Genomic DNA, 50,319 nt, shown 5'->3' with positions numbered 1-50,319 from the left:
AGGCCAACAAAATACTGTCACCAAAGGGCTATGGACTATTTTCATATCCAAATTCGGGAGACTTCTTCGCACTATTCATTGTAAAAATAGAGAATATAACAAAATTGCTGCAAGAAGAAGTGCTGCTCGATGATAGAATCCCTTTTCAAGAAAGGTGTATCAAGTATTATAGATAGACCTAAGATTGTACGTCTTCAACCTTGACTCCTGTCAAGGTTTCCTTATAGGGGTCATCATACATTGCTATCAAGCTAAAATTTTATAGAGCCCCCAAACCGAAAAAATGGGAGTATCTCCTTTTTAAATATCGGGTTCTGTGTAGTAATGGGACAAGAACGGCAATAAGGTCTAATTATATTCTTAAAAAAGATAGTTTTTAAGAATTGGAAAAAATTTCAGATGTGGCGGGTTACTCCTTGAATCGTTGCCGTACCCCTTCAAGAGCTAATCTTACTGTTTACAATAAATCACATTGACAAATAAGATTATATTAAATATAGTACTATTTGATAATTATTATAATATTTATAGACTTGACCCGTCGGCACGAGGAGGATATATAAAATGCATGCATTCAAACGGAAGTCCATTAAACTTTCCATTTTAGGTATAGTTATTTTTTTAGTATTAGGGGGACTAGGACTTTTCCTCATCAATAAGGGCTTTATATCAATTTTCCAAGATAAGGTTCATAAACAAGCTGATAAAAATCCAATCCATTTTGAAGAGATTGATACGTTTTTATTTACTACACATATACCAGAGGGGCATGAAGCGATTTGGAACCAACTACAACAATATGAAGAGCAAAAAGATTTACGAATCAGTATGGCAAACTTAGTAGATATAAGATCCCAACAAACACGAGAATTAACCACGAAAGTCTACAGTCCCTTCTTTCATGTATCAAATTATTCAGAAAGTAAGGTGCCCATAAAGGTAACATTATATAAAAATCATGAAGTCAGGTATGAAAAGACATTGCAACCAGGTGATATGTTTGAAAGAAACGAACAACTAGGTCGAGGTAAATATAGTCTAAACCTAGAATGTATAGGTCAAGGTTATTGCAAAGCTAAAGGAGCTATAACTACTGGAGATATTAATTGGGATTAGGAAAAGACTAAGGAAGACTTTCTCATTTTGAAAGTCTTCCTTTTTATATGCACAAATAATGTCCGCTAATACTTATTACGTGATTTGGTTCCATTGCTACACAGACCCCATATAAAGATTAATGTAGCGACATATGAGGTTATCGTTGCGAACCAAGTAGTGAAATTAACACCGAGGGAATTCTTGGTGCTAGAGTTATTAGCTCGAAATCAAGGAATGGTACTGAGCGCTGAACAAATTTATGAAAGAGTGTGGAAAGAACAGTCTTTCCAATCTGATAATACTGTGATGGTACATATTCGGAAAATACGTGAAAAGATAGAAGAGAATCCAAGGAAACCTTGTTATATTAAAACAGTTTGGGGAGTAGGTTATAAAATTGAAAAAGATCTTTAAACCATTCTATTATCTTAATAATAAAATAGTAAGCTTAGTAAAAAAATTAGGCAATCGTATTCTAGGAAGTATTAGAATACAGCTTATTACAACATTCTTTCTTTATGCATTACTTGGTTTCTTCGTATCAAGAGCTGTGGCGCCATTCGCTGAAGATATGAATCAAAGGGCTTATGTTGATTATAGTTTTAGTATGTTACAAATTAATCGTCGAGCGAAGGAAACGGCGGAAAAAGCACTAAGTGAAAATAAGGTAGCAGCTTTGCAAGAGATGATTGAGAGTGAAGATAAAAAAGAGCAAAAGGCTTTAAAAGTATTGGTTACGGATGAAACAGGAAAGGTTTTATATAAAACAAAACAGGCGCCGGAAGTAGAAATTAATTTGCATAGTACCATTAGCAATGTGATGCACTTTGCGATGAATCGACCAATTTACAATAAGGATTCAGAAATAATCACGGGATCACGTAAAGAATTCATTCCTTTTTATCCAGTTACAATTGAAGGGAAAAACTTGTATATGTTTGTAAGTGGGATTCCAGAAGGAGATATCACATATGAAACAGAAGAGGGAATTCTCCCTTCCTTTATTGGAATTATCGTGTTTATCTTTTCTTTCTTTTATATTACAAAGAGAAAAATGAAGCAAATTGAAGCGATGGCGCAAGGAGTAAATGAGATAGCAAAAGGAAACTTAGCATATCGAATTGAAGAGAAAGGGCAAGATGAGATGGCTTTACTAACAAAAAATATTAATCAAATGGCAGAAGAGATAATGGTGAATATTGAAAAAGAAAGAGAAATTGAAAGACAGAAAAATGAATTGATTACAAATGTCTCACATGATTTACGAACACCACTTACATCTATTATGGGATATTTACGTTTATTACGCGATGCGAAATATGATAATAGAGAACAATATGATGAGTATATAAAGGTTGCTTTTTCAAAATCAGAACAGCTTAAAAACTTAATAGAAGATTTATTTGAGTACACAAAATTAACAAACGAAAAGGTTGTGTTAGAAAAACAAGAAGTATGCATCAATGAAATGCTCGATCAATTAATTGAAGAATTAGTACCACAAGCAGAGGAACATGGTCTTTCATTTGTGAAGGAATTTCCTGATGAACGCATATATGCTGAACTTGATTCGGAGAAAATCGTGCGTGTGTTTGATAATTTATTAATGAATGCGATTAAATACAGTAAAGATGAAGGAGAAATTAAAATTTCTCTTCAAAGACAGCAAGATAGCATTCAAATTTCTGTGGCAAATCAAAGCGAAGAATTTACAAGACAAGAATTGAAGAATTTATTTGAACGTTTTTATAAAAAGGATCAATCAAGAAGCAGAGTCTCAGAAGGATCTGGACTTGGACTTGCCATTGCAAAAAGTATTGTTGATTTGCAAAGCGGAGACATTCGGGCAGAATATGAAGACGGTATTGTGCGTTTTATTATTTCACTTCCCATTGAGGCAGAAAAGTAATAATGTTATATAAATTGTTTCTAGGTGTAATGAAATGATACAAACTGAAAATGTGCCTTGTGTTAACAGGGTAAAAAAGAACTCTTGCAAAAGAGTTCTTTTTTATTAGATTGAAAAATTATTGAATGATTAAAGTTTAAAGCTTTTGTTAAGAAAAAGTTAAGAAACCCCCTCAGTATTTATTAAGAAACACTCTCTATACTTAGAAATGTGTTAGAAAGCATATTCATTCTCATTAAAATCCCAAAGAATGAATGAGATGACATCTAATTAAATAGGAAAAGAAAGGCGGAAAAGATAGATGAAAAAAGCATGGATTGCAGTGTCAGGATTAGTTGTTGTAGGAGGTGGATTATTAACTTATATGGGAGGAGAAACAATAGATAGATTTAATCCATTAGTGAAAGAAAAAGATGTGTACGTCCTTACAAAAGGGGAAGCAAAACCTGATGGGAAGAGATATTTTCACATGTTAAACGGAGTTGATGAATCAGGCGATGAAAATACCATTAAAGTAGGGGTTTCTGGTAAGGATGATTATCCAGATTCTTATTTAAAGGTTCATGTAAAAGGAAAGTATGTTTACGAATTTGAGAAAGTGCAGGAAAAAGAAGTTCCTGAGAAAGCAAAAGAAAAACTAAAAAAATAAATAATGAATTTATCGAGTTAAAAACAAAGGTAGGAGAATATTATGAACAACTCAGTTGTAAATGTAAAAAATGTTCAAAAAGTGTACGGTAAAAAAGGTGAAAATCAGTCACACGCTTTAAGAGATGTATCGTTCTCGATTCAAGAGGGAGAATTTGTTGGAATCATGGGACCGTCTGGTTCAGGAAAAACAACATTATTAAATGTAATTTCAACATTAGATGTAGCAACTGGCGGCATTGTTGAAATTGCTGGTATCGATATCACTAAAATGAAGCAAGGAGAGCTTTCAGATTTTCGCTCTCAAAAATTAGGATTTATCTTTCAAGATTTCAATTTATTAGAGAATCTATCTATTTATGAAAATATTGCACTTCCACTTTCACTTCAAGGAGTCCCATCGCGTAAGATTGGTCCAAAAGTAAAGAAAGTAGCCAATATGTTAGGGATTTCGGAAATACTTCAAAAATATCCATCTGAGGTATCTGGTGGACAAAAACAACGTTCCGCGGCAGCACGCGCGCTTGTACATGAACCAGCAATTATTTTAGGGGACGAGCCAACAGGGGCACTGGATTCAAAAAATGCAACAAGCCTTTTAGAAGCAATGAAAAATTTAAATGAAAAACAAGATGTTTCGATTATGATGGTTACTCATGATCCATATAGTGCAAGTTATTGCCAGCGCATTTTGTTCATTCAAGATGGTGAGTTATATAAAGAAATTCATCGTAGTGGTACGCGTGAAGTGTTCTATAAAGAAATTTTAGATGTACTTGCGGATTTAGGTACACAAAAAGGATAAGAAAGGACACCCACCATGATATTTAAACTTTCTATATCAGGACTAAAAAGTAAGCTAAAAGATTATATTGTCTTACTAGTTGGTCTTGTTATGTCAATTTCAATTTTTTACATGTTTCAAACGCTAGCATTAAATAAAGCATTTGTTGAAGCAAATACTACTATTCGGTCAATTGCGCCTATTTTTCAAACAGGTTCAGCTCTATTAGCAATCATTACATTCTTCTATGTTCTATATGCAAATTCTTTTTTGATGTCTCTTCGCCAAAAAGAATTTGGGATGTATATGATGTTAGGTGCAAAAAAACATAAGGTTACATTACTTATGTTTCTGGAAACGATTATTATTGGGGCAGTATCCTTAGTAATTGGAATTACAGTAGGAATAGGGCTTTCACAAGGGATGGGTAAACTCCTCATGAAGCAACTGGATTTTACTGCGAGTGGTTACCAAGGGTTTTATGTACCATCTATGTTAGTTACTTGTATGTTCTTCTTGGTATTATTTGTGTTATCTGCCATTATGAATAGTGTGAAATTATCACGCATCTCCGTTCTGCAACTTGTACATGCAGATGCTTCAGCAGAACGTACAATGATTAAAGGTAAGTGGACTGGGATTGTTTCATTTTTAGCCATTATTTTATTAGGAATTGGATATGCTTCGATGATTTATATGAATAAGTTAAAAGAACAGGGTCCTATGATTGCGATGCTTACAACTACAGCAGGAACGTATATGTTATTTACTTCTGTCCTTCCGCTTATTATTAAAAAATTAAAGAGTAATAAAAAGCGTAGTGAGAAAGGTCTTAATGCTTTTACATTTGCTCAATTAAACTTTCGTATTAATAGTTTAACAAAGGTACTCGCAACAGTAGCAATGTTAGTAGCACTTGGTGCGGGGGCGATTTCAGGTGGGATGGCTTTTAAAAATAACGTAATTCAATCGACGGATCAACTTGAAATATACGATACAGTCATTCATAATCCAACAGCAGAAGAAAAGAATATTTTAGATGGTATTACATTTAAAGAAAAGAATGAATATCACTATAAAGTAGATGATAAATATGTTTACTACTTGAAAGAAGATCTAGAGAAAAACCGTCCACTTGTGCAAGCTGGAATAGAAAAAAAGGATAGAGGGAAAGTAAAACGAGTTTCTGAAAATCTTCCTGTAGGAGCAATTTCAAAATATGGTGAGGAGAATATGGAGAATACAAATATTATCCCAGAAGAGTGGGATGACGCTTTACGCTCTCTTCAACCAACCTATTTAAATTACATGGAAAAAGTAAAAAAAATAGTAGATCAAAAAATGTACGATGGCATACAAGAAAAAGAAAACATTGTTGTAATTGGAAAAACTGAGGATTTTGTAACATATTTAGATAAATGGAAAAAAATTGACGGGTTGCAGCTAGTTAAATATAAAAATGTCACAGCTGAAGATATCTTCAGTAAATATCAAATATATACTGGGATTTACGCCAGTGCCAACGGAACAGTATTTATGGGTTTCTTCTTAGGTATTGCTTTCCTTGCGATGATGGCAAGCTGCTTAATGTTTAAGATTCTTTCTGGTGCATCAAAAGATATTGTACGCTATGAAATGCTTCGTAAAATTGGAGTCCGTCATGAATTATTAGCAAAATCCATTTATAAAGAGTTATTTTTAGTGTTTTTATTTCCAGGGATAGTAGGTATAATTCATGTATTATTGGGTATGAAGATTTTTGGTTTCATCTTAATTGACCCATATTTCCGTATTTGGTTACCAATCTTGATTTTCGTAGTTATCTATTCGATCTATTACCTTATAACAGTTCAATTATATAAAGGAATTGTTCTTCCTGAAAAAAAGTAATAAGAATGTGATGTTTTACTGTATATGCTTTATATTTAATTAGGATATCCAATATTTATTAGCATTATAGTTAGCTTTCTTTTAGTTAACAAGGTAGCTAGGTTGGATTTAATCGAATATTTCCTATATGAATAAGAGAGAAAGAGAATATAATTTAAATTTATGTTCTCTTTCTTTATCTAGATACTTATAAAATGAATGATTTTCTCCTTAACGTAGGAAAGTCGGTTTTTTATCTTCCATAAAATGTCTTAGCGTGGGTTTTATGTCATTTGGTTGGCGGGACCCTGAGTAGTTAAATAACTACTTGAATTCCCTCTTGTTATAAATTTGTGAGTGGCTCCAAAAAGAAGGAATCGTTGCCGTATCCCCTATACTGTCAAAACTAACTATTGGGGATACTTTGGTCGTAACTAGAATGGATCGTTTAGGGCGAAATACCATTCAGCTATTACAGTTAGTAGAACAACTTCAGGAAAAGGATGTTCACTTTGTAACAACTCTATAAATATAACTTAATATCATAATTATAATATATAAACTGAAAATACCTATAAAATCCACCTTAAATTAACCTTAAATAATTAGACCTTTTTTATCATTCATGAAAGTAAACTTTTCAATATTAGTTTACTTTCAAACCCCTTAAAATATCGAATTACAATTAAATTCCAGGTAATTGCTGTGAAATTTTTATTTTAGATCCAATAAAGATACTTTGCTAATTGTTTCATAGCAACTACACCTTAAATTTATTTATTCACTTTCTAATTATATCGTGCCTAAATAAGAAAAATTTAGTAATTATAAATCATAAAATTCATATATTTTTTATAGAAAGAATCCTTTAGGGCTTCCAACATGTTACCTCTAATATTTTATAAAAGAGGAATTATTTAACGATTTTCTCTTTAACTTAAAAAGATAAATTAATATAAATAAATAAATGAATAAATAAAAAGGAATTCCAATGAAAATAAAGAATTTATCAGTAATAAAGTTAATAATTGGTTTTTTGAAGGGGTAATTTGTGAAGCTATGGAGGGAAAAAAACTTTTAAAACAGTGGAAAGCAGATTTACAAACTATTAAAGAAGAGAAAAGAAAAAAGAAAAGGAAAAAGAGAAAAAGCACAAATAAGAAGTTTGCCATTCCTAGTAATACCGCTAATTTTATGAATGAGAATCATGTATATTATAAAAGAAACGGTGTTTGGAAACAAAGAGATAAATAGGTATTTAGAATGGGCGCAATAAATTTTGACTAAATATATAGTCAAAATTTATTGCGCCAGCGTTACTTTATGCATTTAAAAAGTTAAAGGAGAAAGGATTTTACAAAAGCACCGTTCATTGTACCGTTAAACATATGAATAATCGTATAGAACAAGACCACCGACATGTGAAACGTCGTTTTGCTAGGGCATCGGGATTTCAAACTCTCCGGCATGCTTCTCGTACAATAAAAGGCATTGAAACCATTCATGCCCTATACAAACAAAGGCGAAGTCTTCAAATAGGCTCCGCCTTTTCGGTGTATAACGAATTACAGGAATTATTAATGGTTGCATAACCATTTAACGATGCAACTCTAGATCCTCTATGTTTTGGGTAACTTTGCAATAGAACCGTGTGCTCACTTTTTTTCTCCTGTTTTAGACAGGAAGAAAACTGTTTTGCCACATCCATGTATTTGCCTCCTCTCTTGTAAATTATGTTGCATAAACAAATGATCACTTCTTATAAATTGTGTTGTATTAGGTGACCCGTGTTTAACTTAAAATTTTCATAATAAAAGCAATCATATCGAAAAAATGATAATCCTCCTCTAAAATCAGTAAGAAAACTTTTAAATTACTATTTTACTGTAGAATGGAAATGATACATTAATAATTAAGGTAATACTGTTCACTATTTAATTTTAAACTATATAGAAAGATATTGAGGTGCAATAGATGATACATAATATTCCAGATGTTTATACAAAAAAAATCCTTATAGTAGATGATGAAAAAGAGATTTTAAATTTGTTAGAAACAGTTTTAAAGAAAGAGGGGTTTCAACATATTTATACTTATACAACAGGAGCAGAAGGAATACGCATGTGTAAGCGAGTACAGCCAGATCTTATCATATTAGATATTATGCTTCCAGATTTAGATGGATATAGTGTTTGTCAGCAAATTCGACAGTTTACATTCGTTCCAATATTTTTCTTATCGGCGAAAAATGAAGATTTAGATAAAATCCTTGGATTAAGTATAGGTGGCGATGATTACATTACAAAGCCTTTTAGTCCGAAAGAAGTAGCATATAAGATGAAAGCATTTTTTCGACGCAATCAATATCAAGAAAAGGCTCGGATTATGTATCAGTTTGGAGACATTACGATAGATGAGGCACAAGGAACAGTGTTAAAGGGTGATACATTGCTATCTTTAACAGCAAAAGAATTTAATATATTACTATTTTTAATAAAAAATCCAAATCAAATTTTTAGTAAGGCCCGCTTATATGAAGCTGTCTGGGGAGAAACATATCTGGGTAATGACAATATTATGATGGTGCATATGAGACATTTAAGAGAAAAAATAGAGGATAATCCTTCCAACCCTCATTACCTTGTAACAGTAAGGGGACTCGGATATAAACTTAATACAAAAGGTGATGCAAGATGAAGTGGAAGGTCACGAGACTATATATTACCTCATTAATAGGATTAATTATGTTTATCCTAATCGTTCAATTTTTTGCTTTTAGTTATTTAGTATTTACTTATAACCGTGAGGGAATGGACGATCCAGAGGGCTCAGTATTAGCTTTTCAAAAAGAAATCACAGTAGAAAATGGAAGTATTTCTATAACAAATAAAGGAAAATTTTTTTTGCAAGAACATGGAGCATGGTTACAAGTATTAAATCGTAATAGTGATGAAGTATTTCAAATGTATAAGCCTAAAAATACACCAACTCATTATACCCCTAGTGATTTGATTTTACGCTATAAGTACGATATTGGGGGGTATACAACGTTTGTGGGTAAGTTAGATAAAAGTACACAAGTAGAAAGTTATATTGTCGCTTTTCCATCAAACCAAGCATTGCGAAAATCTGTCTATTTGAACTTCAATAATTTATCTAGCTTCTATCCATATGGGATTTTAATGTTAATAGGAGTAACAGTAGTTTGTATTTTATTATTTGCTTACATTGTGGCAAGGTATATGTCAAAACCTGTTGTCACGATAATTGAACATATTAATAATTTAAAACAAGGACAATATGAACAAGTACCGGAAGAAAAAGGAATATATGCAGAGGTATATATAACTTTGAATCAGTTATCGCATCAACTAAAGGATATTAATCTCCAAAGAAAAAGGCTAGATACGATGCGAGCAGAATGGATTATAAACATCTCTCATGATTTAAAGACACCACTTTCTTCTATTAAAGGTTATAGTGAAATTATAGGGAATCGCAAGTATAAAATCAATATGCAAGAAATGTACCAATATGCAGAAGTCATTCAAAATAAATCAATTTATATTGAAAAATTGATTAATGATTTAAAACTTACATATCAATTGAAGAATGCGTTGTTACCTATCCATAAAAATACAGTAGATATTGTGAATCTCACCCGAGAAACGATTATTGAATTTATGAATATGCCTCATTATGAGAATCGATTAATTGAGTTTGAATGTCTTAAGAAGGAACTAATTATAAAAGCAGATCAGGGATTAATTCAACGTGTGATAGTAAATTTATTGAATAATGCGCTTATTCATACTGATGTTGAAACATTAATACAAGTTCGCATAAAACAAACATCTGGATATACCGTATTTACGATTGAAGACAATGGTGACGGAATAAATAAAAATGATTTACCACACATTTTTGATCGATATTTCCGTGGTACAAATACAGATCCAAAAAGTGGTTCAGGTTTAGGAATGGCGATTGTAAGAGAAATCATCGTGGCTCACGGTGGAGAAATTGTAGTTGAAAGCAGCAAAGGAAACGGTACAAAAATTACATTTCAGCTTCCGTTAGAAAATTAAGCTAAACTTAAGGTCAGCTCAATTCAAGATTAAGCAAGAACTTTCATAATAAATGATAGCTTAATCAAGAAAAAGAGGTGCCAATAATGGGAACATATATCGTTGAGACAGAAGATTTGACAAAGACATATGGAGCTGTAAATAGTGTGAGTCAATTACAAATGAAAGTCGGTAAAGGTGAAATCTATGGATTTCTAGGCCCAAATGGGGCTGGGAAAACAACGACAATTAGAATGTTACTGGGATTAATAAAACCGACTACAGGTAATATTAAAGTATTCAATCGAGATTTAAAAACAAATCGAATAGATATTTTAAGAGAGGTTGGCTCTCTTGTTGAATCGCCATCTTATTATGGACATTTAACAGGTCATGAAAACCTAGAAGTAATTCGGCAAATGTTACAAGTACCAAAAAAGAATATTGATGAGGTATTGTGTATCGTTCGATTAGAGAAACAAAAAGATAAACTAGTTAAACAATACTCACTTGGAATGAAGCAACGCCTTGGCATAGCAATGGCACTACTTGGAAATCCAAAATTGTTAATTTTAGATGAACCCACAAACGGATTAGACCCTGCCGGGATTCAAGAAATTCGTGAACTCATCAAACAACTGCCAAAGCAATATGATATGACAGTTGTTATTTCTAGTCATTTGTTAAATGAGATGGATCAAATTGCAACGCAAGTGGGCATTATTAATAGTGGACAGCTTATTTTTCAAGATAAAATTGAAGTGTTACGCAAAAAAAGTCAGGCATCAATGAAAATACGCGTAAATGATGTAGTGAAGGCTCATCAAATTTTAGAACAGCATCAAATTCATCTTAGAATTGAAGGTAATTGTCTAGTTACGCATCAACAAGAAGATCACCTTATTTCTCACATAAATCATTTATTAGTACAGCAGAATTTATCAGTGTATCGAATTGAAGAAGAGAAGCATACGTTGGAAGAAATATTTCTAAGCTTAACAGAAAAAGGTGGTGTTTTATAATGATTGCTGCCTTAAGAAGTGAATTATTGAAATTAAAAAGAAAGAAATTATTTTTAGTAGTATTTTTGATACAGTCTTTAGCATTACTTTGGTTATTTGCTATTGTGTCACAAGACAAAAAGGAATTTCTAAATTGGGAGTCGCTTCTTTCAAGAGTAAGTATGATAAATGCATTATTTTTACCTATAATGATTGCGACAATTACATCTCGAATAATTGATTTTGAAAATAAGGGGAACACCTGGAAGCTATTGTGTGCAATTCCCACATCTAGGCAGCTAGTATATATAACCAAAATTATCTTTAGCCTCTTTTTTCTTGTATACGCAGGTGTAATTTCTATTTCTGTAATTATATTAATGGGAAAAATCTTTAATTTTGATGGTGGAATTCCGGTGATATTATTACTGAAATATGGTTGTTTTACCATTATAGGATGTATTCCTATGGTTATTTTGCAACTCTGGATATCTTTGGTAGTGAAAAATCAAGTATTTTCTTTAACGGCAGGTGTAATCGGCTCATTTCTTGGGTATTGCGGGCAGATGTTTCCTTGGAAAACATGGATAATTTGGACATATTCATCTCTGACAAATCCAATTTCTTGGGCTTTTTCCAATGGGAAAATAGTGTATTTCCCAAATGAAGGAGTCATGATGAATCTTTTGTTAAGTTTAGGAGTTAGTTTATTATTTATCGTTCTTAGCACTGTTCATTTTGCGCACAAAGATATTCATTAGGAGGATGCAGATATGTTATTAAGCTCATTTCGATGCGAATTATTAAAATTAAAACGTTCAAAAATATGGATTGTAATGACATTCATTCCGCTTATTTGTATTGCGCTTGGACTCATAAATTTTCAAGTAAACTATGATGTCTTAATGAAAGTCTCAACAAATGAGTGGGAGAAAGCTTGGACACAAGTTGGATTAATTTATGGATTATTTTTATTTCCTGTCGTAGTAAGTATTTATTGTGCATTTGTATGCCGCTTTGAACATAGCGAGGGAAATTGGAAAAAAATCATCTCTTTACCAATTCCGTTTCGATATGTGTACATGGCAAAGTTATTAGTAATCTTTATGTTAACTTTATTGACACAAGTATTTTTTTTAATTGCTTATATTGTAATTGGTAAGCTACTAGGTATTACAAGTCCTATTCCTTGGATTTCATTATTAAATTGGTCATTCAATGGATGGATTGGTACATTTTCAATTGCTGCAGTACAATTATTTCTCTCATCTTCTATAAAAAGTTTTGCTGTTCCAGTTGGAATGAGTTTTGGTTTTACATGTATAGGAATGATATTTCATTACTTAAATATCGGGTATATATGGCCATTTTCGCAACCAGGATTAGCAATGGACCCTATTCATCTAGAAGGCTTGCAGACTTTCTTTCAATTTAGTAGCTTTTATGTGTTAAGTTGCTTATTTGTTATTATATTTACTTTTGTAGGAGTTCAAAGATTTACAATAAAAGATATTATATGATGTTGATTTGAAATAAAGTCGCGATGTTTATAAAAAAGATGCGAAGCTTTACCCTTTTGGATATTTTTATCTAAAGGGGTGTTTTTATGACTAAAAGAAAAAGAACATCTGAATAAAAGGTGGATTAAGGAATTATTGAGTGACATAGAGTTGTTCTGTTAAAGGGCCATTTAATAGAATAACGACTTTTGAGCTAAATTTATTCGTTTGCGAAGTTCGAATATAACTAAATGTAAAAATATGAAAATAAATTCCTTCATCATATTGACAATGGAAACAAATTACAATAAAATTCGATTGATTAATCAATCATTTATTATGAAAGGAGCATCTAAATGGAACCTAGACTTACTAATGATGAAAAAAAGAAAAGAAAAAGATCTACTATCCTAAACGCCGCAATTAAATTATATAGTGAGAATGGTTTTGCAGAGACAAAAGTTGCCGAAATAGCAAAAGAAGCAGGAGTTAGCTTTGGTACTGTATTTACGTATTTTGATTCAAAAGAAGCACTTTATGAATCAGCGATTTTGGAGCCATTGGAGGAAATCAAACCATATTTTATTGAGATAGAAGAACACTTTAAAGGTGAGCCTCTTGAAGTTGTGAAGGAAATGATAGATTGCCATGTACAACTCTTTTCAATGAAAAGTGAATACCTACGTCTAATTCAGCAGGTTCTTGCGAGACCTGATCGATTTCCAAAGCTTTTTAAAGAACTAAACGATTTTGTAAATGTATTTATAGACTGTATTCATCCGGTTATTGAAGCAGGGCAAAGGCTGGGTTACTTTTATGAAGAATCACCTTCATTAGTTGCCGAGTCGTACTTATCCATCTTAAACGGAATGCGTTTAACGTTTATTGATGAATATACAAACTTGATGTGGAAGGATATAACGATACAAGCCCTGAGATTATTTGGACCTATCTCTAATAAATAAGGAGTGATTTATATGAAATTGAGAGATATACATCCCAACATCAAACTTCGCCTGGCTATGCAATTTCTAGGCAGCCTTATTTCCATGGCTGTTATACCTTTTCTGGCAATCTATTTTTCTCAGAAAATTGGAGCTAATGAAACAGGTATTATTCTTATAATAATTGTGATTAGTGGGGTCATTGGAGGTTTTATCGGGGGGCATGTTTCAGACAAAATAGGTCGGAGAAAAATAATGATTTATTCTGAACTTGGTATATTGCTTTCGTATCTGTTTATAGCACTTTGTAATTCCCCTTGGTTTAACCTTCCTTATATTTCCATAGCATTCTTTATTATCAATATGTTTTGTGGAGGAATGTTTCAGCCAGCAGCACAAGCTATGATCATTGATGTTACTAATTCCGAATCGAGAAAGCTCGTATTTACAATTAGCTACTGGCTGGGGAATTTATCAACTGCTATTGGAGGAATCATTGGAGCATTTCTTTTTAAAAACCACTTGTTTGAGTTATTTATTGGGATTTCACTCATCTCTTTGTTATCTGTATTCATGACTATATTCTTCATCACAGAAACCTATACACCGGAACCTTCATCTACGTCTTCTAATTATAAGAAAAAATTCTCATCAATAGAGATGTTTCAAACCTATTCAAACGTTTTAAAAGATAAGCTGTTTATGTTTTATATTTTCGGAGCGATCTTGATCTTTTCCTTGGAACAGTCTTTAACAAACTATATTGGGATTCGTCTTGAAAAAGATATACCCCATCATTCAGCTTCATTGTTTGGAATAGATTTCATGCTTGATGGCACAAAGATGCTGGGTTTTCTCCGAACGGAGAATACAATTCTTGTAGTTCTCCTATCAAGTGTTGTATTATTCTTATTTAAAAAGTGGAGTGATCGCTGGACTCTAGTTACAGGAATGATGATCTTTTCTATATGCTTTAGTATTTTTGCCTTTACAAATAGCGTGTTGTTTCTTTTTATTGCCATGTTTATTGGAACAATTGGTGAACTGATGTATGTTCCTATTAAACAGGCGATGATAGGGGAACTTGCACCACCTAACGCTCGTAGCACCTATATGGCTTTTAATGGCTTGACTTTCTACGGAGCAATGATTGTATCTTCGTTGTTGATCATCGTTGGAGAGTGGATTCGTCCCATATATATGGGGGGATTGCTTCTTATTCTAGGATTAACTGGTACATTTTTGTACTACATAATAACAAAAACGCTAGACTCTAAAGTTAGTGAAAAAAATGAAAGAAAAGTACCTGTTTCTTATTAAAGGGTTGTTTTTCCACTAATGCATGAAAAGAAACTAACTGGAAAACAATCTTCCGCAATCGGAGCATTTAATGGAGCATGTTTGTTGAACTAACGAAACATCATAAAGAAAATTATGGAATTTACAAAGGCAATAGGTACATAAAAAGAGAACATATTTATTAATGTTATTTAAGTTACTGAAAGGAGAAAATAGAATGAAAGATAAATTATTGAGGGTTGGAACTATTTATATTCCTGTTACCAATGTAGAACTTTCTTCAAAATGGTATGTAAACAAACTAGGTGCAGAGTTAGGCTATAAAGACGAAGACAAGGCTATTCTTAACTTTGCAAACCAAAGTTTTTTCCTGGTTAAATCCCAAGAAAATCAAAGCTTGAATTTTCACGGTTTTTGCGGTGAAGAGCGCTTCTCTTTAACATTTGAAGTTAATGGTTTAAATGCACTTGAATCAATCCATAGTGATTTTATTAAAAAAGAAATAAAAGTTGGAGAGATTGAAAACAGAGGACACACTGGAAAGAATTTTGTTTTTTATGATTTAGATGGTAATAAATTTGATGTTTGGAGTGAATTAAGTTCCATCTTCAGAGAAAAATACCTAATATCGCAATAAGGGATTTTAATTATTCAATAAACAGTAGATTTACAGAATCAGTCTGTCCAAAATCAAAAAGAGTTCATCCACCAAGTGTTTGGACTTATAGCATAAAATACGATCTCGCTAGAAATATATGCGCTATATTCTCTTTTAGTTTATCTTTGCACCAGAACCTTTATATGTACTATAAGGTAATACAGTAAGAAATACATATCAATTTGCTTAGTGATGATGAATAAGGTGTAAATTTGAATACAATATATAGATGAATAATATATAAAGGAGCTCAACTCTCAATGGCAAGAAAATTATTAACACAAAGGTTTCCTCTTTTAATTCCTATTAGAATCAGACAACGTAGGATGTTTAAAAAAATAAGAGACCGTCTTGAAGGTCATAAGTTTTCAAAAACATTTGAGCAAAATCCATTACCTTACAGGATTTATAAACATAAATCTTTGCTTATTAGAAAGTTAGGTGATACGGATATACAGCTGCAGTATAACAAAATCACCAATTTAAAGCTAGCCATCTGCAAAATAAACCAGGTTGTAATTAAACCGGGAGAAACATTTTCATTTTGGCATCTTGTTGGTAATTCCAGTGAAAAGGCTGGATATAGAGAAGGAATTATTCTAATGAATGGCGAAGCGATAAAGGGAATAGGCGGTGGTCTCTGTCAGTTAGGGAATCTTCTTTACTGGATGTTTCTTCATTCAGAGTTGGAAACAGTGGAAAGATATCGTCATAGTTTCGATCCATTCCCTGACTATGGACGTGTGATTCCATTTGGAACAGGCGCCACTTTGATGAATGGTATTATTGATCTCAAATTGAGAAACAATTCAAATATTTCCTATCAAGTCAATCTACATCTTGACGAAGAATACATCTATGGAGAAATTAGGGCATCCCAGTATCCTCCATATAAGTATTCTATCGTTGAAGAAGATCATCGTTTTGCAAAAAAAGTAGATGGCCAAGTATACAGACAAAATAAAGTTTATAAAAAAATAGTTGATCGTGTCACAGGTAACTTAGTTGACAAAGAACTAGTCATGGAAAATGATTGCTTAGTAAAATATGAAGTAGATGATGAGAAAATTGTGGTTTCTTTATAGACAAGGATTTTCACTTATCTAAAGATATTTGAAAAAACTGCGTAGATAATTTTAAAATAAAAAGAAGACTCAACTAGATTGTTTTCTAGTTCGGTCTCCTTTTATGTATAAATTATTTCATTATAAAGGATAAAATCCCAGCAATTATGCATGTAATTCCGCCTAAAAACTGTCCTATTCCAGTGAGTTTGTCTAAAAATGATTCATATTTTTTCGTACTATATATACCCCATAATACTAAGATTACCCCAAAAAGTATAAACGCTAGTTTTAAAATAATAATCTAGATATAAATATGAATCAGAAGAATGTCACTATTTAAATCAAAAGCAGAAAATATTAAAGAAAAAACAATTGAATATGCGAAAGAAATTGCGATTTGTTTTGCTCAAGATTTTTCTGTATTACCCAAAAAAATTAGAATTACAGAGGTGTGTCTCATGACTAGTATCGTTAAAATTAGAGCAAGCGTATTTATTCCAATGTCTTGGACTGAACCTAAGAAGGACATTCAAACGGGCAATGTGATCCAATTTGAAGGTGACTCACGTGAATTTACACCTTATGCTGTAAACGCTATGCGTTCCAGAATTGAACAAGAAGTAGTTGTAGATTTTTACAAAAAAGAAATTTTCACATATGGAAATACAGGTATAACCACAGAAAGGGTTACAACTTCAGATGGTTCCGTTAATAAAAGAACAGGAAAAGCTAGTACAGAAAATATTTTGTGCACTGATATTATATGGAATTCTGATGACGTCAAATTTCAAATGAGTGCGAGTGCTAGCAATCCATTAAATGTATATGCACCTCCCGTTGACTACCTATTAACCGTACAGGTCAAAAAAGATGGCACTGTCCATATTGAAGGTGCACATGATGGATTCCCTTGTTATGAATTTTATAAACAAGTAAATTTTGAGCCGTTTGAAGAAATTCATACACATGATTTCAGAGAAACTGGTGATACAGCTGAAGCGCTAGGTGGAGAAATGGAGTATAGTTTTAAAAAGATATTGTAAAGGCAATATAACGCGGTTTTTAGTGAATATATAACAACGTAGGAGTAAGTAACAGGAGAAACAGAGAATGACAACAGTTTTATTTGTAAAAGCAAACAATCGCCCGGCAAACCAATCAGTTAGTGTAAAATTATACGAGGCTTTTTTAGCGAGCTACAAAGAATCACATCCAAATGATACAGTAGTAGAGCTTGATTTATACAAGGAAGAATTTCCATATGTAGGAGTAGATATGATTAATGGTACATTTAAGGCTAGTAGGGGACTTGATTTAACAACAGAAGAAGCAAAGGCTGTTAAATTAGCAAGTACGTTCTAATTAATATAACATTTGTTACTCTATGTAGCAGTACCAACATTTTTATAGCGGTGGTACTGCTTTTTTAGTCGCTTATCTCGCTACTTTTTTACATTTTATCCATACAGAACTAAAAAATTGAACAAGAAGTAATAAATATAGCTTTGAAAGAAATTTAAATTAAATTTCTTTCAAAGCTATAATGAATCATTTTGTAAGAGCTAAGAAACAGCATCCAACATTAGAAATGTGCTTTTTCGATTAAAGACTTTTGCCTACAAACTGCATTTCCCGCTGCAATTTCATAAACGAACGGTACATCCCAATTCTCCAAGAGACGATCATCGCAAAAGCGAGTAAGAAGAACATGCCGCTTAATTGTCCTAAATCAATTGATTGACTTAAATATGATTTGAAAGCAATACGGACAACAAGTAAACCGACTAAAATAAATATAAATGCTTTAGAAGGTATTAAATAGATGTCTTTTCCACGTATTTCAAATTTTGACGTTTTAATAAGAAAAATAGAGAAAAATAAACCAACGATAACTGCTTCTAGAATTTCTGTTGTTGTTAATCGAAATTCTGGTAAGAAGTACATGGATGCTCCCGTACTCATAAAAATTGGCGGGAGTATAATTTTTTTAAGTGTTATAGGTTTTTTTGCTGATTTTAAGCGAAGAAACATCATTCCAACAGCCATACAAAGAGCAATAATACTTGATAGAACAGCTAAGTTCATGTTTTACCTCCTTTTATCCTTTGTATGATTTTTTTAATAGAATCATAAACCAAACAAGACCGACACCGATGATAGAATGAGACATTCCTGCCATATGACTTAATCCATTAAAATCGGTTCCATTTATTTGAAGAAGTCCACGGGCCGCCATTGAAGCAACTGTTAAAACCAATCCTATATTATAGACGATGAACCACATGTTAAAACTTTTTGCTTCATGGAATGCAAATGATTTTGATAGGGCTAAGGCAATTAAGAAGAATAAAAATCCAAGAACTAACACATGTGTGTGCAACAGGTTCAGTAGAGTAGTACCTTGAATTCCTTGCGCTTTTGCATATTCTCTCGCGAATATACCTGATAATAAACCGATAATTAAATAAGTGAATGCTGCATTATATAACTTTTTCATCATATACCTCCTAAGGTAGTTTTAGCAATGTTGATTTTTGGTAATGAAACTTTATTTAAAAGCTATTTGTCATTCCGTATATAAGTCCAGAAATATATGGAATTAGCCAAATGAACCATACGATAACGCTTAGTGTGTGGAATGTTGTCATCATTTTTGTATCTTTTTTTATTAACACAATTGTTGCCCAAACAGCATGGAATAGCATAAGTAAAATGGCTGATAAGCCTGTTATTCCATGGAAGCTGAACAGGGATCCTGCTTCTGCCATTTTCTCCATTAATGTGGTCCCGATCGTATCACATACGAGTCCAAGCCAGAAAATAATGACATGCCAAAATTTTAATGTCTTTTGAAATTTTTCACTCCATACTCCGATTGTATAAAAAATGAGTGTAGCTGTAATAAATGTAATAGCAGATGCTAACACGTTCATCATTCCTTTCTAACCGTCAGTTGCTTTATATAAAGCATGTTACATGAGAATTATGAATAGAATATGAACGCAATATTACATATGAATTTCGCTGGATTATTACATTTGAATTCAATTATGTTGTAAACAAGAAATTAAAATGTGCTGTTAATTAAAGAAGACTTTCTTATCCCCTAAATAGGGGATAAGAAAGTCTTTTTAGGTCATCGCTATTGTACAGGTGTTCTTATACTTCGTTTTCTCGTAGTAATTTTCCATCGCGAAGTATTAAAATTCGATCACATACATCAAGCATTTTTTCATCGTGTGTAATCATAATTGCTGCTTTTTTATTTTTCTTAACTTCATGCTTCATTCGTTCAACTACTTCTCTAGCACGTTTTGAGTCAAGACTAGCAGTAGGTTCATCAGCTAAAATTAAGTCTGGATTATTCATAAATGCACGAGCAATGGCTACACGTTGTTTTTCACCACCTGAAAGTTGATTTGGATAATGATTCATTCGATGTGATAATCCAAAAGTTTTCAGTAATTGTTCTGCAAGTTTACCAGCTTCTTTTTTATCTTCTCCCTTTAACTTAGCGATATATAAGAGTTGTTCTTTCACTGTTAAGAAAGGTACGAGGTTTGCAAATTGAAATATAAATCCGATTTTTCTTAAACGAATATCGGTCATCTCTTTTTCTGATAAGCTTGTTATATTTTGACCAGAAATATAAATATTTCCTTTAGAAGGGGATAAAAGTGCACCTGCGATGGAAAGCAATGTACTTTTCCCAGAACCAGACGGACCAACAATGCCTATAAATTCGCCTTCTTTTATATCTAACGTAATTGGGTGCAAAGCTGTTACTTCTGTATCTCCTTCTCCATATACTTTACTTACTTGATCCAACTTTAATAATGACGATGGGGTATCCCATTTTAATTCTGTTACCATTACATGCCACCTCCGATTGCTTCTAATGCATCTACTTTTAATACTTGATATAGAGAAATTAGTGTACCGAATATACTAATTAAGATAAAGATACCTGCATATTGCAAGATTGTTGTTGTTGTTAATAAGAACGGCATACTAGCTGGTAAAACAGCCTGTACTGCAAAGATTAAGCCAATGCCGATTATAAGAGCAACACCAGATAAGAATATAGACTGTACAACTAAACTATTTGCTAAATATGAGTTTTTTGTTCCGATTGCTTTTAATACACCTAATTGATGTGTTTTTTGTAATGTAATGACATAGAAGAAAACGCCAATTAATAATGCTGAAATTACAAGTAAAAACGCAATAATCATCGTTAATGTTCCTTGTTCTTCTTTATAACCTGGAATACTTTGCAGTACTTCTTTTTTATCAACAACTGTTGCATTATCGATTTTTTTATCAGTATTTAGAGCGATTACACTGTAATCTTTTTGATGTGGCAGTGCAATGCTGTCCCATACATTTTCATTCATATGAACAACAGGTGCATGACTAAACATTTGATTTTGTGTAAATCCGACAACTTTGAAAACCTTTTGAGAAACAGGATCTACTAGTTCATCTCCAAGCTTTATCCCTTTTTCCTTGATGGATTCATCAGCAATGATTTCATTGTTTTCTAAAGTACCGTTTTTTCCTTCAACAACTTTTGGGGCAATGAATGAATCTTGTTTACTTGAAAAAATAGCAACATCAACTTTATTTGAACTGCCTTCTTTTTCAAATGTTGCGACCTTAATATGCATTGGAACCGCATCTTTTGCATCAACCTGTGCCAATACTTTATCTACATCCTCTTTCTTAATTTGGGAGCGTAATAATTTACCCTCTGCATCATTTGATAATATAAACTTGTCTGCTTTCATTTCGATAATAGAAGAGGCATTAGCATGAGATAAACCATTTGCTAGACCTGATATAATAAGTACAAGAAATGATAATAACATCATGATTGTGCCGATTAATCCGTACCGTAATTTCGATTGTTTTAATTCTTTAAGTGCTAAAAACATTAGGTTCATTCCTCCTTGTTTCATTCTATGTTCTTATCATAAAGAGGAAATATGAACGGAATATGAACAAAAGGTTACAAAAGACGGGTATACAGTTTATATATAAATATGTTACAGAAAAAGAAGATAACTCCCTATTGTATAAAGGAAGTTATCTTCTTTTTGATCGCTGTATATTAATAAAAATTTTGTTTTTTGTTCAAAGTAGGTATTTTTTCAGTAGGCTTAGTGAATGCAGGTTATTTTTTATTTTGCATATGAATAGTCCCTTCTTGTTGTTTCGGAAGGTAAATAGAAAAAATCGTTCCTTTTCCAAGTTCACTATCCACTGTTATTGCTCCGCTATGAAAGTCAATGATTTTTTTTACAATAGAAAGACCTAATCCACTTCCATTTACATTTCTGTTTCGGGCAGTATCGACTTTATGAAATCGATCAAATATTTTTTTTATTTCATTTTCAGGTATACCAATACCCATATCAGTAATCGAAATGCGCCATTCTGTTTCCAGCTCTTCTGCTTCAAATGCAATCGTTCCGCCGCTTTCTGTAAATTTGATACTATTGGTAAAAAAATTCATCCATACTTGATGGAGCAAGTTTTCGTCTCCATAAATTTGCATGTTGGGAACATCCATTTCAACTGCAAGTTCTTTCGTTCTCCATTCCCATTCAAGCATAAAAATAGTATCTTTTATTTGCTTCCCAAGATCAAAAGATTGCTTACGTAAAGTAAGATCTTCTTTATCAAGTGATGCAAGTATTAATAATTGTTTGCATAAACTGGACATGCGTCGACTTTCTGATTCGATGATTTCTAGGTAATGTGTCTGCTCAGATTTCGTTAAATCATTAGTTTGTAATGTTTTTGAAAATCCTTGAATAGATGATAATGGTGACTGAAATTCATGTGAAACATTCGAAACAAATTCTTGTCGCATCTGCTCTGAATTTCGTAATCTTTTGGCCATTTTACGAAAGCTAGTTGCAAGCGTTCCAATCTCATCTCGGCGATTTTCTGGTAGTGCTAAATCATAGTTGCCACATGCAACCTCTTTTGTCGCATGTGTAAATCTTTGAATAGGACGAACGACAAAGCGGGTAGCTATCGCGATACAAATTAGACTGATTATGATAATTAATCCTAATAAAACAGCATAGAAAATACGTAATTCTCCAAATTGCTGTTGAATATCCGGACGAATAAATAGCGCATAACCCTTACCATTGTTTTCGATAGGGATCCCAATACTATTCAAAAGTGTATTATCAAAAAAGCCAGTAGCAAATAAACGATTAGGATACGTTGCAATTCCATTGTATATATTTCCTTTTAATACATGTTCAATTGTCTCTTTACTAATATTCATTTTCTTGAAATTATCATCGTACTGCTTGCCTTGTTTTTTATCATCTACTACGTAAATTTCAAAGCCAAGGTTAGAAATAGACTGTAAATAACCATCTTTATTTTGTTCTGTATTTTTCTCATATAAATATTTTACTTCTTGTGCATATTTTAAAATTTTCTCGCTGTTATATGGTTTTAAATAAACACGATAATACACATTTATAAGTAAAAATGCCAATATACTACTAACCAGCATAATAAAAACTGATATGATAACAAATCTAGCATATAATGAGCGCATATTTTTTCACCTCTAATTTATCGTTCTATTTTTTGAAAGTAAGACCTCCCGTATCAAGATTTTGAGAAAACACAGAAGATAGGAGGGAGTTGACTGCTGGCATGTGCCTGAGCAGTAGGGCGGAAAGAAAAACTTCCACTGATGGAAGTTTCACTTTATATAAAATGATGATCACAAATGATGTGAGAAATTGGAAAATCCAACGAAGTGAAAAATGTAATAAGCATAAGTGTTCCTTCTTTCACTTTTATAGAATAAGAGATGTTTATGAACAGAAGATGAACATGTTATTACAATTTCTAAGAAAATGAAAAGTGTGCTGTCAATAAAACTGACAGCACACTTCTCGTTTCATTAAAACGATGAACCATTACAAGATAAATATGATTTTTTATATAAAAATACAATTGATTTGTATGAAAAAGCGGAATGATTAGTGAAAAAGGATGCACAAATATATTATTCGTTTTATGAAATGACTCGCCAAAAAAGTAAAAAAAGTGTGCAACTAATTCAAAGAACCCTGTTCTTATGTGATTTGTCAGTAGCGGGCTTTTTTCTTTTTTGAAAGGGGAGTTTTATGTCAAATAAAATATACATTACTACATTGTTTATGTATATTTTATTTGACAGTATTAATAAAGAATAGTTGCCTATTCATAAGATACAACATTGGCACAATTTTTGCTTATATTACATTAAAGGAAGGGGGAAGTAAATTCAAGCAATAAGTATGATGTATCATTAGTAGTAAAAAAGTGACTTAGCATTATATCACTAAATTTACTAGTATCAATAGGGTGCTGTTTAATAAAGACAGATTGAACAATTCATTTTTAAAAAGTCTGAATTTTCTATCTATTAAAAAGGGGGCAACAGCATGGTGAAATACTCGAAATTTTATAAATTGATGCTGGGCGTTGGACTTGTTACTATATCATGTAATGGATTGCAAGTTCAAGCAGAGACAAAAGAAAAATATACGAAGAATACATTACAAATGGAGCCGATAGGGTCAAGGCAATCTCCTGATGAGTTGGCACACTCTTCGAACATACAAGAAAGTACTTCATTTACAAAACGGTTAAAGTTAGCAGACCTATCGCAGCGTCCACCAATGCCAAAAGAGAATACTAAACAGCTAGTTGAAGAAAGAAAATATTCGATGGCTGAATTGAATCAATTAAGCAACAAACAATTAGCCGATCTTCTTGTGACAATTAAATGGAATCAAATTCCGGAATTATTTCAGTTTAATAATGATAGTTTGAAATTCTATCAAGATGATAGCCGTATGCAAGCACTCATTGATAAACTAGCAGAACAAGGTCAAACGTATACGAAAGATGATTCAAAAGGAGTTGAGACATTAGTAGAAGTTATACGCTCGGGTTTTTATTTAGGCTTTTATCATCAAGAATTAAGTAAACTAAGTGAGCGTAGCTATCATGACAAATGTTTACCAGCGTTAAAAACAATTGCGAAGAACCCGAATTTTAAACTTGGTACATCAGAACAAAATAAAGTAATTTCGTCGTATGGAATGTTAATTGGAGGCGCGTCGGCTGATGTTGAAATAATTCAATATGCTGCTGGAATTCTTAAACAATATAATGATAATCTTTCTACGTTTATTGAAGATCGGACAAAAGGTGATGCTATATATAACTTGATGAAAGAAATTGATTATGATGTTCAGTCGTATATGTATACTACGGACAAAGAACCAAAAGATACGATGTGGTATAAGAACATCGATAGCTTTATTAATGAAGTAAGTCGTTTTGCACTAATTGGTACGGTAACGGATAAAAATGGATGGTTAATTAATAATGGCATTTACTATGCTAGCCGATTTGGCAAGTTTCATAGTACACCAACAAAAGGACAGCAAGTTGTTACAGAAGCGATGCGTATTTATCCATATTTAGGACAGCAATATTTTGTTGCGGCAGAACAAATCACTACAAATTATGGCGGAGTAGATGCAAACGGAAAGACAATAAATTTAGATAAAATTAGAGAAGATGGCAAGCAAAAATATTTGCCGAAAACGTATACATTTGATGACGGGGCAATTGTCTTTAAAGCGGGAGATAAGGTTACTGAAGAGAAAATTAAACGTTTGTATTGGGCAGCAAAAGAAGTGAAAGCACAATTTTATCGTACAGTTGGTAGTGATAAGCCACTTGAAAGTGGACATGCTGATGATGTGTTAACAATGGTGATTTACAATAGTCCGGATGAATATCAATTTAATCGTCAATTGTACGGCTATGAAACAAATAATGGTGGAATTTACATTGAAGGAATCGGAACTTTCTTTACATATGAACGTACACCGCAGCAGAGTATTTATAGTTTAGAAGAATTGTTCCGTCATGAATTTACACACTATTTGCAAGGAAGATATGAAGTGCCTGGGTTATGGGGACAAGGAGAACTATATCAAAATGAACGCTTGACTTGGTTTGAAGAAGGAAATGCGGAATTCTTTGCAGGTTCAACTCGAGTAGATAGTGTTGTACCGCGAAAAAGTATAATTGGTGGATTATCCAATGATCCAGCTAAGCGATACACAGCTGAGCAAACATTAAATGCAAAATATGGAGCGTGGGATTTTTATAACTATTCGTTTGCATTGCAATCTTATATGTATAATAACCGTCCTGATATGTTCGATAAAGTACATGATTTAATTCGTGCAAATGATGTCCCAGGTTACGATGCGTATCGCTCTGCATTAAGTAAAGACAATAAATTAAATGAAGATTACCAATCTTATATGCAAATGCTTATTAATAATCGTGATAAGTATACAATTCCGCAAGTATCAGATGATTATTTAGCAGGGCATAAACTGAAAGCGCTTTCGGATGTTGCAGCGGATATCACAAATGAAGCAAAGTTAAAAAATGTGAAGGTAACAAAGAATAAATCACAATTCTTTAATACATTTACACTACAAGGAACATATACAGGAAGTACGTCAAAAGGAGAAAATGAAGACTGGAAAGCGATGAATCAAGCAACGAATGAGATGCTTAAACATCTTTCGCAAAAAGAGTGGAGCGGATATAAAACATTAACTGCTTATTTCGTAAATTACCGTGTCAATGCAGCTGGGCAATTTGAATATGATATTGTGTTTAACGGAGTGAACACTGAGGAGGATACTAGTGTAGAAAAAGAACCAAATAATTCATTCGATACAGCTAACCCTCTATCTCTGAACACGTTATTACGAGGTAGCCTAAATAATCAAGATCAAGTTGATCGCTTTGTAATTGATATAAGGGAAGCGAAGGATTTACAGATTACCGTTACGAATGAGCAAAATCTTGGATTGAATTGGGTATTATATCACGAGTCAGATTTGAATAACTATGTTACTTATGCAACAAAGTACGAAGGAAATAAATTGCTGGGAAGCTATTATGCGAATCCGGGGAAATATTATTTAAGTGTATATAAATATGGCAGTGGAACAGGGAATTATACAATAGAAGTAAAATAATAGAAAGGGGCTGTTTCGAAAGCCTCTTGTTAATTATATAACCACCTGCTGCTAATTTTTTCATAACACAGTACTTGGAAATGATATGTTATTAGCCTTTTGTGGATTTAAAATAAAGTCATGATCTTTAAAACAAAGTCGCGACGTTTGTAAGGAAGTCACACTGTTTTGAAAAAAGTTAAACTGTTTATAAAAAAAATGAAATTCCTTATCTTAAGAAGGGATTTCGTTTTTTTAATTATACTAACGGGACCAACTGTTACTTACTAATTTAGACATTAAATATCTATTTCACAAGTAAAGCTCCGAGGCCACCTTCAATGATTCAATCGTTACCATCCTTTCAGCCTTGGGGGAGCTCTCTGATACACTCCTAACCATCTACTCTCCTCTTCATCGCAAATAAAATCATGGCAAATTACAGTTGTTTAAGTTATTATAACGGATTATAAAAAAAATACATGCTATTTTGTCAATACTTTTTTTAATCACGCTATTTACGGACAGTAAGACTCACTTCTTACGACAAAGAAGTTAAATTAGGAATCAACTGCTCGTAAAAGCCTGATTCATGAGGGAGAAAACTCTCAACGATTAAAGTTTCACTCTATTATGTTTTCCTTGTAACTCTACGATTAAAAGGCGAAACACTTTTTTATAAGGTTTCATTTCATGCTGATTATGCTACAAGATAGAAATTAGAGTTCGCTATTTACTCTTAAGCTCGATTATGGGTAACTACTCACCTAGATTTGCTACGATGATGAAGTGTTTTTATAATAATCGGGTAATGGTGTTTATTTCTAATCTAGTTATTATTTTCTAATTAATTTATATATAATAATTTTCCGAAAAAATAATTGTATTTTTCAGACAGATAAATTATTATAAAATAAGTAATTTTGTAATTTTATGACGAAGGGAAGATAGGGTGAATTTTCCGACTATTGCGAATGGTTAATAGGAAATGGAAAATGATTTTAGGGCAGCTTTTAAAAGAGAGAAAAAAGTGACGCTTGCTTCATCATTTTGATACCTAATAGAAATTGTAGTATAGTGTTCAGCTTGGGATTTAATAGCGCAAGAGGGGGAAATAAAGTGGAAAACAAAGAACTAAAGAGGGGTTTAGAAGCGCGTCATATTCAAATGATTGCTTTAGGCGGTACAATTGGTGTTGGTTTATTTATGGGTTCAGCAAGTACGATTAAATGGACAGGTCCGTCGGTAATGCTTGCTTATGCAATCGCAGGAATTTTTATATTTTTCATTATGCGTGCGATGGGAGAAATGTTGTATGTAGAGCCAGGTACAGGTTCATTTGCGACATTTGGCCATAAGTATATACACCCATTAGCAGGGTATATGACGGCATGGAGTAACTGGTTCCAGTGGGTGATTGTTGGAATGTCAGAAATTATAGCGGTTGGGGCATACATGCAGTACTGGTTCCCGGATCTGCCTGCTTGGGTGCCAGGTATCATCACAATGGTGATTCTTGGTGCGGCGAATTTAATTTCTGTTAAATCATTTGGTGAATTTGAATTTTGGTTTGCGATGATTAAAATCGTTACCATTGTGTTAATGATTATTGCGGGGGTTGGACTTATTTTCTTCGGATTTGGTAACGGAGGGAATGCAATCGGTTTATCTAATCTTTGGGAAAATGGCGGCTTCTTTACAGGTGGCTGGTCAGGGTTCTTCTTTGCTCTATCACTAGTTGTTGGGGCTTATCAAGGTGTCGAATTAATTGGGATTACAGCTGGCGAAGCAAAAGATCCGAGAAAAACGTTAACTAAAGCGATTCAAAGTACGATTTGGCGTATTTTAATTTTCTATATTGGGGCAATTTTTGTTATTGTAACTGTTTACCCTTGGGATCAACTAAGCTCAATTGGTAGCCCGTTTGTGGCAACTTTTGCGAAAGTTGGGATTACAGCAGCTGCTGGACTGATTAACTTTGTCGTAATCACAGCTGCAATGTCTGGCTGTAACAGTGGTATTTACAGTGCAGGACGTATGCTTTATACACTAGGAATGAATGGACAAGCACCAAAATACTTTGCAAAAGTCTCCCGTAATGGTGTGCCTTTATTTGGTACGATTGGCGTGTTAATTGGCTTAGCGATTGGCGTTATTTTAAGTTATATTGCACCAAAAAACTTATTCGTGTATGTATACAGTGCAAGTGTACTTCCTGGTATGATTCCGTGGTTTGTCATTCTGATTAGTCAAATTCGATTCAGAAAAGCAAAAGGAGCTGAAATGGACAATCATCCGTTCAAAATGCCATTTGCGCCTGTTACAAACTATGTAACGATTGCCTTTTTAATCATGGTACTAATCAGTATGTGGTTCAACGAAGACACACGAATCTCACTTATTGTAGGCGTTATTTTCCTGGCTATCGTTGTCATTAGCTTTTATGCTTTTGGAATAGGTAAGCGTGTTCCAGTAGAGGTTCAAACAGAAAATGAAGTGGCTAACCGATAATTTACTTTGTTTGGTTAACGTTTTTCTAATTGGACAATAATACGAAGAATTTTTGATGAGGTATCAAGACAACCGAATGTTTCATAGTGCTAATAAAAAGCAAACAACCGATGAGAAAGACTCAGTAGGTTGTTTGCTTTTTTGTATTGTTCTTTTTATTTTTTTAGTGGTAGCAATAACTTAGAAACACTATTTTTCACTCATAAAGTGGATGAGTAAAAAGTTGTGAAAGTGGATGGTCCTTTTGAAATAAATATCCCTTATTATAAAAGAGAAGGGTAGTATGCTTTAAGTATCTTGATTATGCTCTCATCCAAAAAGTATAAAGTTTTTAAGTCGAACGATTAGATTTTCTGTTCAAATAGACTGGTTTTAGAGAGGAGAAAGTCAATGAAATTTGCAATTTCATTAGTTATTATTATTGTAATTGTATCACTTTTGGGAACGATGTTAGTTGCAAGAAACACGGAGGGAAATTACGGTCAGTCTACGAAGCAGAATGTGACGAACTTGTCTGTTATTTATATCGTCCTTTTATTAAGTCTTCTTATAGGAGTTACGTGGTATGCGGTTGCTGTCTTGTAGTCTTTGTACTTTAGATAAGTAGGTGGCCTATATGAAATGGAATGTTTATTTTTTAACACTATTCTTTTTTATAAGGATATAGAGACATCACCTTTTAATGTAAAGAAGCTCCATTCCTCAAATATGTGAATGTACAATAGGAGTGGGAATTCAATTCGTATATCTATTTAGTTACTACTATTCACATTGTAGAATGAGTGAATATCTTCATAGTTGGGAATGAATAGGGCAAACTATGCTAAATTCAAACAGCGAAATACTTAGTATATAACAAACAGAGGTTAACACCTTAATTTTATTTTAATCAATAAAAAGTCTGCTGATAAGGGGGAGGGAATTAGATGGAATGGAGACCCAATCGTGCAGATAAAACGCCAGTCTACAAACAAATTGCTGACTATATAGAACAGGGGATTTCTTCAGGAGAATTTTCTTTAGATAGTATGTTACCTTCGGAACGTACTTTAGCAAAAGAGTTGCAAGTGAACCGCAGTACGGTAGTAGCGGCATATGAGGAACTGAAATCACTTGGGGTAGTAGAGAGAATAAAAGGAAGTGGAACGCGTGTAAACACAGATATATGGGGGATATCGCGTAAACGTACGCCAAATTGGGGGAGATATGTAGAAGATGGTTCATTCCTCCCGAATCTACCGCTAGTTCAACAAATTCGAACAGAAACGCAGAAGGATGATTTGATTAATTTAGCAAGTGGTGAGTTGTCACGGGATTTGTTTCCTGCTGACCAGTTTCGCAGGATTCTCTCAGAACAAATATTTATGGAGAATCTAGGATATGATCATCCACAAGGAAATGAAAAGTTAAGGGAAACGATTTCTTCACATGTAGATAAATATAAAAATATCGATGTTGATCCACGCTCTATTTTAATTACATCAGGGGCGCAGCAGGCGCTTAACCTTATTGTGCAGTGCTTGCTTAAGCCAGGAGATGCCATTGCTATTGAGAATCCATCGTATTGTTTTTCGCTTCCGATGTTTAAATCTGCCGGGTTAAAAATATACCATTTACCTGTGGATCAACATGGCATGAATCCGGATGATTTGATAGATTTACACAGAAAGCACCGAATTCGCATGGTATTTCTAAATCCGGATTATCAAAATCCAACCGGAACGGTCCTTTCATTGTCTCGTCGCAAAAAGATTTTGGGATTGTCATCTGAATTTGGTATACCAATTGTGGAAGATGATCCTTATAGCTTAACTTCTTTCAATGGAGAAGTAAATCCAACCTTAAAGTCTATGGATACGAATGGAAATGTTCTATATATTAGTTCATTATCGAAAATCGTAGCATCTGGATTGCGAATTGGGTGGGTGATTGGTCCACCTCAGGTCATTGAGCGTTTAGCAGATGCAAAGCAGCAAGTAGATTTTGGACATAGTGTCTTTCCTCAATGGATAGCGAATCAATTCTTAGAATCAGAAAATTTTCATGCGCATATTTCTATGCTTCGTAAACAACTGAAACAGAGAAGGGATCAATTAATCACAAGTCTTGGGGAACTTTTAGGGAATCAGGTTGAATTTTATGTTCCAGAAGGCGGTATCCATTTGTGGTGTCAAGTGCAGGATTCAATTGATGAATATCATTTATTAGGAAGAGCGATACAAAATGGTGTAGCTTTTGTTCCAGGGAGTGTATTAGGTTCGAAAAAAGAATATGTACGTTTTACTTTTGGAAGAGCGAACACAGATCTTATTCATGTAGGGATTAAAAGATTTGTAGAGACTCTAAATAGTATTCGACGATAATAGGAATCATGTAATAATAAGAATTTAGAATGTAGTGGAGATGATAAAATATGACGACCTGGTTTATAGTTATGTTAGTTCTTTTCGGTGGTCTTAAAATAGTAGTGTCAAGTCTTCCAACCTCTGTTGTGGAGTCTTTTGTCAGTAGATTTGAATTGCATCCACAACTTAATGGTGAGGCTGTTACCGTAACAATTGACGGAAACCGATTAGCAGATGAAGATAAACTTCAAATTATTGATTACTTTAACGAAGCAATATTTTTAGAGAAATATTATTTTCCACCAGAGGGCAGTGAGACTCCATTGATCATTGATACGAAGAGAGGAAAAAACGATGTTAGGTTTTGGGTTTATAGTTACAACGATCATGTTGATGTAGTCAAACAGTACAAGAGGAAAGTAGTCGCGTATAGTCTGCGTTCCAAAAGCCTTCAAAACCATTCTATGTTAGTAATGGGAGAGGTAGTTTAACAGATTTTTAAAGGGACGGTCTAAAACCCATTACAAAGACAAATCATAAAGAGAAGGAGCAATTGGAATGAGTTGCTCCTTTTTGGAATGCAACAATATTTAGTATAACGATATTATTCGTATCTTAAACCATTAGAAATACGTTCAATAGATTCCCAATCTTTTACGATAATTTGTTTGTTTTCTTTGCGAATGACATTCGTTATACTTAATTTTTCGATAATGCGATTTAGATGTCGAGTTGTAGTACCGATAAGTGAAGCGACCTCGTGATGATCTGTTGTACGGATTTCTCTCCCGAATAGTTTAGAGGTATTTCGTATTGTGCATAAGTAACTTGCAAATCGTGTTTCCACTGAAGCTAACAAATTAATACGTGAGGCAGTCGTACATGTTTGTAGTTTGTAAGTCACATGGTGTAAAAGTTCTTGTGAAAAAGCAATGTCATGTAAAAGTACATTATTAACATAGTGTTTATTGATAAAAATAAAATCGGTTTTTTCTTCAGCGCTTACATGCGATTGTATATTTACATTTTGAATGAGTTCAATATCACCCATAATGGAAACGGCAGAACAAAATCGAAGTAATAATGCTTTTCCTGTAATTACACTCGTCGTAATTTTTATACGTCCAGATATTTGAATGTATAGACCGTCAATAGCTTCTCCTTCGTGTAACACAATCTCTTTTACATCATATCGTCGAATTTGAAATGGGTGATGAAGATGTGTAAAAAGTTTCTGTATATGTTCATTTGCTAAGTAAGTTGATAGTAGCAAGTCGTCTTCAATTTTTTTCATGATTTTCCTCCTTTTTCGGACATCTGTCCTGTTCATTATAAAAGAAATTTTTTACATTAAAAAGAAAGGAGTGATGTATATGAAATTTATTTTTGATATTGATGGTACAATTTGTTTTAAAGGAAATCCATTAACGGAAGGTATAATTCAAGCATTAGATACTTGTCATGCTAGAGGACATGAAATCATATTTGCATCTGCTAGACCAATAAGAGATTTATTACCTGTAATACCAAGGCATATGCATCACTATTCAATGATTGGTGGAAATGGGGCATTTGTTGTAAAAGAAGGAAAAGTCATTGAGGTTACACCATTTGATAAATCAACAATGAAGTCTATTCGTTCATTAATAGAGGAGCATCACCTTGCTTATTTGATCGATAGTCAATGGGATTATGCTTATACTGGAAGTGAAAATCATCCAATTTATCGCAACATAGATCCTGATAAATTAGCTACTAATGTATCGATTGATTGCATCGATGAAATGGTGAAAGTTGTGTTGTTCCCTGATGGGAATGAAGAAAAATTAGTGGAAGTGTTAAATGAACTACCTGTGCAAATGTATGCACATCATCAAGAGGACATAATTGATATAAGTCCATTAGGGATTGATAAATGGAAAGGATTACAAAAGTTAGGAGTAGAAGAAGGATCATTCATCGCTTTCGGTAACGACGCAAATGATGTACCAATGTTTTTGCATGCGAAAGAGGGAGTTTGTATTGGTGATCATAAAATGTTGCGCTCCGTTGCATCTATGAGCCTACAGAGTAATGAGCAATGTATTATAGAAAAAATTATTAAGTTATCAGACATAGAATCTAGGAATATATGGGACTTAATGAGAAACCTTTAAAGCAAATTAGAAGTTGGTTTCTAATTTGCTTTTTCTTTATATAGTAACTTTGTTTTTATTAATCTACAACTACTACTTAGTATTGTAGCCACCGATAAATCTTCCACATAAAAAACATGAAAATCATATATCCAAAGAAAGAATAATAATGATGCCAGTTTTCATTGTGAGTAAACAATCCTAAGCTTTCAGCAAATTGTTCGGATATACTTGCACAAATGCCGATTAGCATAATAAATAGAATTCTTGAGAATGTAGATAAAGCTTTGGCAATATGTAAAAAGAAAGCAGTAAAGGTTGGCAATATAAATAATGTAAAAGCGATATTGACCGAAAACATATTTGGAAATGGTCTGACTGGAAAGGCATACATTTGTTTACTAACAAATAGATAGTCTAAATATGTTCCAATGAAACAGGAGAAAATGATGGCGACTATAAATGCTAGGTGATTACTCTTCTGTTTCTTCTTCTCTGAGAAGGATATTTTTTTTCGTAAGAATTGCAAGTTCAATTTTTTCCATCGTTTTACAATAGTCATCCTCAATCTTCCCATTTGTATTTTCTCCTTTATCAATGAAATAGTCTACGATACGCCAGTCTTCAAACCAGTCTCCTTTTTCTGCCTCTTCATGTTTCAAATCTTTCCATGCGTATATTAATTGAGGGCTGTATAAACGATTTGCATCTTTTCTGAGGTGACATTTTTTTATTCTACGTTTATAAAATTCACGAGAAAATGACTCATTTACATCAGAAAACAAATGAGGCCAGTAGTCTTTCCGTGAAGCAGTATGCGAATGATCGTGAGCCCAATTTATTACTTTGGATAACGTATGTTCGTTGCGAAACAATAAAGAGTATAATCGTTTGCCTAGTAGAATTCGTTCATGTAAGGAGGTAAAGTGTTTCATTGTATCACCAAATAACAATGTTTTTTGTTTGGTCTCATCTTCATAGTATGGAAAAAGGATATGATTAAAACGGAAGAAGTCAAAGAGTTTAAATCCAATACTATTTAGTACGGTCTTTTTAAAGTGATCATTTTGAATGACTCTTTTTTCTAAATAGCTTTGTTCATTAATAATCGTTGCTATAGCTAATGTATAGTGATTGCCCGTTTTCCAAAAATGGTTCCACATCGTTTCCATAAACGTTGAGACATTGAGATGGGGTAGGAGGTAAAAGAGAGTTTTAGATCTTTTAAGGCTTTGTTCATATAGTAAAAATTGTGGATACACATCTTGGAAGATTAACCAGTTTCCCCGTTCTAAAAAAGAGTAGTAGGTAAGTTGGTCTTTTTCTGATAACAATCTTGTATATAAATCCCCTTTTAAATCTGTCATATTCCAACCGCCATTACGTGATACCATATGTCCAAGTAGAGCCCAGTGTATTTCAGGATGCTGAAGGTAAAACTGATAATAAGCACGTGTTCTCGTCACGTTATTTTTGTTCAGTTGTTTTGTTTGTTCTGTAATGTTATAAATAAGCATTTTCTCTTCTATTGTTAATGCAGCCTTTTTAAAGGAAGCGGTACTACTTTTGCTTTTTTTCTTTAGTTCATTTTTTACATCTAAAAGAGAAAGCGGGATCGCTTTGGAAGACCCGTTCCATTTTCTTTTTCGATTGTTTTCATACATTTTATTTCCTCCTGTTAACATGAATTTCAACAAATAGTTTAATAGAACGGTTACCATCATTTTATTACACATATTCTGAATAAATGTGGACTGTTTTTGGGGGACATAAACAGTGTAATATTTTTTACTATAAGCACGATAAGTCTTTTGTACTATTTCATCTTCATACGAATGAGGGATTCAATAAACGTGGAACTCGATTATATTAACAGATAGGAGCATAAAAAATATAAGGAGAGAAAAGCATGAAGAATTGGGTTCAAATTAGAATTGCACGCCCGACAGCTAAATTTGAAGAAGTTATCGCATTTTATGAAGAAGGATTATGCTTAAAACGGATAGGGGAGTTTCATAATCATGAAGGTTATGATGGAGTTATGTTTGGATTACCTGATGTAGAATATCATTTAGAGTTTACAAGGCATATCAACGTCAGTCCATGTCCAGCTCCAACAAAAGATAACTTACTGGTGTTTTATATGACTCATAAAGCTGAGATTGAAAAAGTAACTAACAGGTTACATGCGATGGGTTATGATGAAGTTGAACCAGAAAATCCATACTGGAAAGAAAAAGGTATTACAATAGAAGATCCTGACGGGTGGAGAATTGTACTCATGCATATAGAGAAATAAAAGTAGTATATTTATAAAAAAGAGGTCGTTTGTTCTAGTTTCCCGTTAAAAATTTAAATATAAAAAGAGTCTATTTTGATGATACTGTCTTCAAAATAGACTCTTATATTTTTGTTAAGTTTTATATATTTATAAATTCGCACTAATGTGGTCTTTCTTTTTCCTCTCTAAAGTATTTAAAAACATTTGAAATGCTTTAAATGATTGCTGGAATATTGGACTTTGGATAAAAGTGTATAAGAATGTTACGATGAAAACGGGACCTCCTAGAATGTATCCAATTACAAGCACAATACTCTCCACAATGATTCTAGCACGACTTACAGATAATCCAGTTTTATCCGAAATGGCAAGCATAAATCCATCCCGCGGTCCTGCACCAATTCCGGCGGCGACATACATGCCACCTCCAATGCCTGTAATTATGATTCCAGCAAGTAAAATAAGAAGATTTATCCATAAATACTGAGTAGCATGAGGAAGGATATTCAATCTCAAGAAAAAATCCATAATAGGACCGATTAGCAGTGCATTTAAGAATGTCCCTACGTTTATGTATTTTGGATCTACTACTAAAGAAACCAGAACGAGAAATAAACCGCATATAACACTCCATGTGCCGATTGTCCATCCGAATCGCTGAAAGAGTGCCATATTCAGAACTTCCCATGGATGCAGACCAAGGAATTTAACTTTTACCGCAATGGCGTTTCCGAGTCCAAAGAAAGTTAACCCTAAGAAAAAAAGAAAATACCGAAAGAGTGTGAGTCCCATCTTTAATCCCCCTAATATTATATATAATTACGTATATTACATGTGGAAATTTAATTATACAAATATTTCTTCTTTTTAATGAAAATGAATAATTTTAGTTTTTATGTGTGTGTAGTAATCAAAAGGTGAAACTACTTTTAATATAGGGGTTGTTATCAGTGAACAGACGAGTACTATTGATAAGATACTTATTTCAAGCTATTTGTTAGTTTGTATATTATGTAAATATCATTCATTAGTAAAATGAATATTTTTGATTTTATAAATAGGGATAATGTATTGGTTTGTACTTACAGTAAAAAAATCTATATAAGATCTGTTACTATTTTAAGAGGAAAGTATATATTTTTATATCTTCAAACAAGGGAGAACATACGCTTTTTAATGGGGGCGAAATACTAAAAGTAATGAAAAAACGACATGGTTACAGTCAAAAACTTTAAAAAATTTCACCATGAGGATTATAATAAAGAGAGGTTCATGAAAAAGGAGTGAAATAATTTGAAACAAGAGCTTATAGAAAGATTTACAAGATATGTGAAGGTAGATACACAATCGAATGAAGAAAGTCATACAGTACCATCAACACCGGGGCAAATTGAGTTTGGAAAATTACTAGTTGAAGAATTAAAGAAAATTGGTTTGACAGAAGTAACGATGGATGAAAATGGATATGTCATGGCAACGCTTCCTGCCAATACGGAAAAGGATGTTCCTGTAATTGGTTTTTTAGCTCATTTAGATACAGCAACTGATTTTACAGGAAAGAATGTGAAACCGCAAATTCATGAGGATTTTGATGGGAAGGCAATTACATTAAATCAGGAATTGAATGTTGTTTTAACACCAGAGCAGTTTCCAGAACTGCCATCATATAAAGGGCATACCCTGATTACGACGGATGGAACAACACTTCTTGGTGCAGATGATAAAGCAGGCCTTACAGAAATTATGACGGCTATGAATTATTTATTACATAACCCACAAATTAAACATGGAAAGATTAGAGTGGCATTTACGCCTGATGAAGAAATCGGTCGGGGACCATCTCACTTTGATGTGAAAGCTTTTGGAGCATCTTTTGCTTATACAATGGACGGAGGTCCGCTTGGAGGATTGGAGTATGAGAGCTTCAATGCTGCAAGTGCAAAACTTACTTTTAAAGGAAATAATACGCATCCTGGAACAGCAAAAAATAAAATGCTAAATGCAAGTAAGTTAGCGATGGAGTTTCATGCGAAGTTACCAGTAGAAGAGGCACCTGAATATACAGAGGGGTATGAAGGTTTCTATCATCTTATTTCTATAAATGGTGATGTTGAGAAAAATAAAGTTCATTACATTATTCGAGATTTTGATCGTGATAACTTCGAGACTCGTAAAAATGCAATCACGAATATTACGAAACAGATGAAAGAAAAATATGGTGAAGAAAATATCATTCTTGAGATGAATGATCAGTATTACAATATGCTTGAGAAAATTGAACCGGTCAGGGAAATTGTTGATATTGCGTATGAAGCGATGAAAACTCTAGATATTGAACCAAATATTCAACCAATCCGCGGGGGGACCGATGGCTCTCAATTATCATATATGGGCTTGCCGACGCCAAACATTTTTACTGGTGGGGAAAACTATCACGGTAAATTTGAATACGTTTCTGTAGATAATATGGAAAAAGCTGTTCAGGTTATTATAGAAATAGCACGATTATTTGAAGAGCAGGCATAAAAAAATCCAGGTAGTGAAAAAAGACTATCTGAATTTCTTTTTAATTGCTCAATGATATACTTACTTGTAATTGCATTTGGCATTCTCACGTTAGTAGATATCAGTAGGGAATATAATTCCTGGTTTCACTTTATAATATGAACAATAGATAGGTTTTATTTATTGAAATGAACCTATCTATTGTTGTGCTGAAGAATTTAATACAGAACTCGCCATAAATAAAAGGTCGCATAGGATTCCCAATTCTTCCATGCTGAAGCATACTCTCTTATTTCTTTTTTTGTTGGTTTATGATCTGACCCTGTTAAAAGTTTGATCACATTATGTAGGCTAACATCATCAATTGGAAAAGCGGAAGGGAATCTTAGACAACGCATTAAAATATAATTTGCTGTCCATGGTCCAATACCACGTATGTCGGTTAATGTTTTCTCAGCATCTTTTAGGTTGCTTTTTATGAACGATTCTTTACTTAAGTTGCCTTGTGTAATGAGTTTTGCGACACCAATAAGATATTCACATTTCCTCGTAGTCATTTTTAATTCTGTTAGATCTTTTACTGTTAGATTTGCGATGACCTCTGGTGATGGGAATATCCAATATTTCTGTCCATTCCATTCGATATGTTCGCCGAAGGATTCAACAAATCGTCTTTTTAACGTATATGCAAATGTGAGATTAATTTGTTGACCAAGAATACCCCAACATAGTGCCTCAAATAAATCAGGGATTCCCATATTACGGAGTCCGTAATATTCGTTGATTGGTGTAGACAGAAGTACATCGTCTTTTGCTAAATCGTAAAATGGAGTTAGATCCGTATCTAAATCAAACCATTCTCTTACATATCTCGCTACTGTAGCGCGAACCCATTTCTCAGGTGGCGTCTCACCACCTAAAAAGCGAACATGGATGTTCCCCTCATCATTTACACTTGTCTCGATTAATGGGTTTTCTCCCTCAATCGGAATGACTCTATAAATTTTATTATTTTCAATGTGAAACATACATTCATTTTTGGAACGTGAAAGATAGTGTGAATTTTGTTTAAAGCTAAATTCTTTCGGAACAATTAATGTTATGCTGTCATTTTCATCTTTCCACGCTGTATATGGAAGCTCAGGACAACAATTTTTACAAGGCTGATAACCAGTTTGTTCCGCTTCTTTTCTAGATTTAAATTTTCGATTGTTTCTTGGAGACTGTTTTTGTTCGCACCAAGGGAAGCAGTAGTTTTTCGTTGTTTTGTTACCTATAAAATAAGGAGCATCCCATTCAAGAGGAATTGTAACATTCTTCATTTTCAACCACCTACAGTAATATTTTTTCTAATGTTAACAATTCTTTTTTCATTGCTAAACCACCTCTAAAACCAGATAATTTCCCATTCTTCCCAATCACACGATGGCAAGGGATTGTAATTAATAGAGGATTGGCTCCAATCGCGGTACCAACAGCACGTGCTGATTTTGGTTTTTGAATAAGCTGTGCAATATCTGAGTAGGAATAGGTTTTTCCATAAGGAATTTCACGTAATGTATTCCAAACAGTTAATTGGAAAGGCGTTCCGTGAACGTCAATAGGACATGTAAATACTTCACGTTGTTTTTTTAGATACTCTACTAGTTCTTGAACATACGGTTCTAGCTTTAAGGGTTCTTGAACGAAAGTATGTTTCGGAAAACGTTTTTTCGTCCAAGTGGCTAATTCTTCAAAAGCTTGATGTTGAGATCCTACAAAGCATAATCCTGTTGATGTTGCGGCAATATACATATGCCAATTTTCATGAACAAATAGCGTCCAATATATAATTTGGTTTGTTTTAGCTTCCATGTTATTATACCTCGTTTATAGGATTCATTTTTCGATATTCAGTAGGGGTATATCCCGTTTTCTTTTTAAATAATGTTGCAAAATGTGCAGTGTTGGGTATACCCACAGTAAAACCAATTTCCATAATTGTTAGATTTGTATCCGCAAGATAGTGCATAGCTTTAGCAACCCTTATTTGTTGTATATATTCTAGTGGAGTGATACCTTTCATTCGCTTAAAAGTACGCTGTAAATGATAAGGACTGCCATGACACATATCTGCAAGTATTTCGAGAGTTAATGCTTCACGATAATGTTTATTGATATACGCTGTAATTTGTGTTACCCAGTCTTCATCAGGTAACTTGATTCCATTTGGCTTACAACGTTTACACGGACGAAACCTTTCGGATAATGCTTGTTTTGCATTGAGGAAAATTCGCACATTATTTTTGTTTGGTGTTCTAGATTTACATGATGGTCGGCAAAAAATACCAGTTGTCTTTACAGCGTAAAAAAATTTGTCATCATAAGAAGAATCGTTGTGTATAATGGCTTGCCAATGTTCATCCGTCAAATTATTTACACTTGTTTCTAATTGTAATTTCTCATTTTGCATATGGATCACCTCCGAAATTAGTATACCCTGAACGAAGTACACATGTACGCATTTACGAATGTAAGAGCAAGATTACAAAGGTGAAAAAATGATAGTCTCTTTATTTTGTGTTAGCATGTAAGCAGAAAATAAAAATATGAGGCGAGTATTAATGCTATGACATCAAGAGGGGGAACAAAAAGTGAAATTTATTTCGTGGAATGTAAATGGTTTACGAGCAGTTATTGCAAAAGGTGGTTTTATAGAATACTTAGAGGAAGCGGATGCGAAAATCAATCGTGAAGTAATGGGGTCAGATCATTGTCCTGTTGAATTACATATGGAATTTTAGAAAAAATAAAAAAGCAGTATCTATCTTGGATGAAGGATAGATACTGTTTTTTTATTTGTTTTGTTAAAATTTTTCAAATCATTCTTGAAATAATTCATTTATAACTATATACTTAATAACGATAATCATTATCAATAGATAGGAAAAAGATAATTTATTATTAGGGGAAGTGAAATAAATGAGTTTTAATTTTAAATAGATGTATTGTAAGGGGATACATGGAAAGAGTATTTCACTAAAATACTATATTTAAAGATTGCAAATTTGGAGAGGAGTATTTATAGACATGAATAAGAAATTATTTACACTAGGAATGGTCACAGTATTAAGCGTAGGTCTTGCAGCATGTAACAGTGCAGATAAAAGTTCAGGAGAACAAAAACAAGAATCAAAAGCAACTGAAACGAAAAAAGATGAGAAACGAAAGATTACATATCTAGGAAAAGAATATACAGTACCCGCGAAAGTAACGAACATTGTAACTGCTAGTTTAGAATCAATGGAGGATGCGGCGGTACTTGGTATTAAACCAGTAGGAGCAATTACTATAGGTGGAAAATTACCAGCGAACGTTGCGAAAGATTTAGAAGGTGCAAAATCTATCGGAGAGAAAATGCAACCGAATTTTGAAACATTACTTCAATTAAAACCAGATGTCATTACATCTAGTACGAAATTCCCACCAGAGGCCAGTGAAAAGTTTACGAAGGTAGCTCCAACGTTCCCAATATCACATGTTTCAACAGATTGGGAAGATAATTTAAAGCTGATGGGAGAACTTTCTGGTAAAAAAGATAAAGCAGAAAAAATTATTAAAGATTATAAAGCTGATGCTGCAAAAGCAAAAGAAAAGATTGGAGATAAGTTAAAAGATAAAAAGGTGCTTGTAATAAGACTAAGAGCGAATAACTTATACCTTTATCCAGAAGGAGTATACTTCAATCCTGTAATTTATAAAGATTTAGGATTAACTGTTCCAGAACAAATTAAAGCTGTAAAAGCACAAGAAAAAATTTCTTTAGAAAAACTGGCTGAAGTCAATCCAGATTATGTATTCTTGCAATATGAGGCAAGCGAAAATGATAAACCAAAAGTGTTAGAAGAATTAGAAAGTAATCCAATTTGGCAAAGTATGAATGCCGTAAAAGATAAAAAAGTATTTGTAAATACTGTTGATCCAATCGCGCAAGGTGGTACTGCTTGGAGTAAAACAGCATTTTTAAAAGAAGTAGTGAAAAATTTATCTAAATAAGTAAGGTGCGTTGAATGATATGCGGAAAATAAATGCAGTACCAATGATAATTTTATGCTTAGCGCCCATATTTATTTTATTTACAGTTATGCTATCTATTTTATATGGGGCAAAAAATATCGATTTTGAAACAGCTTGGAATGCACTGTTTCATTTTGATTCAGGAAATGTAAATCATAATATTATTATTACTTCTCGTTTACCAAGGGTAGTTGCAGCTCTTTTAGTTGGAGCTTTTCTAGCCATATCAGGAGCACTTATGCAGGGGATGACAAGAAACTATCTTGCATCCCCTTCTATTATGGGTGTGACGGATGGCTCAGCTTTTGTGATTACGATGTGTATGGTATTTCTTCCAGGAATGTCTTCAGTAAATATGATTTTATGTTCTATGCTTGGCTCGGCATTAGGGGCAGGAATTGTTTTTGGTTTTGGTTCATTGCTTCGGAATGGATTATCACCAGTTCGATTGGCGATTATAGGAACTGTTATAGGGACGTTTTTAAGTAGTATTTCTGCAGCTATTGCTTCCTATTTTCAAGTTTCGCAAAATATTAGTTTTTGGTATAACACAAGATTAGATCAAGTGGATTCGAATGTACTTAAGTTAACAATTCCTTTCGGTATAGTTGGCATTATTTTATCCCTTCTAATTTCAAAATCTATTACGATTCTTTCGTTAGGAGAAGAGGTTTCTATTAATTTAGGACAGCGTACAAAGCTTGTAAAAGCTACTGCAATTCTATCCGTTGTGTTGTTAACAGGTACTGCGGTTGCTTTAGTCGGGAAAATTGGTTTTGTAGGACTCATTATTCCTCATATTACTCGCTTTTTAATCGGGGTAGATTATAAATGGATTGTACCTTGTGCCGGTGTAATTGGTGGCATTTTTCTAGCTTTATGTGATGTGTTAAGTAGATTTGTAAATTATCCATTTGAAACGCCAATAGGGGTCGTTACCTCGTTAATTGGAATTCCTTTCTTCCTTTATTTAATTAGAACAAGAGGAGGGGAGAAGCATGCTTAGAGATGCACTGTCGCGTTATGTAATGACAATGAGTATTATCATACTTTTAATTTTGAGTGCAATTTATATTAGTTTAACGAATGGTACGTTTGATATTACGATTACAGATGTATTTCGAACGCTATTTCGAATTGATCCTGTACCTGAACATGATTTAGTTATATTTGATTTCAGGCTTCCGAGAATCGTAATCGCAGGATTAGTAGGATTAGGTCTTGGGATTGCAGGTGCTGTTATTCAAGGGGTTACAAGAAATGGTTTAGCTGATCCTGGCATTTTAGGGATTAATGCGGGAGCGGGTACTGCAATTGTGATCTTTATGTTTTTCTTCCAAGGACAAATGAAAAGCACAGATTGGATTTCTATTATGATGATGCCGTTGTTTGGTCTAGTGGGCGGGCTAGGTGCTGCTATATTAATTTATATGTTTTCTTGGCGAAATGGAAAATTAGATTCACAGCGTCTTTTGTTAACGGGGATTGCGATAGGTTCAGGCTTCGGAGCATTTTCTATGTATTTATCATTGAAGATGAAAGCAACTGACTTTGAAATGGCAGCTGTGTGGGTTTCGGGAAGTATATATAATGCAAACTGGAAGTATATTATTGCTATGTTGCCATGGCTCATTATCTTAATTCCAATTATCAAAAGAAAAGCGTATTTACTTGACTTATTTCAATTGGAAGAGACGAGTATAACAAGTTTAGGAGTTTCAGTAGAAAGAGAAAAGTCGATTTTATTATTAAGTAGTATTGGGTTAGTGAGTGCATGTGTTTCTATTTCAGGGAGCATCGGATTTATTGGTCTAATGGCACCACATATTGCGAAACGTCTGGTCGGCATTCATCATAATCATGTAATTCCTGTATGCGGTGCAATTGGAATGTTACTCGTGATTGCTTCGGACTTTATTGCAAAAACTGTTTTTGTACCAGCTGAATTACCAGTTGGGATTGTAATTTCGATTGTTGGTGTACCATATTTCCTATATTTGTTATACAAAGCAAAGGCGTAAGAGGAGTGATAGAAAGTGAAGGTTCTAAGCGCTGAGAATTTAGAAACGAGTTATGAAAAATTTACGGTGTTTCGTGATTTAAATGTAGAAATACAAGAAGGAAAAGTAACGACAATTATTGGACCAAATGGATGCGGGAAATCTACATTGTTAAAAACAATGGGCCGAATTTTAAAACAAAAAAGTGGTAAGGTATATTTACAAGGACAAGATTTACATACAATTCCTACAAAACAAATTGCGAAGCAGCTAGCATTACTTCCGCAAAACCCAATTGCTCCGGGAGAGCTTAAGGTAGAAGAATTGATTTCTTATGGACGCTATCCACATCGAAACAATGTAAATAAATTATCATCTAAAGATAAAGAAATTATTGAATGGGCGATGGATATTACAAAAACGACTGCTTTTCGCAAACGCCAAATTGCAAATTTATCCGGTGGACAAAGACAAAAAGTATGGTTAGCGATGGCATTAGCACAAGAAACGGAAGTTCTATTATTAGATGAACCGACTACATATCTTGATATGTCTCATCAATTAGAAGTATTGCAAATTGTTGAACGATTAAATAGGGAGCATAATTGTACGGTAGTTATGGTACTGCATGATATTAATCATGCAGCAAGATTTTCTGATGAAATTATTGCAATGAAGGAGGGGCAAATTGTTACAATAGGAAACCCAATAGAAATTATTACGAATGAAGTGCTGAAAAATGTATTTCATATTGATGCACGCGTCATGATAGACCCGTATAATGGGGCTCCTGTATGTTTCGGTTATGATAGTGTGTTCCAAGAAGAAAATACTGAAATATATGTAACTAGCTAAAATGATAAAAGGAGGGGAGAATTACATGAATACTAGTATTGAAAAAACGGATGTTACTATTTCGAATATAGAGCAATGGAAGATGTATTCGAGACTAGGGAATCGTGAGTATCAAATTTATATTTCGAAGCCAAAGCAACCTGCTCCAGACTCTGGATATCCCGTGATTTATGTATTAGATGGAAATGCATTTTTTCAAACGTTTCAAGAAGCTATGAACATTCAATCGGTAAGAGTAGAAAAAACAGGGGTTGCGCCATCAATTATTGTTGGTGTTGGTTATCCAATCGAAGGAGTTTTTGCGGCTTCTGAAAGGTGCTACGATTTTACCCCTTCTTCGCCTTCGGTGGATGCACCGCCGAAACCTGATGGGAAACCATGGCCTAAGTCAGGAGGAGCAAGTGAGTTTTTAGCATTTATTCAAGATGAATTGAAGCTGCAAATTGAAAAGAATTTTGAGATTGATAAAGAAAAACAAACAATATTTGGACATTCGCTTGGTGGATTATTCGCTTTACATGTATTGTTTACAAATACAAACGCCTTTCAAAATTATTTCATCAGTAGCCCATCGATTTGGTGGAATAATAAGTCTGTTCTTGAAAAGGAAGCAACGTTTATAAATGAACTGAGTAGAGCGAGTTCTGAAGTCGGAGTCTTTCTGACAGTGGGAGCATTAGAAAGAGATCATATGGTTCAAGATGCAAATGCATTATCTGAGCGTTTAATGAACTTGCAACATAATAAGTTTCGATTTGCATTTTATGAAGCTGAGGGAGAGAATCATGCATCAGTAGTGCCAACTGTTTTAAGTAAGGCACTGCGCTTTGTAAGCAATTTATTCTAATCGTTGTTTTTTTTAGTAGAAGTGAATTTGTGTGGGAATTGCTTTCGTAGTTGAGTTTTGTCCTATAAGTAACGAATAAATAGAGGATATAGGTTGTTATTTGATTCTTATATAGGGTATCACCATATGTAAGTTTAATGCTATAATTGGTATACTCATGGGGGCATTGTTCCCTATGGATGGGGATAAACTTTAAGAAGGTGATAAAATGGATTATAATGAAAAAACAGAGGTTACTACCCATAGATCGGATAAAGAAAAAGAACAAATCATGAATAGGTTAAAGAGAATTGAAGGGCAAGTACGTGGTATCCAGAATATGATTGAAAATGATCGCTATTGTGTTGATATTTTAGTGCAGATTTCAGCTATTAATGCTGCAATGAAGAAGGTTGGTATGGGGATACTTAAAAATCATACAAATCATTGTGTTTCTAATGCTATTAAAGATGGTAATGGAGACGAAGCAATTGGAGAATTAATGAAAGTGTTTGAACGATTCTCAAAAGCGTGATAGAACAAGCTAGTATTGGATCTAGCTTGTTTTTTATTTTTTCATGGAAAAGTTTTTTATCTGTGTTGATACTTTTATGCACAGTGTTATTTCTAAATTTAATTTTAGTAAATGTACCTGGAAATGTTGTTTATCCATGGGTAGTTCCAATGTTATTTAGCTCACATGAAGGGGTAGGAAGGGCTTTTATTAATTATCCAATTAGGATTATAAGTTTGACGAGTCTTTTTATGATGGAGTTAATTTCATTAATTAGAGAGCATAAACGAAGAATATAACATTTTAAACATAAAAAATAGCCTTCTCATAAGCGAGAAGGCTATTTTTTATTATTTTACTGCTTCTTTTAGTTCTTTACCAGCTTTAAATGCAGGTACTTTTGAAGCTGCGATTTGCATTTCTTCACCTGTTTGTGGGTTACGGCCTGTACGAGCAGCTCTTTCACGAACTTCAAATGTACCGAATCCGATAAGTTGTACTTTTTCACCAGCTGCTAAAGTATTTGTGATTGATTCTACTACAGATTGTACAACTACAGTAGCTTCTTTTTGAGAAATTTCAGCTGTTTGTGCTACATTTTTAATTAATTCTGTTTTATTCATATCTTCACCTCATATGTAAATAATGCTATTTAAGTTGTTATTATAACGTATAAAAGAGAAGAGAACAAGTGTACTATAGGTTTTCTCTTAAATTCTTTTTGTTAAGCAGTTATAGATTCTTTCTTTAATTCCGTTGTTTTGCTATTAGACTGCTCTCGTTTGTTATAAGCCAAGAAGTAAGGGAGCGCTACAAATAGCATACCGCCGACTAAGTTTCCAAAGAAGACAACAATGAAATTTGGTAAGTATTCCATCCAAGTTAGATGCCCTGCAAAGATGGCGGCTGGAATAACAAACATATTGGCAACAACGTGTTGAAAGCCAATTGCAACAAAGGTCATAACTGGGAACCAAATGCCAATTACTTTTCCAGTGAATTCTTTGCTACCCATACTGAGCCAAACTGCTAAGCAAACAAGCCAGTTACATCCAATAGCAGAGACAAATGCTTGTATGGGTGTGTCATGTAGTTTTGCTTGAGCGATAGATACAGTTTTGGCTAAAAATTGCCCTTCTGTTAATCCGACGATGTGGCCGAAAAAATAGGCCACAAATACAGCGCCAATAAAATTGCTAATCGTAACAATTGTTAAGTTCTTTAATACTTTAAAGAAAGAGATTTTTTTTGAAAACCAAGCGATTGGTACGGTCATCATATTACCGGTCACTAGTTCGCCACCGGCAAGAATAACTAGAATTAAGCCAATAGGGAAAACAGCAGCTCCTAGAAAACTAGTAAAGGATCCCCAAGATTTTGGCATTGTTCCAATGACGTGAATATCGAGTAAATAACCTAGTGCTATGAAAGCTCCGCCAAAAAAACCTAAAATTAACATAGGTAGTAGCGGCAAAAGTGCCTTTTTTTGACCTGAACTTGCGGCCAATTCAGTAATTTCTTGTGGTGCATAGACAGACATGAATAACCCCTCCATATTTTGATAAATGACTCTATTTCCATTAATGAGTTTTTCTGCCTTATTAATGGTTAAATTGATAAATTCGGGGGAACGAGTAAGGTCCCTCGATTAAGCGTTTTCTTTTCTCAGAACATGAAGATGAGATTTTTTCAGAATGAAAACAAAAAACACCAAAAATGCTACTCATCTTGGTAATTAAAAGTAAAAATTACTTAAAGTTGTTCTGTAGAATTTTTCATCAACAATGAAATATGAATAAAAAGTATATACATTGCATATCATGTTGACAAAATTATGTTACATAATTTGAATAATTTTGTCAATTCGTGGTAAAAGCAGGAGGATAGAAGTTAGGATATTCTATGAAAAATGATAGACATATAGTTTTAACGTTTCAATTCATCAGTTAGGAAGTGATTGATGATGAATAAACCGTGGATCGCTAATAAACCGATCGGTAATAAACCAATAGATAAAATTTTTTCTAAGCATAAAATAAGCACTGAGCTGAAGATGGAAAAAAATGCCTCCTCATGGATTGGAATAGAAGAAAATTCATTTTCAGAGAGTGGAGAGGAAAAAAATGCCTCCTCATGGATTGGAATAGAAGAAAATTCATTTTCAGAGAGTGGAGAGGAAAAAAATGCCTCCTCATGGATTGGAATAGAAGAAGATCCATTTTCAGAGAGTGAAGTGGAAAAAAATGCCTCCTCATGGATTGGAATAGAAGAAAATTCATTTTCAGAGAGTGGAGAGGAAAAAAATGCCTCCTCATGGATTGGAATAGAAGAAAATTCATTTTCAGAGAGTGGAGTAGAAAAAAATGCCTCCTCATGGATTGGAATAGAAGAAGATCCATTTTCAGAGAGTGGAGTGGAAAAAAATGCCTCCCCATGGATTGGAATAGAAGAAAATTCATTTTCAGAGAGTGGAGTGGAAAAAAATGCCTCCTCACGGATTGGAATAGAAGAAGATCCATTTTCAGAGAGTGAAGTGGAAGAAAGTTCACCGACAACATCAATTGTAAAAATCCCGGTTGTATTAGCAGAGAGAACAATTCAAGTTGTTGTAGAAGCAAATATTTCATTGGATCCTTTGGCAATCGAAATTAAACGTGTGTTGAAAAATGTATTTTTAACACACTGTAAGTTAGTTCCTGTAGCGTTTACGTCGGTACCAGGTACCAATTATCGCCGAGTCACAAGAGCAAAATTATTTGTAGAGGGCTATATTCGAAATAACATTGAATATGTTGCCGATCAGTATAATGGATTATTGTATAGTCGGATTGTTAATATCTCGTTTTCTAGATTCCTAGATTTGACAGCAGGTGATTTTATAACACAGCCTTTATTGGTAGCTTTTTTAGATACTACATCCCACTTGATTAATCCTAAGGGTGTCTATTTACCCCGGTTAGATACAAATTCTTTTGGAAATTTAGTTTTTTACAATAAACAACCGTATTGTGAATTAGTCAGAGCTAATTTTTATGAGTTTGATTTTTCACCATGTTTAACAAACTTGAACAAGTCATGTAGCGAACTTCGTAAAACAATCGTACTAGATCTTACTTTGAACATCTTACAAGTACAGCAAGTACAAGTTTAAAAAATAGACAGACATCGTCTTTTTTTATAATAAAAGTTGATGTCTTTTTTTTTATTATAAAACATATATAATGTTGAAACGATTATGTGTTTAAAAAATAAATAAGTCTTTCAATTCATCAGTTAGGAAGTGATTGACGATGAATAAGCCATGGATTAGTAATAAAATGATAGATAAAATTTTTTCTGAGCATAAAATAATCTCGGAGCTGG

Annotated in this window: 47 protein-coding genes and 5 pseudogenes (1 of these 52 running past the window's edge); 37 read left to right on the top strand and 15 right to left on the bottom strand. The window is 33.4% G+C overall.

The window, feature by feature from the left end:
- The first annotated feature begins 564 nt into the window (after positions 1-564).
- From ORL93_RS20665 to ORL93_RS20570, 20 genes and pseudogenes are all read left to right on the top strand, one after another.
- Positions 565-1,116, top strand: a complete 552-nt coding sequence (locus ORL93_RS20665) for a hypothetical protein (protein ID WP_018782239.1) — start codon at positions 565-567, stop codon at positions 1,114-1,116.
- 111 nt (positions 1,117-1,227) lie between these two features.
- Positions 1,228-1,512, top strand: a pseudogene (locus ORL93_RS20660) (winged helix-turn-helix domain-containing protein); the annotation flags it as partial.
- Complete coding sequence (locus ORL93_RS20655; protein WP_265959429.1) at positions 1,496-3,007, top strand: sensor histidine kinase; 1,512 nt, start codon at positions 1,496-1,498, stop codon at positions 3,005-3,007. The pseudogene ORL93_RS20660 and the gene ORL93_RS20655, both read left to right, overlap by 17 nt.
- A 301-nt stretch (positions 3,008-3,308) precedes the next feature.
- The gene (locus tag ORL93_RS20650) at positions 3,309-3,656 is read left to right on the top strand and encodes a YxeA family protein (RefSeq protein WP_265959428.1); all 348 of its coding nucleotides are present in this window, start codon (positions 3,309-3,311) and stop codon (positions 3,654-3,656) included.
- Between the two features lie 42 nt (positions 3,657-3,698).
- Positions 3,699-4,460, top strand: coding sequence for an ABC transporter ATP-binding protein (locus ORL93_RS20645; RefSeq protein ID WP_006097328.1), 762 nt, complete (start codon positions 3,699-3,701; stop codon positions 4,458-4,460).
- A 15-nt stretch (positions 4,461-4,475) separates the two neighbouring features.
- Positions 4,476-6,329 (top strand): FtsX-like permease family protein, encoded by a 1,854-nt coding sequence (locus tag ORL93_RS20640; protein ID WP_098161464.1) that lies wholly within the window; start codon positions 4,476-4,478, stop codon positions 6,327-6,329.
- A 373-nt stretch (positions 6,330-6,702) separates the two neighbouring features.
- Positions 6,703-6,822, top strand: a pseudogene (locus tag ORL93_RS20635) (recombinase family protein); the annotation flags it as partial.
- Positions 6,823-7,367: 545 nt separating this feature from the next.
- Positions 7,368-7,562 (top strand): hypothetical protein, encoded by a 195-nt coding sequence (locus ORL93_RS20630; RefSeq protein WP_003199325.1) that lies wholly within the window; start codon positions 7,368-7,370, stop codon positions 7,560-7,562.
- 53 nt (positions 7,563-7,615) lie between these two features.
- A pseudogene (locus ORL93_RS20625) lies at positions 7,616-7,900 on the top strand (DDE-type integrase/transposase/recombinase); the annotation flags it as partial.
- A 382-nt stretch (positions 7,901-8,282) separates the two neighbouring features.
- The gene (locus tag ORL93_RS20620; RefSeq protein ID WP_018782235.1) at positions 8,283-9,005 is read left to right on the top strand and encodes a response regulator transcription factor; all 723 of its coding nucleotides are present in this window, start codon (positions 8,283-8,285) and stop codon (positions 9,003-9,005) included.
- On the top strand, positions 9,002-10,396 hold the full coding sequence (locus tag ORL93_RS20615) for a sensor histidine kinase (RefSeq protein ID WP_097794563.1): 1,395 nt from the start codon (positions 9,002-9,004) through the stop codon (positions 10,394-10,396). The genes ORL93_RS20620 and ORL93_RS20615 overlap by 4 nt, the downstream gene beginning before the upstream one ends.
- Positions 10,397-10,482: 86 nt before the next feature.
- The gene (locus tag ORL93_RS20610) at positions 10,483-11,397 is read left to right on the top strand and encodes an ABC transporter ATP-binding protein (protein WP_006097324.1); all 915 of its coding nucleotides are present in this window, start codon (positions 10,483-10,485) and stop codon (positions 11,395-11,397) included.
- Positions 11,397-12,137, top strand: a complete 741-nt coding sequence (locus tag ORL93_RS20605) for an ABC transporter permease (RefSeq protein WP_265959425.1) — start codon at positions 11,397-11,399, stop codon at positions 12,135-12,137. The genes ORL93_RS20610 and ORL93_RS20605 overlap by 1 nt, the downstream gene beginning before the upstream one ends.
- Positions 12,138-12,149: 12 nt before the next feature.
- Entirely contained in the window at positions 12,150-12,896 is a 747-nt protein-coding gene (locus ORL93_RS20600) for an ABC transporter permease (protein WP_018782233.1), read from the top strand.
- Positions 12,897-13,231: 335 nt separating this feature from the next.
- Complete coding sequence (locus tag ORL93_RS20595) at positions 13,232-13,840, top strand: TetR/AcrR family transcriptional regulator (protein WP_003199336.1); 609 nt, start codon at positions 13,232-13,234, stop codon at positions 13,838-13,840.
- A gap of 12 nt (positions 13,841-13,852) precedes the next feature.
- Entirely contained in the window at positions 13,853-15,139 is a 1,287-nt protein-coding gene (locus tag ORL93_RS20590) for an MFS transporter (RefSeq protein WP_265959424.1), read from the top strand.
- Positions 15,140-15,335: 196 nt separating this feature from the next.
- Positions 15,336-15,755 carry a VOC family protein gene (locus ORL93_RS20585; protein ID WP_033799446.1) on the top strand — a complete coding sequence of 140 codons (420 nt, stop codon included), beginning with the start codon at positions 15,336-15,338 and terminating at the stop codon, positions 15,753-15,755.
- A 281-nt stretch (positions 15,756-16,036) separates the two neighbouring features.
- On the top strand, positions 16,037-16,861 hold the full coding sequence (locus tag ORL93_RS20580) for a VanW family protein (RefSeq protein ID WP_018782230.1): 825 nt from the start codon (positions 16,037-16,039) through the stop codon (positions 16,859-16,861).
- Positions 16,862-17,301: 440 nt separating this feature from the next.
- Entirely contained in the window at positions 17,302-17,886 is a 585-nt protein-coding gene (locus tag ORL93_RS20575; protein ID WP_098018176.1) for a DUF3238 domain-containing protein, read from the top strand.
- A 67-nt stretch (positions 17,887-17,953) separates the two neighbouring features.
- Positions 17,954-18,202, top strand: a pseudogene (locus ORL93_RS20570) (NAD(P)H-dependent oxidoreductase); the annotation flags it as partial.
- 243 nt (positions 18,203-18,445) lie between these two features.
- On the opposite strand, the gene ORL93_RS20565 reads toward ORL93_RS20570, so the two are convergent.
- The 6 genes from ORL93_RS20565 to ORL93_RS20540 all read right to left on the bottom strand — a co-directional run bounded on the left by ORL93_RS20565 (position 18,446) and on the right by ORL93_RS20540 (position 23,432).
- Complete coding sequence (locus ORL93_RS20565; protein WP_003199351.1) at positions 18,446-18,928, bottom strand: CcdC family protein; 483 nt, start codon at positions 18,926-18,928, stop codon at positions 18,446-18,448.
- Between the two features lie 13 nt (positions 18,929-18,941).
- Positions 18,942-19,340 carry a DUF2871 domain-containing protein gene (locus tag ORL93_RS20560; protein ID WP_018782225.1) on the bottom strand — a complete coding sequence of 133 codons (399 nt, stop codon included), beginning with the start codon at positions 19,338-19,340 and terminating at the stop codon, positions 18,942-18,944.
- A gap of 55 nt (positions 19,341-19,395) precedes the next feature.
- Positions 19,396-19,770, bottom strand: a complete 375-nt coding sequence (locus ORL93_RS20555; RefSeq protein WP_265959431.1) for an HsmA family protein — start codon at positions 19,768-19,770, stop codon at positions 19,396-19,398.
- A 232-nt stretch (positions 19,771-20,002) separates the two neighbouring features.
- Positions 20,003-20,716: an ABC transporter ATP-binding protein gene (locus tag ORL93_RS20550; protein WP_003199354.1), complete on the bottom strand. Its 714-nt coding sequence runs from the start codon at positions 20,714-20,716 to the stop codon at positions 20,003-20,005.
- Positions 20,716-21,780: an ABC transporter permease gene (locus ORL93_RS20545; protein WP_018782222.1), complete on the bottom strand. Its 1,065-nt coding sequence runs from the start codon at positions 21,778-21,780 to the stop codon at positions 20,716-20,718. The genes ORL93_RS20550 and ORL93_RS20545 overlap by 1 nt, the downstream gene beginning before the upstream one ends.
- 239 nt (positions 21,781-22,019) lie before the next feature.
- Positions 22,020-23,432, bottom strand: coding sequence for a sensor histidine kinase (locus tag ORL93_RS20540; protein ID WP_265959423.1), 1,413 nt, complete (start codon positions 23,430-23,432; stop codon positions 22,020-22,022).
- Between the two features lie 880 nt (positions 23,433-24,312).
- Between ORL93_RS20540 and ORL93_RS20535 the strand changes: the two genes are divergently transcribed.
- The 5 genes from ORL93_RS20535 to ORL93_RS20515 all read left to right on the top strand — a co-directional run bounded on the left by ORL93_RS20535 (position 24,313) and on the right by ORL93_RS20515 (position 32,275).
- A complete protein-coding gene (locus ORL93_RS20535) occupies positions 24,313-26,949 on the top strand; it encodes a collagenase ColA (RefSeq protein WP_098161456.1) in 2,637 nt (878 codons plus the stop codon).
- A gap of 1,098 nt (positions 26,950-28,047) precedes the next feature.
- The gene (locus tag ORL93_RS20530) at positions 28,048-29,439 is read left to right on the top strand and encodes an amino acid permease (RefSeq protein ID WP_265959422.1); all 1,392 of its coding nucleotides are present in this window, start codon (positions 28,048-28,050) and stop codon (positions 29,437-29,439) included.
- Between the two features lie 390 nt (positions 29,440-29,829).
- A complete protein-coding gene (locus ORL93_RS20525) occupies positions 29,830-30,024 on the top strand; it encodes a hypothetical protein (RefSeq protein WP_003199361.1) in 195 nt (64 codons plus the stop codon).
- Between the two features lie 341 nt (positions 30,025-30,365).
- Positions 30,366-31,802, top strand: a complete 1,437-nt coding sequence (gene pdxR, locus ORL93_RS20520; RefSeq protein WP_098161455.1) for a MocR-like pyridoxine biosynthesis transcription factor PdxR — start codon at positions 30,366-30,368, stop codon at positions 31,800-31,802.
- 50 nt (positions 31,803-31,852) lie between these two features.
- Positions 31,853-32,275: a YfmQ family protein gene (locus tag ORL93_RS20515; protein ID WP_018765206.1), complete on the top strand. Its 423-nt coding sequence runs from the start codon at positions 31,853-31,855 to the stop codon at positions 32,273-32,275.
- Between the two features lie 113 nt (positions 32,276-32,388).
- Here ORL93_RS20515 and ORL93_RS20510 read toward each other — a convergent pair whose 3' ends face one another.
- Positions 32,389-33,078 (bottom strand): Crp/Fnr family transcriptional regulator, encoded by a 690-nt coding sequence (locus ORL93_RS20510; RefSeq protein ID WP_097794570.1) that lies wholly within the window; start codon positions 33,076-33,078, stop codon positions 32,389-32,391.
- 73 nt (positions 33,079-33,151) lie between these two features.
- Between ORL93_RS20510 and ORL93_RS20505 the strand changes: the two genes are divergently transcribed.
- A complete protein-coding gene (locus ORL93_RS20505) occupies positions 33,152-33,940 on the top strand; it encodes an HAD-IIB family hydrolase (RefSeq protein WP_003199369.1) in 789 nt (262 codons plus the stop codon).
- A gap of 76 nt (positions 33,941-34,016) precedes the next feature.
- Here ORL93_RS20505 and ORL93_RS20500 read toward each other — a convergent pair whose 3' ends face one another.
- Both ORL93_RS20500 and ORL93_RS20495 read right to left on the bottom strand, forming a co-directional pair.
- Positions 34,017-34,454, bottom strand: a complete 438-nt coding sequence (locus ORL93_RS20500) for a CBO0543 family protein (RefSeq protein WP_078211822.1) — start codon at positions 34,452-34,454, stop codon at positions 34,017-34,019.
- Positions 34,393-35,604: a DUF2515 domain-containing protein gene (locus ORL93_RS20495; protein WP_170957105.1), complete on the bottom strand. Its 1,212-nt coding sequence runs from the start codon at positions 35,602-35,604 to the stop codon at positions 34,393-34,395. Before ORL93_RS20495 ends, ORL93_RS20500 begins: the two co-directional genes overlap by 62 nt.
- Before the next feature lie 224 nt (positions 35,605-35,828).
- Here ORL93_RS20495 and ORL93_RS20490 point away from each other — a divergent pair, with 224 nt between their 5' ends.
- On the top strand, positions 35,829-36,218 hold the full coding sequence (locus ORL93_RS20490; RefSeq protein ID WP_006097311.1) for a VOC family protein: 390 nt from the start codon (positions 35,829-35,831) through the stop codon (positions 36,216-36,218).
- A 129-nt stretch (positions 36,219-36,347) separates the two neighbouring features.
- On the opposite strand, the gene ORL93_RS20485 is transcribed toward ORL93_RS20490, so the two are convergent.
- Positions 36,348-36,992 carry a YczE/YyaS/YitT family protein gene (locus ORL93_RS20485; protein ID WP_003199374.1) on the bottom strand — a complete coding sequence of 215 codons (645 nt, stop codon included), beginning with the start codon at positions 36,990-36,992 and terminating at the stop codon, positions 36,348-36,350.
- 501 nt (positions 36,993-37,493) lie between these two features.
- On the opposite strand from ORL93_RS20485, the gene pepT reads away from it, so the two are divergent.
- Complete coding sequence (gene pepT, locus ORL93_RS20480) at positions 37,494-38,726, top strand: peptidase T (protein ID WP_006097310.1); 1,233 nt, start codon at positions 37,494-37,496, stop codon at positions 38,724-38,726.
- A 197-nt stretch (positions 38,727-38,923) separates the two neighbouring features.
- Here pepT and ORL93_RS20475 read toward each other — a convergent pair whose 3' ends face one another.
- The 3 genes from ORL93_RS20475 to ORL93_RS20465 are packed head-to-tail and all read right to left on the bottom strand — an operon-like array spanning position 38,924 to position 41,157.
- Complete coding sequence (locus ORL93_RS20475) at positions 38,924-40,027, bottom strand: DNA-3-methyladenine glycosylase 2 (RefSeq protein WP_265959421.1); 1,104 nt, start codon at positions 40,025-40,027, stop codon at positions 38,924-38,926.
- Positions 40,028-40,037: 10 nt separating this feature from the next.
- On the bottom strand, positions 40,038-40,559 hold the full coding sequence (locus ORL93_RS20470) for a methylated-DNA--[protein]-cysteine S-methyltransferase (protein ID WP_006097308.1): 522 nt from the start codon (positions 40,557-40,559) through the stop codon (positions 40,038-40,040).
- A gap of 4 nt (positions 40,560-40,563) precedes the next feature.
- Complete coding sequence (locus ORL93_RS20465) at positions 40,564-41,157, bottom strand: bifunctional transcriptional activator/DNA repair enzyme AdaA (protein WP_018782211.1); 594 nt, start codon at positions 41,155-41,157, stop codon at positions 40,564-40,566.
- A 181-nt stretch (positions 41,158-41,338) separates the two neighbouring features.
- Between ORL93_RS20465 and ORL93_RS20460 the strand changes: the two are divergent.
- From ORL93_RS20460 to ORL93_RS20430, 7 genes and pseudogenes are all read left to right on the top strand, one after another.
- Positions 41,339-41,431, top strand: a pseudogene (locus ORL93_RS20460) (exonuclease III); the annotation flags it as partial.
- 343 nt (positions 41,432-41,774) lie between these two features.
- Positions 41,775-42,740, top strand: coding sequence for an iron-hydroxamate ABC transporter substrate-binding protein (locus ORL93_RS20455; protein ID WP_006097305.1), 966 nt, complete (start codon positions 41,775-41,777; stop codon positions 42,738-42,740).
- Positions 42,741-42,759: 19 nt separating this feature from the next.
- Positions 42,760-43,767, top strand: a complete 1,008-nt coding sequence (locus ORL93_RS20450; protein WP_098018168.1) for a FecCD family ABC transporter permease — start codon at positions 42,760-42,762, stop codon at positions 43,765-43,767.
- A gap of 22 nt (positions 43,768-43,789) precedes the next feature.
- Positions 43,790-44,782, top strand: a complete 993-nt coding sequence (locus ORL93_RS20445; protein WP_006097303.1) for a FecCD family ABC transporter permease — start codon at positions 43,790-43,792, stop codon at positions 44,780-44,782.
- Between the two features lie 15 nt (positions 44,783-44,797).
- Entirely contained in the window at positions 44,798-45,616 is an 819-nt protein-coding gene (locus ORL93_RS20440; RefSeq protein ID WP_003199311.1) for an ABC transporter ATP-binding protein, read from the top strand.
- Positions 45,617-45,641: 25 nt separating this feature from the next.
- Complete coding sequence (locus tag ORL93_RS20435) at positions 45,642-46,463, top strand: alpha/beta hydrolase (protein ID WP_018765219.1); 822 nt, start codon at positions 45,642-45,644, stop codon at positions 46,461-46,463.
- A gap of 208 nt (positions 46,464-46,671) precedes the next feature.
- Positions 46,672-46,977, top strand: a complete 306-nt coding sequence (locus tag ORL93_RS20430) for a metal-sensing transcriptional repressor (RefSeq protein ID WP_006097301.1) — start codon at positions 46,672-46,674, stop codon at positions 46,975-46,977.
- Positions 46,978-47,306: 329 nt separating this feature from the next.
- On the opposite strand, the gene ORL93_RS20425 is transcribed toward ORL93_RS20430, so the two are convergent.
- Entirely contained in the window at positions 47,307-47,579 is a 273-nt protein-coding gene (locus ORL93_RS20425) for an HU family DNA-binding protein (RefSeq protein ID WP_003199316.1), read from the bottom strand.
- 101 nt (positions 47,580-47,680) lie between these two features.
- On the bottom strand, positions 47,681-48,496 hold the full coding sequence (locus tag ORL93_RS20420) for a formate/nitrite transporter family protein (RefSeq protein WP_018765220.1): 816 nt from the start codon (positions 48,494-48,496) through the stop codon (positions 47,681-47,683).
- A gap of 957 nt (positions 48,497-49,453) precedes the next feature.
- On the opposite strand from ORL93_RS20420, the gene ORL93_RS20415 reads away from it, so the two are divergent.
- Entirely contained in the window at positions 49,454-50,107 is a 654-nt protein-coding gene (locus ORL93_RS20415) for a CsxC family protein (protein WP_371391702.1), read from the top strand.
- Positions 50,108-50,246: 139 nt separating this feature from the next.
- Positions 50,247-50,319, top strand: partial view of a BC_2427 family protein gene (locus tag ORL93_RS20410; protein WP_078212041.1) — the beginning only. It continues 926 nt past the right edge of the window; only the first 73 of its 999 coding nucleotides appear in the window; its start codon is at positions 50,247-50,249; the stop codon falls past the right edge of the window.

Source organism: Bacillus sp. DHT2 (assembly GCF_026241455.1).
Taxonomy (GTDB): Bacteria; Bacillota; Bacilli; order Bacillales; family Bacillaceae_G; genus Bacillus_A; species Bacillus_A pseudomycoides.
The sequence above is the reverse complement of the archived record's forward strand: the minus strand, read 5'-3'. Positions and strand labels throughout refer to the sequence as shown.

Bases quoted from the DNA above. Each gene is read 5' to 3' on its own strand.
- ORL93_RS20455 (WP_006097305.1), top strand. From the start codon at position 41,775: ATGAATAAGAAATTATTTACACTAGGAATGGTCACAGTATTAAGCGTA.
- ORL93_RS20525 (WP_003199361.1), top strand. From the start codon at position 29,830: ATGAAATTTGCAATTTCATTAGTTATTATTATTGTAATTGTATCACTT.
- ORL93_RS20465 (WP_018782211.1), bottom strand. From the start codon at position 41,157: ATGCAAAATGAGAAATTACAATTAGAAACAAGTGTAAATAATTTGACG.
- ORL93_RS20420 (WP_018765220.1), bottom strand. From the start codon at position 48,496: ATGTCTGTCTATGCACCACAAGAAATTACTGAATTGGCCGCAAGTTCA.
- ORL93_RS20505 (WP_003199369.1), top strand. From the start codon at position 33,152: ATGTATATGAAATTTATTTTTGATATTGATGGTACAATTTGTTTTAAA.
- ORL93_RS20615 (WP_097794563.1), top strand. From the start codon at position 9,002: ATGAAGTGGAAGGTCACGAGACTATATATTACCTCATTAATAGGATTA.
- ORL93_RS20560 (WP_018782225.1), bottom strand. From the start codon at position 19,340: ATGAAAAAGTTATATAATGCAGCATTCACTTATTTAATTATCGGTTTA.
- ORL93_RS20595 (WP_003199336.1), top strand. From the start codon at position 13,232: ATGGAACCTAGACTTACTAATGATGAAAAAAAGAAAAGAAAAAGATCT.
- ORL93_RS20445 (WP_006097303.1), top strand. From the start codon at position 43,790: ATGACAATGAGTATTATCATACTTTTAATTTTGAGTGCAATTTATATT.
- ORL93_RS20650 (WP_265959428.1), top strand. From the start codon at position 3,309: ATGAAAAAAGCATGGATTGCAGTGTCAGGATTAGTTGTTGTAGGAGGT.
- ORL93_RS20515 (WP_018765206.1), top strand. From the start codon at position 31,853: ATGACGACCTGGTTTATAGTTATGTTAGTTCTTTTCGGTGGTCTTAAA.
- ORL93_RS20490 (WP_006097311.1), top strand. From the start codon at position 35,829: ATGAAGAATTGGGTTCAAATTAGAATTGCACGCCCGACAGCTAAATTT.
- ORL93_RS20600 (WP_018782233.1), top strand. From the start codon at position 12,150: ATGTTATTAAGCTCATTTCGATGCGAATTATTAAAATTAAAACGTTCA.
- ORL93_RS20550 (WP_003199354.1), bottom strand. From the start codon at position 20,716: ATGGTAACAGAATTAAAATGGGATACCCCATCGTCATTATTAAAGTTG.
- ORL93_RS20470 (WP_006097308.1), bottom strand. From the start codon at position 40,559: ATGGAAGCTAAAACAAACCAAATTATATATTGGACGCTATTTGTTCAT.
- ORL93_RS20620 (WP_018782235.1), top strand. From the start codon at position 8,283: ATGATACATAATATTCCAGATGTTTATACAAAAAAAATCCTTATAGTA.
- ORL93_RS20535 (WP_098161456.1), top strand. From the start codon at position 24,313: ATGGTGAAATACTCGAAATTTTATAAATTGATGCTGGGCGTTGGACTT.
- ORL93_RS20430 (WP_006097301.1), top strand. From the start codon at position 46,672: ATGGATTATAATGAAAAAACAGAGGTTACTACCCATAGATCGGATAAA.
- ORL93_RS20565 (WP_003199351.1), bottom strand. From the start codon at position 18,928: ATGAACTTAGCTGTTCTATCAAGTATTATTGCTCTTTGTATGGCTGTT.
- ORL93_RS20475 (WP_265959421.1), bottom strand. From the start codon at position 40,027: ATGAAGAATGTTACAATTCCTCTTGAATGGGATGCTCCTTATTTTATA.
- ORL93_RS20605 (WP_265959425.1), top strand. From the start codon at position 11,397: ATGATTGCTGCCTTAAGAAGTGAATTATTGAAATTAAAAAGAAAGAAA.
- ORL93_RS20510 (WP_097794570.1), bottom strand. From the start codon at position 33,078: ATGAAAAAAATTGAAGACGACTTGCTACTATCAACTTACTTAGCAAAT.
- pdxR (WP_098161455.1), top strand. From the start codon at position 30,366: ATGGAATGGAGACCCAATCGTGCAGATAAAACGCCAGTCTACAAACAA.
- ORL93_RS20590 (WP_265959424.1), top strand. From the start codon at position 13,853: ATGAAATTGAGAGATATACATCCCAACATCAAACTTCGCCTGGCTATG.
- ORL93_RS20575 (WP_098018176.1), top strand. From the start codon at position 17,302: ATGACTAGTATCGTTAAAATTAGAGCAAGCGTATTTATTCCAATGTCT.
- ORL93_RS20665 (WP_018782239.1), top strand. From the start codon at position 565: ATGCATGCATTCAAACGGAAGTCCATTAAACTTTCCATTTTAGGTATA.
- ORL93_RS20450 (WP_098018168.1), top strand. From the start codon at position 42,760: ATGCGGAAAATAAATGCAGTACCAATGATAATTTTATGCTTAGCGCCC.
- ORL93_RS20585 (WP_033799446.1), top strand. From the start codon at position 15,336: ATGAAAGATAAATTATTGAGGGTTGGAACTATTTATATTCCTGTTACC.
- ORL93_RS20610 (WP_006097324.1), top strand. From the start codon at position 10,483: ATGGGAACATATATCGTTGAGACAGAAGATTTGACAAAGACATATGGA.
- ORL93_RS20425 (WP_003199316.1), bottom strand. From the start codon at position 47,579: ATGAATAAAACAGAATTAATTAAAAATGTAGCACAAACAGCTGAAATT.
- ORL93_RS20495 (WP_170957105.1), bottom strand. From the start codon at position 35,604: ATGTTAACAGGAGGAAATAAAATGTATGAAAACAATCGAAAAAGAAAA.
- ORL93_RS20580 (WP_018782230.1), top strand. From the start codon at position 16,037: ATGGCAAGAAAATTATTAACACAAAGGTTTCCTCTTTTAATTCCTATT.
- ORL93_RS20485 (WP_003199374.1), bottom strand. From the start codon at position 36,992: ATGGGACTCACACTCTTTCGGTATTTTCTTTTTTTCTTAGGGTTAACT.
- ORL93_RS20645 (WP_006097328.1), top strand. From the start codon at position 3,699: ATGAACAACTCAGTTGTAAATGTAAAAAATGTTCAAAAAGTGTACGGT.
- ORL93_RS20545 (WP_018782222.1), bottom strand. From the start codon at position 21,780: ATGTTTTTAGCACTTAAAGAATTAAAACAATCGAAATTACGGTACGGA.
- ORL93_RS20540 (WP_265959423.1), bottom strand. From the start codon at position 23,432: ATGCGCTCATTATATGCTAGATTTGTTATCATATCAGTTTTTATTATG.
- ORL93_RS20640 (WP_098161464.1), top strand. From the start codon at position 4,476: ATGATATTTAAACTTTCTATATCAGGACTAAAAAGTAAGCTAAAAGAT.
- ORL93_RS20435 (WP_018765219.1), top strand. From the start codon at position 45,642: ATGAATACTAGTATTGAAAAAACGGATGTTACTATTTCGAATATAGAG.
- ORL93_RS20630 (WP_003199325.1), top strand. From the start codon at position 7,368: ATGGAGGGAAAAAAACTTTTAAAACAGTGGAAAGCAGATTTACAAACT.